This window comes from Marinobacter sediminum (assembly GCF_016820575.1).
GTDB lineage: Bacteria > Pseudomonadota > Gammaproteobacteria > Pseudomonadales > Oleiphilaceae > Marinobacter > Marinobacter sediminum.
Genome location: NZ_JAEMQH010000002.1, coordinates 55,816 through 111,289, shown reverse-complemented (window position 1 = coordinate 111,289; position 55,474 = coordinate 55,816). Strand labels below are relative to the sequence as shown.

Below are 55,474 nucleotides of genomic sequence, written 5' to 3'. Positions count from 1 at the left end.
TTGGCCCGCTGCTTTACGCTGCGGCCTCGGCCACTCTCGGTGGTAACGTGCCGGAGTACCACCTGACCATTGCCCACGGCTTCAACCTGCCGCTGCTGATGAGTTTCCTTGCCTTCTTCGGTGGCCTACTGATGTACAGCCAGCGACAGCGCTTTTTTGATTTCCATGCCCGCTTCAAAGAGGTGGATGAAAAAGCAGTATTTGAGGCTGCGGTGCTGCGAGTGGAGGGGTTTGCCAACCGCCTGACAGCGCGCATCGAAAATGGCTCGCTCCAGCGCTACGGACTGCTACTGGTACTCAGTGTAATAGCAGTGGCGGCAGCGCCACTGACCAACCTGGGTGTATTCATTGGCGAGAATGGTCTGAGCCCGGTGGATATTCCAACGGCCATCGGTGCGGGCGTGCTGATCCTCTGCGCGATCCTGACCGCGGTTTTTCATCGCGACCGCTTCACTGCCCTGGTGCTGCTGAGCGTCGTTGGCCTGGTGGTCGCACTGGCGTTCGCTCGCTTCTCCGCTCCGGACTTGGCCATGACCCAGCTCTCAGTGGAAGTAGTCACGATTGTCCTGCTGATGCTGGCCCTGTATTACATGCCCTCCTGGACACCGCTGGAAACAGCCACCCCACGGCGGGTTCGCGACGTTATCATCGCGCTGGTCGCCGGAACCGGGATGACACTGGTCACCCTGGCCATGCTCACCCAGCCATTCAGCTCCATTTCTGATTTCTTCCTGGACAACAGCAAGTCCGGGGGTGGTGGCACCAACGTGGTCAATGTCATCCTCGTGGATTTCCGAGGCTTCGATACCTTGGGTGAAATTACCGTCCTGGCCATTGCCGCTCTGGGCATCTACGCCATGCTCAAGAACACAGCGCTGACTCCGCCTCCCGGGGATGGCCAGGGTCACGGCTGGAGCCGCGATTCCCACCCGCTGATGCTGCGCCTGATTGCGAGCCCGATGCTGCCGCTGGCTCTGATGGTATCGGCCTATATCTTCCTGCGCGGCCACAATCTGCCCGGCGGCGGCTTCATCGCCGGCTTGATCACCTCCGTTGCGCTGATCCTCCAGTACGTCGCCAGTGGCATGATCTGGACCCAGGACCGGGTTCCGTTCAAATACCACAGTGTGATCGGCGTTGGCCTGCTGTTTGCGGTCATTGCCGGCGCGGGCAGCTTTGCTTTCAGCTATCCGTTCCTAACGTCCACCTTTGATTACATTACCTGGCCGGTGGTCGGCAAGTTTGAGGTGGCTTCGGCCCTGGTGTTCGATCTGGGTGTCTATCTGACCGTCATCGGCGCCACGATGCTCGCGCTGGTCAGCATTGGACGGCTATCACCGCACTCGGCCATCAAGAGTCCTAAGGAGGGCGCGTAATGGAGCTTGTCTTTGCACTGGTCATTGGCGCTTTGACCGCCTCCGGCGTATACCTGCTTTTGCGGGCACGCACGTTTCCGGTGGTGGTCGGACTGACCCTGATTTCCTATGGCGTCAATCTGTTCCTGTTTTCCAGCGGACGACTGGCCACCGGTGCCCAACCCGTCCTGGGTACCGCCGATGGCTACGCCGACCCCCTGCCCCAGGCCCTCGTTCTGACAGCGATTGTCATCGGTTTTGCGATGACGGCGTTTGTGGTGGTGTTGTCGTTGCGCAGTCTGGCTGACCACGACGACGATCATGTTGACGGTCATCAGGAGTCCGACGCCACCCATACCGCCCAGAAGCCGGAGGAGACCGGTAAATGAACCACTGGCTTACTGCACCAATCCTGATTCCCCTGCTGGGTGGCATCCTCCAGGTCTTCATGGGCTACGCCCCGATCAGCCTGCGCCGAACCCTGGCCATCGCCACCACCGTGCTCTTGCTGGCATCAACCATCATCCTGGTCGTGCTGGCCAGTGACGACAGCTACCGCCTGTACGCCTTTGGCAACTGGCAACCGCCCTTTGGCATTGTCCTGGTGCTGGATCGCCTGGCGGCACTGATGCTGGTGCTGACCGCTATCCTGGCTATTTTCTGTCACATCTTTGCCATTGGCGGCGCGGACGAGGGCAATCGCCAGTTCCATGGCCTTTTCCTGTTCCAGCTGATGGGCCTGAACATCGCCTTCCTCACCGGCGATCTGTTCAACCTGTTCGTGGCGTTCGAGGTTCTGCTGATTGCCTCCTACGGACTGCTGATGCACGGCGGTGGGCGCGCCCGCAGTATTCCCGGGTTGCATTACGTGGTTCTCAACCTGGCGGGCTCCGCGATCTTCCTGATCAGTGTCGGGATGATCTACAGCGTTACCGGCACCCTGAACATGGCCGACCTGGCGCTGAAAATTCCGGAATTGGCTGGCGAGAACATGAGCATCGTCAAAGCCGGCGGCATGATGCTTCTGGTGGTGTTTGCACTCAAGGCCGCACTGATCCCGCTGTGTTTCTGGCTGCCCAAGGCCTACGCCAGTGCCACCGCCCCGGTCGCTGCGCTGTTTGCGGTGATGACCAAAGTGGGCATCTACGCCATCTTGCGAGTGTACCTGCTGGTGTTCGGCGACGACGCCGGCGCCCTGGCCAACCTGGGCATGGACTGGCTGTTCCCGCTGGCGCTGGTCACCCTGACCATGGGGGTAATTGGTGCCTTGGGTGCAGACAACCTGAAAACCCTGGTCGCCTGGCAGGTCATCATTTCCGTGGGCACCCTGCTGGCGCCGATAGCCCTGGGCTCGGCTGCGGGCATTTCTGCGGCACTGTTCTACCTGCTCAGCAGCACCTGGACCGTTGGCGGCCTGTTCCTGGTGGCAGAAATGGTTGCCAATCAGCGCGGCAGCGCCAAGGACAAGATCGTCACCGCACCGCGTATGCGCAACCGCACCTTCCTGAGCGTATTGTTCCTGGTGGGCGCGGTAGCCGCCGCTGGCCTGCCGCCGCTGAGCGGTTTTTTTGCCAAGCTGCTGATCCTGCAGTCGGTGCTTTCGGGCTCAGAAATGGCCTGGCTATGGTCGGTAGTGCTGATCGGTAGTTTCTTCACGGTGATCGCTTACAGCCGCGCTGGCAGCATTGTCTTCTGGCGCACGGTAGACGGTCACATCGAAGAACCCCGACCATTGGGGGGCAATGTGTCCGTCGCTGCTGGTGCACTCGCTGGTCTCAGCGTTGTGCTCGTGGCTCTGGCCGGGCCAATCAGCGAGTTTACCGACGCCACGGCTGCCCAGCTGCTGAACCCCGGGGATTATCTCGAGATTCTGAAAACACCCATGGTTGAGGGGGACAACTGATGTTCGATCGCCTGAGTTTTCCCCAACCCTGGCTCAGCCTGATCCTGTTCGTGATCTGGCAATTCCTGAGCGATGGCGTCTCTGGTGGCAGTGTGGTTTTGGGCCTGATCCTGGCCTGGGGCATTCCCCAGATGACCCAGGCGTTCTGGCCGGAGCGCCCCACCTTTTTCAAGTCCTGGCGCATGCCGGCCTACCTGCTGCGAGTCCTCTTCGACATCGTTGTCGCCAGCTTTCAGGTCGCCAAGCTGATTCTCAGCCCGCGCAAGCCAAGACCAATGTTTGTCTCCTATCCTCTGGAGCTGGAGCAACCACTGGCGATCACCATTCTGGCAAGCACCATTTCACTGACCCCAGGCACCGTGAGTGTCGACGTCAGTGACGACAACAAGCTCCTGCTGGTGCACGCCCTGGATGCGGAGAATAGCGACGAGGTGATCGAGACTATCCGCACCCGTTACGAAAAACCGTTGCTGGAGATGTTCGAATGATCACCATCGCACTCTACCTGACCATTGGGATGGTAACGCTGGCCGCCCTGCTGAACGTGTATCGCCTGATTAAGGGCCCGGACGCCCCGGACCGGGTGCTGGCGCTGGATACGCTGTACATCAATGCCATTGCCCTGATCATCCTGTTAGGTATCACCCTCGGCACGCGCATGTACCTGGAGTCGGCGCTGCTGATCGCAGTGATGGGCTTTGTCGGCACCGTCGCCATGGCCAAGTACCTGAAGCGGGGCAGCGTCATTGAATAACCTCAGCCCGAACAACCTTGCGAATCGAGGACGTCTGTTATGAGCCAGTTCGCTGAATACGCCATCTGCCTGCTGTTGCTGACCGGTGGCGCCTTTACGCTGATTGGAGCCATCGGCCTGGTCCGGCTCCCGGATTTCTACACCCGACTGCATGGCCCCACCAAGGCCACAACATTGGGCGTTGGCGCCATCATTCTGAGTTCGGTGATTTATTTCAGCAGCCGCGATGGCGGCATTGGCATATCGGAAATCCTGGTTACCGTATTTCTGTTCATGACCGCCCCGGTGAGCGCCAACATTATGGCCAAGGCCGCCATGCACATTGGTGTTCGAACGGTGGAAAATACCGAAGGAAAGCCCTGGGATCAGTGAGCGGCGGGGCTAAACTTATTGATTCCAGCCCGCTGCCAAACCCGCGCTCAAAATAGTCATTGGACTTGAAGTAATTTGACGTATAGTAGGCGCCCCAACCATTTATGAGGAGCCAGCACATGCTCAAAGTTAACGAATACTTCGATGGCAAAGCCAAGTCCATTGCCTTCCAGACGTCCACCCTGCCGGCCACGGTTGGCGTCATCAGCCCGGGTGAATACGAGTTTGGCACCAGCAAAAAGGAAACCATGACCGTGATCAGTGGTGCCCTGACGGTTCTGCTGCCAGGCGTAGACGAGTGGATGACCTACGGCGCGGGCGAGAGCTTCGATGTGGCCGGCCAGGCCAGCTTCAAAGCAAAGACCGACATCGATACTGCCTATCTCTGCACCTACGAATAACCCGCTGCTCTGACGGCGACACCCGCCGTCAGAAACAAGAAACGAAGTGGCCGAACGAACCTGCATCCTGAAATAAAGGCCGGGTTCGTTATGCTTTTTTAATCTCCGCCGGTTTCCGTTTTCGTCAATCTGTGTCAAATTTAGTCCTGCTTCTCTCGACAACATCAATAAATGAGAAAGAGGACACGGACAAATGGTTCAGACCCGAATACTACCCCCGGCCGACAACGCCTACCAGTACCCCCTGCTGATCAAACAGCTGCTGCTGTCAGGCCCGCGCCTGCGACCAGAGCAAGAAATCTGGTACGGCAACCGCAGCAAGTACACCTACACCGACCTGGTTGAACGTATTCACCGTCTGGCCAACGCCCTGACCGATGCCGGCGTCAAACCCGGTGATACAGTCGCGGTCATGGACTGGGATACCCCTCGGTACCTGGAATGCTTCTTTGCGATTCCCATGATTGGCGCTGTCCTGCACACCATAAACGTGCGTCTGTCGCCGGATCAGATCGTGTACACCATGAACCACGCCGACGACGCCGTGGTGCTGGTGCACGACGACTTCTTGCCGGTCATTGAGTCGGTCAAAGACGACATCAAAACGGTTCGAAACTACATTCAGCTAACCGACAAGGCCTCCGCGAAATCAACGGAGCTGCCGACCGCGGGTGAATATGAAGCACTGCTGGCCAAGGCCGGGACATCTTTCGATTTCCCGGACTTCGATGAAAACAGCATCGCCACCACCTTCTACACCACCGGCACCACCGGCAACCCGAAAGGGGTGTTCTTCAGCCATCGCCAGCTGGTGCTCCACACCCTGGCCATGACCGGCGCCCTCTCCGGCTACGACGAAATGCCGCTGCTGCGATCCTCGTCGGTGTACATGCCGGTAACCCCGATGTTCCACGTACACGCCTGGGGCGTGCCCTATGCGGCCACCATGCTGGGCATCAAGCAGGTCTACCCGGGCCGCTATGAGCCGGAAATGCTGGTCGACCTGTTGAAGGAACACAAGGTCACCTTCTCGCACTGCGTGCCGACCATCATGCAGATGATGATGGGCACCGAATCCATCAAGACGGCCGATCTCAGCAACTGGCATGTGCTGATCGGCGGCAGTGCCCTGACCAAGAGTCTGTGCGATGCCAGCGCCAAGCTCGGCATCCACATGTACACCGCCTATGGCATGTCTGAAACCTGCCCGCTGCTGTGTGCCACGCACATGAAACCGGAAGATCTGGAACTGCCACTGGAGCAGCAGACCGCCAAGCGGATCAAGACCGGCATCGCCACCGCCCTGGTTGATATGGAAATCTTTGACCCGGAGGGCAACCCAGTTGCCCACGACGGCGAAGCGAAAGGTGAAGTGGTTGCCCGCGCACCTTGGCTGACCCAGAGCTACTTCAAGGAAAAAGAAAAAGGCGAGGAACTCTGGAAGGGGGGCTGGTTGCATACCGGCGACGTGGCCTCAATGGATCCGGACGGCACCCTGGTGATCAAGGATCGCATCAAGGATGTGATCAAGACCGGCGGTGAATGGCTGTCCTCCCTGGATCTGGAAAACCTGATCAGTCAGCATCCCTCGGTCGCAGCTACCGCCGTGGTTGGTGTGCCCGATGAGAAGTGGGGCGAACGCCCTCACGCCCTGGTCACGCTGAAACCGGGCGAAACGGCCACACTGGAGGACATTCAGAACCACCTCCGGCAGTTCGTCGACTCCGGCGAAATCAACAAATGGGCCATCCCGGCGCAGATTGATTTTGTTGAGGACATCCCGAAGACCAGTGTTGGCAAGATCAACAAGAAGCTGATCCGGGATCAGTTGCAGTAACACCGCCAGTTCAGGCGCAGCACTCGAAGCCGAGGCTGCGCCTGACACTCAACTACAGACCCTCCGGTACGGTCATCTCATAGATCATGCCAAGACCATTGGTGAAGCCACCCAGGCCATTCCGTCCACCACGATCCGAACTGAAATACATCCGCCGGCCATCGGGGGAGAAGGCAAGACCCGCAATTTCTGAGGCATCCTGCCCCGTTACCTGCAAGAAAGGCTTCAGGGTGCGGTCAGGCAGAATAACAACCACCTGCATATCACCCCCATCCTCAGCCACCAGCACATCCCCCTGCTCGGTCACAAACAAGTTGTCCACGCCCGACAATATGTCGTTGGGCGCTTCAGCTGTTGCCCGGTCGTAGATCACCTCTATAGTCTGAGCCTCAACATCAATCGCCCAAATTCGATCGTCGCCCTTAGTCGCGAAATAGACAATCCCCTGGAAGTACCATACGCCCTCGCCGCCATCGAATACCGACGACGCCGGCAGCCGGTTCTGATGCTGGGGCTCATGGGGGTTCTGAGCATCTACCCACCGGATGGGCTGGGGGCCAGTCAGCGCGCCGGCGACACCGTCCCCGCCAACACAAAGCACCTGAAGGCGGCCAGCTTGCAAAGCTGCTCGTTCAGCGCCCTCGGGCCAGTCCGACGGATCCGGCACCCAGCGGTAAAACCGGCCATCCGGCATATCTTCGGTCAGGTAGAGCTTGCGGTTGCCGGCATCAATGGCGATAGCTTCGTGTGAGAAGAAGCCGAGCGTCGGACAGGCCAGGCCCTCGCCAGGCTGGTAGGGATCGCATTCCCAAACCTGACCATTGGGGAACTCCTCGCATGAAAGCCAGGTCTGCCAGGGCGTGACGCAGCCAGCGCAATTGAAGGTGGTGCCACTCAAAATCGTATAGGAATCAACGATGGCCCCGTCGGGGTCGAACACCAGCGTGCCAACCTGGGCCAGGCCTGGCGTGAATTCCTCAATCGTGCCCGACACGTCAGCCAGCTCGGGGAAGGTAAAGCCAAGGGTACCGACACCCGGAACCTCGCTATTGCTAATGTAGATCCAGCCACCGTTAGCCCGGGGAACCACCCCGGCCCCGTCCGGAAAAATGTGCCAGGGCCGGTTTCCGATACCGCCGGGCTGGGGCGCAGCCACCGACATGCCGCCAGACTGCGGTAATTCGCCATTGATGGCGACAACCCGGGTCGAAAACCCCGCCGGCGTTCTCACTCCATTCACATCCGGAGCTTGGAGCGGACCGATGTTGGCAAAGCGGCCCACCAGTTGATCTGCGCTACCGGAGGTCGGCTGTGGCGCCGCACCCGATTCTGCGCCTGCGACGGCACCCGCCGATGAAGAGCTACCAACACACCCTGCAAGCCAGGTCGGCATAGTGGCTGCTCCTGCGGTAAACAGAATGCTTCGAAGCACATCCCGCCGGCGCCAGCTTGCTGCTGAAATCTTTGAATCGTTCATAGACACCTCACGCCATGTGCTCTCTAACCGGTGGATTGAACAGTGCTGTTCGCATCGTGCGAGGTCGTGACACCGGCTCATCCTCAACAATGCGGGCATTACCTGCCCTGACCCCGACAACCTTGGTTTTCGAGGTATCAAGCTGGCCTACTTCGCCCACACCGGTGATGTTGCGAACGTAGTAGAACTCGCTTTGCGTGCGTTCCGGGGTGACATCCACGAGCATGAAGCCAGGGGATTTCAGCTCGACATACTTCATGTGGGGATTGGCCGCACGCACCGCCACCGCGGCTGGCCCCGCCAAATCTTCCGGGAAGCCCGGAGAGGTCACCGATGGAGTTACGAACTCCACAGCCAGCGGTGCCTCCGCGAGATTACCCGGATCGTACTGAATCTCATTGGCCCAGGAGGTGTGGATGTCGCCGGTAAAAATAACGGTGTTGTCGATTTTCTTGTCGCGAAGCGTCGTCAGGATTTTTTCGCGATCACTCACGTAGCCATCCCACTGATCCATGTTGAGCGACAGCAGCTGTCCGTTGAAACCGTTCAGGTCCGCAACACCGGCAGTTTCAGCGGCATCGAGGGTGCGCGCCACATTCAGCTCCGCGAACATCACCTGCTGACCAACGAAGCGCCAGCTGGCCGAGGAGTTTTCCAGCCCAGACTGCAGCCACTGCATTTGCGCCTCGCTCACCAGTCTGCGCTCGTTATCGAATCGTGCCGGGTCGGTCACTGTTCCAACCGGCTGATCGCGACCTTCCAGACGGGTATCGAGCATGAACAGGTCTATCAACGCTCCAAAACTGAACTCGCGCCAAATCCGCCCCGGCTCTGATTCGACAGCGCGAATGGGCAGCCATTCGAAATAGGCCTGGATGGCGTCCGACTTGCGTTGCGACCAGGCTCCTTCGGTCGCTTCGTCGTGGTTTTCTGCGCCAGTGATGTGGCTATCATTGGCGGATTCGTGATCATCCCAGATACAGATCATTGGGAACTGCTGATGTGTTGCCTGCAAGTGAGGATCGGCCTTGTACTGGGCATGACGCAAACGATAATGCGCCAGCTTGGTGATTTCGTGGGGAGGATTGGGCTCATGCCCGGGATAGCTGCCGTACTCACCAGGCCCGTACTCGTAGATGTAATCTCCCAGGTGCAGCACAAAATCCAGGTCGGTCTGGGCGCTGACTGCGCGATACACCGAGAACAGCCCATAGGCATAATTCGAACAGGAGACCACCGCGAATCGTGCCCGCTCAATAGCCTGTTTATCGGTTGGAAAGGTGCGGGTCCGGCCCACCGGCGAGGTCTGGTCCCCGACGGAAAACTGGTAGTAATACCAGCGATTGGGCTGCAGCCCCTGTGCATCAACCTTAACGCAGAAATCGGAAGCCAGGCTGGCGGTAACCCCCTGACGCCCGACCACCTGGGTGAGTTCAGGGTCGGTTGCAATCACCAAGGATACTGGGATTTCGCCAGCATCCCGCTCCAGAACGTCCACTGGAGAAACCCGTGTCCATAGGATTACCCGATCTCCCAGGGGATCTCCAGAGGCAACACCGTGCCGGAACTCAATCCCTGGCAGGTTCACGCTGGCACTGCCAGTCACTGCCTGCTCGTCACCGGCCGAACCGTCTCCGGATCCCCCACAACCTGACAATGTAGTCAGTGAAACAGCAGCAAGCCCCTTCACGACTGCACGACGCTGTCTATTCATGTGCCACTCCTCCCGTATCGGGACGCCCATTAGACTAAAGTTGAATGAACAACCGATGGTGACGGGAAATTATGTACGGGAGATGACGGGCGCTTATCAATATGGGCCATCGTGGCAATGGCCCGGAAGGAGAACCAACTACAAGCCGGAAAAACTGAAATCCACTTCCGGCTTTCGACCTGCCACGATATCCGCCAGTGCCGCGGCCGAGCCGCAGGAATGGGTCCAACCCAGGGTACCGTGACCGGTGTTCAGGTACAGGTTGGCCAAATGGCTCTTGCCAATGTAGGGCACGTTCGAAGGCGTGGCGGGGCGCAACCCAGTCCAGAACTGGGCCTGATCCCAGTGCCCGGCCTCCGGCATGACCTCGGCGGTACGGCGCACGATGGCCCGGCAGCGGGTATAGTTCAGGTCCCGGGAGTAGCCGCTGATTTCGGCAGTACCGGCCACCCGCATCCGATTCCCCAACCGTGAATAGACCAGTTTGTACTCGTCATCGGTCAAGCTGACCTTAAACGCGGCGTCTTCATTCTTAACCGGCACCGTAATCGAATAGCCCTTGGTCGGATAGATATCCAGGGTCAGGCCGATCTTTCGGGCCAGTGGCGCACTGAAGCTCCCCAGGCTCAACACGTACGCATCGGCCCGGAATATGTCATGGCCGCCGTTCTTGAGAACCTGGACGCCAAGAATCCGGTCGCCAGCACGCTCGAAATCCAGAATTTCGGTGCCGTAGAGGAATTCGACACCGGCTTCTGCGCATTTTCTGGCGAGATTCTGGGTGAACTTGAGGGCGTCACCGGATTCGTCTTGTGAGGTGTAAGTGGCCCCGGCTATCTGGTCCCTGATCGGTTTCAGTGCCGGTTCAAGTTCAACGGCCCTGTCAGCATCAATAATCTGCCGGTCACAGCCCAGGTCTTGCATGATGCGGGTCGGCTTGAGGGCACCGTCAAACTCTTGCGGATTGGTGTAGAAGTGCAGGATGCCCTTGCTCAGGGCATCGTATTCGATGCCAGCTTCCTGGCGCAGGGCCTGCAACTGGGCGCGGCTATAAGTGCCCAGATTGACCATCTGGCGGATGTTGTAAGCAGCCCGGGCCGAGGTACATTCCCGCAGGAACGCCAAAGCCCAGCGCCATTGGGCAAGGTCGAGTCTTGGCCGGAACAGCAACGGCGCATCAGCCCGAAACAGCCACTTCAGTATCTTGAGGGGCGCCGACGGGTTGGCCCAGGGTTCAGCATGAGAGACCGACACCTGGCCACCGTTGGCAAAACTGGTTTCAAGCCCGGCATTGCTCTGGCGGTCGATCACCGTCACCTGATGCCCCTGCTTCTGCAGGTACCAGGCTGTGGTCGTTCCTACGACACCCGCGCCCAAAACCGCTATGTGCATGCTTCCCTCCGGTAGGATTGTGTTGCATCAGCCACCGGACCGCTTCACAGTCCAGCCCTCCGCCTGCAACAGCGGAACCAGAATGTCCCGCTGGTCGCCCTGAATTTCGACGACACCGTCTTTCACGGTACCGCCGGTGCCACACTTGGCCTTCAGCACCTTGGCAAACGCCTTTAGTGCTTTGTCATCCAGCGGGATGCCGGTCACCAGGGTTACGCCCTTGCCTTTCCTGCCCTTGGTTTCCCGGCTGACCCGGACAACGCCATCACCCTCAGGCCGTGCTGGCTGGCAGCAAGTGCATTCCGAGACCGGGTTGCGGCAATCGGGACACATTCGGCCCTGCTCGGTGGAAAAGACCAGTCCACCTTCAGCTCGTTTCTTCATGTCGGATTCTTACTCCCTTAGCCAACGCCCGGTGGGTACTTGGAAAACATTTCCGACACTACCTCATCAATCAGCTCACGACGAGTCTCCGGCGACTGGCTTTCATTGAGGTACCGACGGCTGGCAGCGCGCCAGACGACTTCCTTGGTTTCGGTATCAATCAGCTCGACCACCAGCTTGCCTTCCGTGACTTCACGCACCGGTGGCGGCGCTGAAAGGCCCCAGCCAAAATTGCCCCGGCCGAAGCCGAATCCAAGGCCTACGCCGGTCTGTTCCAGTCGCTCTTCCTCGACGATCTGCCAGTTGGCCAGCAGATCTGCTTCCGTTTTCGGCACTTTGCGCATGGCCTTGCGCTTCAGTTCCCGCTCAACCGCCATCTGGATGCGGCTGCCATCAAGGGACACAAAAGCGTCACTGCCCGCTTCCTGGGCAAAAGACCAGGTCGAGTAATTACCAAACACTGCCGACGGGTTGTAATCCGTCACAACATTACCGGCGCAGCCCGACAGGACCAACGCCATCGCTGAAATCATCAGTAACCGCATAGTACTGCTCTCCCTCTGTAGTGGTGATTTACACTCAGTATACGCTTAGGACACGGACCTCGATGCCCTTAAGGTTCCTCACGTGTCGAAACCGTAATCCAGTTTCTGGGCGTCGCAGAAAGCGGTGAACTCATCTGCGGCCTGCTCTGGCAAGGACACCCGGGCCGACACCACGGCACCGTATTCTACCGACTCCAGCGTCGCACCGTGCAGCTCACACCAGTGCCGAACCGGCTGTTCGTCAGCAAACCCCATGGTGACATCGGCCAGTATCATGGGCTTTTGCACCACCCGCTCTACCGCCGACAGGACACTTTCGGCGGCGCCCGCATAGGCCCGCACCAGACCACCGGCGCCCAGTTTAATGCCACCGAAGTAACGAATCACCATGACCAGCACATCGCCCATATCCTTGTGCTGAATGACATTGAGGATCGGCTTACCCGCCGTGCCGGAGGGTTCACCGTCGTCGTTCATGGCCGCCTCAGCGGCCGCGCCCGGACGACCGATCTGATAGGCCCAGCAGATATGGCGGGCGTCCGGATGGTCTTGCTGGGCTTGTTCCAGCCAGGCCTTGACCTCGTCCCGGGAGCCGACCGGTGCTACCCGGGCTATAAACCGGCTTTTCTTCACTTCCGTTTCGCGCTCGAGGTATCCTGCCGGGACCGGATAATCTTTACTCATTGAACGGTCAATCCTATGTCAAAAAAGTTCGAAGGCTCAGAAGACGTCGAACGCCCCAGCCCCGGTACGGCCGCGCCAGCCAAATTGCAAAAAGCCGGCTGCGGCATTCGATTCGGCGACGAAGAGCTGCGCGAGGGTATTGATTTCTCCGGCGCAGCCACGCTGTTGCCGGACGACGCCCCGGGCCCGCCGTCTGAATCAGGCCCGAGTGAAGACCGGTAATTCCACCGTCACCCGTAAGCCCCCGGCTTCACCCCCGGCAGCCGCAATCCGGCCATCGTGAGCGGTGACGATGTCCCGGGCGATTGCCAGACCAAGGCCCCAGCCCTGACCACTCCGAGACTTGTCGGCGCGGAAGAAGGGCTCGAACAAATGCGGCAGCAGGTCGGCTTCAACCCCCGCGCCCTCGTCCTCGATATCGATCCGCACCCAACCATCAACCGCGTTGGCATCCACCCGTACCCGGTGCCCCGGTGGAGTATGGTCCAGGGCATTCTGCAGGATGTTGTCGAACGCCCGCTGCAATAGCCCGGCATCACCCAGCACAGACATCCCGGCAACCTCGTCGCTGGCCGCCAGCCGGCAGTCCACACCCTGATGCTCGGCGTAGTCGGCGGCATCCCCCAGCACCTGATTGATCAATTTGACCGGCCGCACCGGCTCCCGTTCGATATCGGTGCCCTGCTCGGCGACCCGGTACAGCGTGAGAATCTGCGCCGTCATGGCTTCCAGCCGCTCATTCTGGCGCAAGATACTGTTCATTAGCTGCTCGTCGGCGCCGCTGTCGCTGGCCAGTTCAATGGCAATGCGTTGGCGGGTCAGCGGCGTACGCAGGTCGTGGGAGATATCCCGCAACAGGTGCTTTTGGCGTTCCAGCAGGGTGCACAATTGCTCGGTCATGGCGTTGAACGCGGTGGCAAGCTGGCCCACTTCGTCCCGGCGGCCAGCAATCTTTTCGCTAACCCGCAGTCCGGTGTTGCCCCCGGCGATGCGCTGGGCGGTGTTCTCCATGTGATCCAAAGGCCGGGACACGAAGCGCGCAATCAGCCAGCACGCCAGGGTAATCAGTACGAACGCCAACCCCAGTTCAATGAACCGGAAAAACTTGGGATCCAGCCAGCCTTCACCATGCATCCGCGGCCAGGCTACCAGCTGATAGCCCGCATCCAATTCAATGACCGCGGGTTTCTGCGGGTACCAGCCGGATTTCATCCGCTCCCTGACCTGCGGCGGCAGGCGCTTCTCGCCCGCGCCCCGCTCGATCAGCATCAGGTGCAGTTCCAGCTGTTTACCCTGACCCCGCAGAAATCGCCACGCCTCTCCCCGGCCCCGCTGCTCGCGGATCTGGATCGCTTCCTGAGCCAGATCCCTCAAGCCGACCTGACGCTCAATGGCCTGGCGTTCCCGATCCAGCAGCGTTCGGGTCGCCAGGTTGCTGACCACCACAGTAATCGCCATCGCCAGCCAGATGGCCAGGAAGATCCGCCAAAACAGCGGGAACATCATGGTTTTCTTCACACCGGCACCCGATAGCTGTAACCCAGCCCCCGAACGGTTTCAATGCGCGGCGGATCGTCGTTGCCCAGTTTCCGTCGCAGATTGCTGATGTGCATATCCAGGGTTCGATCAAACGCCTCCAGACGGCGGCCCAGCGCCCACTGCATCAGGTCGGTCTTGCGTACCACACTGCCGGCGTGGGCCAGCAGTACATTCAAAATCTCGTACTCGGTAGCGGTCAGATCCAGGGCCGCGTCCTGCTGGAAAATCCGACGCTGGTCCGGCTCTACCCGCAGGTCACCGTACTCCCGCGTCGCGCTCACGTCGGCCTTCTGATCCCAGGCAATCCGGCGCAACAGGGCCTGCAGGCGGGCTACCAGTTCCCGGGGATTACAGGGTTTGGGGATGTAGTCGTCGGCGCCAACTTCAAAGCCGACAATGCGATCGGTTTCATCGCCCCGGGCGGTCAGCAGCGCAACCGGAATGTGGGTACTGGCCCTCAACTCACGCAACACTTCCAGGCCACTAATGTCCGGAAGCATGATGTCGAGCACCACCACATCGCAATCCTGGCCCATGGCCAGGGCCAGACCGTCCCGGCCGTTGGCGGCCTCCCGCACGGTAAAACCCTGATTGGTCAGATAGCGGGCCAGCAGCTGCCGCAGTTCATCATCGTCTTCTACCAGCAATACCCGATTTTGCATTCGTCATCTCCATTCCGACTGCCGGAAGTCTAACACGCATGGCCCAAGCGGCTGATTCCCGGCATTTTCCTTTACAGAACCTTTACACCGTACTGACGCTCGTTGACGGGGCACAGGGCTACGATGGCCACTCATCACAGTCATTGCCGCACAAGCGGCGAAACAACGAGGAAAGCACCATGAAAAAACGTAACAACTCCATCATCACCGCCGGCCTGCTCGCTTCCCTGCTTCTGGCCGCAAGCCCTTTTGCCCTGGCCGACCATCACGGCGACCGCAAAGGCCATCATGGTAAGCAGGATATGGCCGAGATGTGCGAGGATTTCCGCGAGGGCAAGGGCCGCTTCGATCAGGACAAGCACCACGAAAAAATGGAGGAGCGCCGGGCCGACATGGCAGAACGCCTGCAACTGACCGATAAACAGCTCGAAATCTGGGCCGACATCCACGAGGAGCATCGGGAGAAGCACGAACAGCGTCGCGAAAAGATGAAGGAAAAAATGCAAGAGCGCTGCGACGCCCTTGAGAAGTAACGACACCAAGCAGTGATCAAACCCCGGGTTCTGGCGTATGGTATCGGGAGACTCATAAGGAGCCACCCGCTGGAGCTAAACCGCCCATGCCCGAACCCGGATTTCAGTCCCTCACTGTCGACACCTGCGCCTCTATTGATGAGATTTCCCAAGCGGACTGGGATCGCCTGGCCGGCCGCGCCAATCCGTTCCTGCGCTACGAGTTTTTCCAGGCGCTGGAACAGTCCGGCTGCACCACCACCGCAACCGGCTGGCAGCCCTGCCACCTGGTGTTTCGTGTCGATGGCCAGATCGCCGGGCTTGCCCCCGCCTATCTTAAAGCGCACTCAATGGGCGAGTACGTGTTTGATTGGGCCTGGGCCGATGCTTATCAGCGGCATGGACTGAACTACTACCCCAAGCTCCTGATCGCCATTCCATTCACCCCCTCCCAGGGCCCGCGCCTGCTGCTCGACCCCTTGCTTCGAAACCGACTTGGGGATGGCCGGCTACGGGATCTGCTGGACACGCTGATCACCCGCCTCGACGCCCATTCCTGGCACCTGTTGTTTCCTAATGCTGCAGACCAGGCACTGCTGGGTCATGCCGGTGAACTGCACCGCATTGGCTGTCAGTTTCATTGGCACAACCGGGGGTACGGCAACTTTGAGGATTTCTTGGGGCAGCTTACATCCCGCAAACGCAAATCCATTCGCAGGGAACGCCGGCAGGTCGCAGAACAGGGCATCAGCTTTCGTCGCTTTCATGGCCGCGACATTCCTGACCATGTGCTGGCCGCCTTTCACATGTTCTACCAGGCCACCTACCTCAAGCGCGGCCAGCGCCCGTACCTGAACCAGTCGTTTTTCGAGCGCGTGCGCGGGAACCTGCCCGAGCATCTGTACCTGATTATCGCGGTGCGCGACGGCGAGATGATCGCCGGCGCCTTGTTCCTGCGGGGCGAGGATGCTCTCTATGGCCGTTACTGGGGCTGCCTGGACGAATACAACCACCTGCATTTCGAGACCTGCTACTACCAGGGCATAGAGCTGGCCATCGAACTGGGCCTGCAACGCTTTGATGCTGGCGCCCAGGGGGAGCACAAACTGGTTCGTGGCTTCGAACCGGTGCTCACCCATTCCTGGCACGGTGTCCGCCACCCGGGCTTCCGGGACGCCATCGCGGCGTTCGTGCAGGACGAGACGGAGCAGGTTGAAGGCTACTTCCAGGAGTCCCTTACGCTGCTGCCTTTTCGCCGCGGGGACAGCGATTAGCTTCTATACTGAACATTCAAAGCACGTTTGTGTATAGGAAGACGCGCCATGGACTCTGAGTCACTGCTGAGTATCACCAATGGCGGCCAACTAGCTGTTCTGTTGGCCGCTGCGGCGCTTTTGCTGGGCTTACTGGCACTCTGGCTGGGCGCCGGCGCCAAACGCTCCGCCAGCCGGGACATCGACAATCTGCGCCAGAAGATCGGCAGCATGGGTCGGGAGGTGGACGAGATCCGGGTCAGCCAGTTCAATGCGCCCGAGCGGGAAGCCTCGGCAGTGCATGGTGTTGAGGCCAGCATCGCGAAATATCGCGCCGAAAAGAGCGCCTACGATCAGATCTGGCCGCAACTGTGGTTCCTGCACGACCGGCTCGGGATGTTCCTGCGCGCCGTCGAAAATGGAGAATCGGCAGGTGAACTGAGACTGGAGGCCAGGAATGCCGCCCTGGACGCCCGCACCATGCTAAACCGAAACCGGCCCTATTGCAGCGAAACGGTGGATGAATTGATTACTCAGCTCATCGATACCCAGATCAAGGTTCATCTAACCGCCTGCCAGCACCTGGACCTGCTGAAAGAGACCGCCGGTTCACCGTCGGATCATGAACGCCGGGTATTGCGGGACAAATGTCACACCCTCTACGAGGGCGAGGCCCGGGACCTGATGAATCGCCTGACAATGGCCATTCGGGTCCGGGTGATCAACGTCAGCTATCCTTGATGCGGAAGCCCACTTTCATCACCACCTGATAATGGCCAACCTTGCCATCCTCGATGTGCCCCCGGGTTTCCATCACTTCAAACCACTCCATGTTGCGAATGCTCTTGCTGCATTCCTCTAGGCCATTCTCGATCGCGTTTTCGATGCTTTTTCGCGAGGAACCGACGATTTCCACCTTCTTGTACACATGATGATCGGACATGGCACCACTCCCTAGCCTTTGCTTTTTGACGTGTACCTTCAGCCTAGAAGACAACCCCATCGCGGGCAAACAGCGCCGGTGTCGTGCAATCTGGCAGAGGCGTTGGCGCGTATCGGGTATCAGTGCCAACATAATTAATACCCCACACCGGACACCGACATGAAGCGAACGCTGAAATACACCGCCTGGTTCCTCGGTGCCCTGCTCATGTTGCTGACAGGCCCGTTGCTCCTGGCCACCAGCAGCAGCCTGCAGGGTGCCGAAAGCTGGCGAACCGCGACCCGCGCCAGCGCCGGGATCGCGCCGCGCCCGGAGCAGCATCCTGAAGCGGTGGTTCAGATCTACGGAGCCCGGGCCTGGAGCTGGCGTGGTTACTTTGCCGTGCACACCTGGATTGCCACCAAGGAGGCGGGCGCCGAGCAGTATCGGGTTCATGAAGTCACTGGCTGGCGTCGCTACGTGGTCAGCTCACGCCTGAGCGAACCCGATCGCCATTGGTACGGCGCCAGACCCGAACTGTACGCCGACATTCGCGGCGCGGAAGCACAGGCGCTGATACCGACCATCTATCAGGCCGTGGACGCCTATCCCTATGTCACTGAATACGAAGCCTGGCCCGGGCCCAACAGCAACACCTTTACCGCCTGGGTAATTCGGGAAGTACCGGGACTGGATGTGGCACTGCCGAGCAACGCCATTGGCAAAGACTACCTGGGTAGCCGCGTGGTGGCAGAGGTGCCGGGCGGCACGGGCTATCAACTGTCCATGGGTGGGTATCTAGGGATCCTCGCGGGGGTGCGAGAGGGTCTGGAGCTGAACATTCTGGGCCTGTCCCTGGGTGTGAATCCCATGGCGCTGGGTATCAAGCTGCCGGGCATCGGCGAGCTGGCATTGCGAAATCCCAACCCGATGTCAGAGGCTGCCTCAGCAGGCCAGTAGCCACCGCTTCTAGAACAGGTAGCGCACCAGGCCTGCGGCGGCAATGCCGGCGGCAATAGCTGGCAGGGGCTTCCTGAGCGCCAGCATGGTCACAGCGGTTACCGAGAGCGCGGCAACCGCACCGGCGTCGCCGGAGAACGCCATAGGTACGACAATGGCAATCAACACCGAACTGGCCATGGTGTTGATGAAGCTCTCGATGCGCGGACTGATCCGCACAAACGACATGGCGAACACGCCGCCAAACCGGGTAACCAGAGTAACCAGCGCCATGATGGCAATCAGCGCGAGAACACCCGCGGTGGTGGTTTCAATGGTCATGCCTGCTCTCCTTCCTGTGCCACAGCCTTAGCTTGCGGCTGATCCAGCCAGAAATAGCCAATCAGACCACCGGCCAATGCACCGGCCACCACATGGGTATGCGGCGGCAGCCATTTCCATGCGGCCAGAGATGCCAGGGCAGCAACGCCCCAGGCAACCAGCACTCTGGCGGATTTCTTGCCACCCAGCGCCATCGCCAGCAAAAAGCAGCCAAGCACCATATCCAGCCCGAGACTCTTGGGATTCTGCAGTACCCCACCGAAGTACACGCCCAGCCAAGTGCCCACCAGCCACGCCAGCCAGAGCACCAGCCCGCCCCCCAGAATCACCTCCAGATTACGCCGGCCGCTCTGGTACTCCTGGGCGGATACCGCCCAGTTGGCGTCGGTCAGGAACAACAGCAGGCCGTAGCGCTTCAACGGCGCCACGTCTTTGAGCATCGGGTACAGGGACGCACCCATCAACAGGTGCCGGGAATTGATCGCAAACACAACCGCAATGAGCGGCAGCACCGAGACCTCGGAGCCCCACATATCCGTGGCCGCAAACTGGGAGGCACCGGCAAACACCGTGGTGCTCATCAACATCGCTTCCAGTGGCAACAGACCCTGCTGGGTTGCGGCTAATCCGAAGGCAGCACCAAATGCCACCACGAACAGGGAGATGGGAAAGAGCCGGAAAAATTCCTGACGGACTTTGTGCGGCTGGATCTGGTATGGATAGGAAGCGACAGACATCAGAGGAAGCTAAGTTAGTTTCCTCTGACCGCGTATAGGTAAATACCGAAGCCTGCCGTTTAGGGCGGCTTAATCCGTGACCGGCTCAATGCATGATATGCACTCGCCCATCCGCTGCTGCAAAGGGATTATTGATACTGCTGCCTTCGCCGCCCAGCGCTGCTTCCGGATGCAATCGGTGCATCAACAACTCAACACGCTCAACATCGGCTTTGGGCACATCCACCATGACCAGGTACTTGCCGGCTTCAATGTCCTTATGGAAACGCCGGATCCGGTAGTTTTCCGAGCCAATGCCGCCGAAACCTCCAAGCCAGCCACCCGCCAGCACTGCAAACACACCCATGGCCACAAACGCCGATGTTGGCCAGGCCAGGTCGCCCCAAAGTGCCAGGGGCAGAATGAAGAACAGTGCAAACAGACCGCCTATGATCAGCCCCCGTTCCACAAACCTTGGAAGGTCGGTGCGATCCAGCACACTGGCGCTATGGACATGATGCGAGTACAGACCGGCCTCGTCCTTACTGACCACATGAAACCGCCAGTTGGAGACGCCGTCGCGATGCAGGTCGTCGGAGATGCTTTCCACATTGTCGATAGCATCGACGAGATAAAACAGGCGTTTCATGATTCCCTCCTTCGCTCACCAAGAGCGGGCAACCACAGCACTCATTATACCGCAGCCACATCCTTCACGGCCCCAGCCCTCAAAACGATTCGCGCTAATGGCCGTGCGGATATATCCCATTTCTATAAAAATTGTCCCGGGCCACAAGTGCTTGCGATGGCTTCAATGAGACCTGCAAAATTGATTAGCTTTTGCAAGTTGACGTTCACGTAAAAAGAAATTAGTTTGTTTTCTGTCCGTCCCCAAAAGGGCGCTTTCAAAGGGTACTTTCCCCCGCGAAACGGACAACTGAAATCGCAACGCCGGCCAAAAGCCGGACGACAACAACAAGACTGCCGCCATTGCCGCGATCCGGTGAGGTGGAGGGGATTTCAACATGCCATATTCAGTACGCCACATCGGCAGACTGCGTTCCGCGCACGTGTGCCCCTCTGCATTAAACAGACGTTATCACCTGACATCGATCGGCATTCCGGCATCCGGGCTTGCGCCATCCTGAGCACAGGCATCCGGAATCAGCATCACCAACGAATCGCGAGTGCCGCGATCTAACAACAAAACACCGGCTGTTCAGGCCCCACAAGGGTAGTTCCAGCCAAGAAAGATAGGTGAAACGCCATGAACGTATTCAGCCACCCCGAGTTCGACAACCACGAACATCTGTCCTTTTTCTGTGATCCCGAGACCGGCCTGAAGGCAATTGTTGCGATCCACAACACCTCTCGCGGACCCGCGCTTGGCGGCTGCCGAATGTACCCCTACGCCTCCGACGAAGAAGCGCTGCGTGATGTGCTGCGTCTGTCCAAGGGCATGACCTACAAATCGGCCCTGGCCAACCTGGACCTTGGCGGTGGCAAGTCGGTCATCATTGGGGACCCGCGCAAGCAGAAATCCGAAGCCCTGCTTGAGGCAATGGGTAAACATCTGGAGAGCCTGGGTGGCCAATACATCGCGGCGGAAGATTCCGGCACCAGCGTGTCCGACCTGAAGATCATGGGCCGCCACACCCAGAACGTCGCCGGCGTTGCCGAGCGGATGGGTTTTGATGGCAAACCCAGTAATGGCGACCCCTCACCGGCCACCGCCTGGGGCACCTTCGTCGGTCTTAAGGCGGCGGTTAAGCACCAACTGGGCCGGGATGACCTGACTGGCCTGAAGGTTGCGATCCAGGGTATCGGCAATGTCGGCTTCCGCCTGGCCAAGCACTTGAAAGAGGCGGGCGCGCAACTGTGGGTTTACGACATTTTTGCCGAGAACATGCAGCGCGCGGTGGATGAGCTGGGCGCAACACCAGCGTCCGCCGAAGACATCCTGTACCTGCCCGTGGATGTGGTCGCACCCTGCGCCATGGGCGCCGTGCTGAATGACACCAGCATTCCGAAACTGAAAGCCAAAATCGTGGCCGGCGCCGCCAACAATCTGCTTGAGCGCGCGGACCACGACCAGGCCCTGAAAGACCGCGGGATCCTGTACGCACCGGATTTCGCTATCAATGCCGGTGGCATTATCGACGTGTTTTATGAGCGTACCGGGGCCTCCCCCGACACCGTGCGCGAACACGTCAATGGCATCGGCGACACGCTCAAGGAAATCTTTATCCGTTCGGACCGGAGCGGCCTGCCAACGGGCACCATCGCCAATGAGCTGGCGGAAGAACGGTTTCGCAAACACGTTGCCAAAGTTGAATCCCTGACCGAGCGCCTGGCGCAGGTCGGATAGACCCTGGCATCGATCTCTTTGGGGCCGAAGTTCGCTTTGACCCCTGCTTTCCCAAACAACAACAAGTACCAAGCAGGAGACAGTTATGTCTGTATCAAATTCAGGTAGTGCCAGCTATTCGGAGGCACTGGAAGGCTCCAACGCCAAGCGGGGGCTCTGGTCCTCCCGACTGGCGTTCATCCTGGCGGCAACCGGCTCGGCCGTCGGCCTGGGCAACATCTGGAAGTTCCCCTACATCACCGGTGAGAATGGCGGCGGCGCCTTTGTCCTGGTGTATTTGCTGTGTATTGCGGCAGTGGGTCTGCCGATCATGATGGCGGAAGTGCTGATCGGCCGCCGCGGTGGCCACAGCCCCGTGAACAGTTTACGCCTGATTGCCGAGCGCGACCGGCTCAAGCCGGCGTGGCGCATGGTGGGTGCGGTCGGTGTTCTGGCCGGTTTCCTGATCCTGTCGTTCTACTCCGTGATTGGCGGTTGGGCTGTGTCTTATGTGGGCACCGCCGCAAGTGGCCAATTGGTCGGCCAGTCGGCCGAGGCCGTTGGCGCTATCTTCTCCAACCTGCTGGGCGATCCGCTAACCCTGCTGCTCTGGCACTCCGTGTTCATGGCGCTGGTGATGCTCGTTGTCGCCAAGGGCGTTCGCGCCGGCCTGGAGCGTGCCGTCAGCATCCTGATGCCTGGCCTGTTCGTGTTGCTGCTGATTGCAGTGGGCTACGCCATGACCAGCGGTGAGTTTGGTCGCGCTGTGAGCTTCCTGTTCCAGCCGGACTTCTCCAAGCTTTCAACCTCCGGCATCCTGGTCGCCCTCGGCCACGCGTTCTTCACCCTGAGCCTGGGTATGGCGGTGATGATGGCCTACGGCTCTTACCTGCCGAAAAACGTATCCATTGCCAAGACCTCTATTGCCGTCTCGGTGATCGATACCGGTGTTGCCCTGCTCGCCGGCCTGGCCATTTTCCCGATCGTCTTTGCCAACGGCCTTGAACCGGGCGCCGGCCCTGGCCTGATTTTCCAGACTCTGCCGCTGGCCTTTGGCCAGATGCCCATGGGCAGCCTGTTCGGCACCCTGTTCTTTGTACTGCTGATCTTCGCCGCCTGGACGTCTGGGATCTCCCTGCTGGAACCCATTGTCGAGTGGCTGGAAGAGCGTAAAGGCATGAACCGTACCGCGAGCACCCTGGGTGCCGGTGTAGTGTGCTGGGCCCTGGGTATTGCCTCCATCCTGTCCCTGAACCTGTGGTCCGATTTCGCACCACTGGGCAGTATTGCGATGTTCGAAGGCAAGACCATCTTTGACTTGCTGGATTTCTTTACCGCCAACATCCTGCTGCCGCTGGGCGGCCTGCTGGTTGCGGTGTTTGCCGGCTGGGTGATGTCCCGTGAGGCGGTGGAAAAAGAGCTGGCGTTGTCTGGCCCGATGTTCCGGTTGTGGTATCTCACCATTCGCTACTTCACCCCCGTGGCAGTAGCGGCCGTGTTCATCTACAACCTGATGTAAGCGCAACAGGTGGCAGTCGGTTCCTGGACCCGCCGGCCTGCGGCCTAACGCAAAGAGCCCACTATTCAGTGGGTTCTTTTTTACCAGGCTAAAAGACCGACCTAAAGGCTGTATACAGCCGATTCCAGCGTCTCGCCTATCCGCGCATTCAGCTTCAGATCCACCAGGTCCTCGGCCCGGGTGCGGCCAAGATTCAATGTCGCAATCGGTTTGTCCCACTCCTTGGCATAGCGGCAGAAACGAAACCCTGAATACACCATCAGCGACGAGCCAATCACCAGCAGGCCATCGCTGGCCTTGAGCACATCCAGCGCCGAATACACCCGGTCCTTTGGCACATAGTCCCCGAAAAACACCACATCCGGTTTCAGTATGCCCTCACACTTGGGGCAGCCCGCTGGGCGAAAATCGGAGAAGTCCACGTCCAGATCCGCGTCGCCATCCGGCGCCGTCTCCGCCTTGTAATGTTTAAAACCCGGATTGAGATCGGCACAACGATCGTGCACCTCATCGCGCGGGCAGCGATAATCGCAGCTCATGCAGATAACTTCGTCGGCCCGGCCATGCAGGTCAGTGACCGCCCGGGTGCCGGCTTTCTGGTGCAGGCGATCAACGTTCTGGGTGACCACCAGGCTGCTGTGATTGAGCAGTTCCAGGTCGGAGATATGGTGATGGGATGGGTTTGGCGCGGCATTGCGCATCACCGGCCAGCCAATCAAGCTCCGGCCCCAGTAACGCTGCCGGGTTTCATAGCTGGTCATGAAGGCCTGATGCTGAACCGGTTGCTTACGCTTCCAGGCGCCCTCGCCGTCCCGGTAATCGGGAATGCCGGAATCAGTGCTCACGCCGGCACCGGTCAGAATCAGCAGCCGGGGATGGCGGCGGATAAACTCCGCCAGCAGGCCGCCGGCATGCTCCGGCTCGTGCAGAACCGGCGCATTGTCAGTTTCCGGCAAGCGCTGGCTGGAACTGAATGGTCGGGTTCGGTGGGTCGTCACAGGCATACAGACTCCGGAAAGTTCAGCCCGGTTTGCGGGCTACGTATACGGTGTTAAACGATTCCCTGTTCTGAAATGGATTAAAAAAGCGCACGTAATGGCAGGCAACGTCAGTAAACACATCCCCTAGCACGGCCATGAATTCCTCGTCTTCCCCTTCGTTCGACCACATGGCAAAGATACCTCGGGGTTTCAGCTGCTGCGCCATCTTGCCGATGTTCTCTGTGGTGTAAAAGCTGGCATTGGAATCGTGCAGCAAAGCCCGGGGGGAATGGTCGATATCCAGCAGAATGGCGTCGAAGGTTCGGCCCGGTGATGCGGGATCAAATCCACCCTCATTGGGCTCAGCAACGGCCAGATCAAAGAAGCTGCCATGGACATAACGGCTGCGGGCGTCGGCGTTAATATCGCTACCCAGCGGCACCAATTCCTGCTGATGCCAGCCAATGACCGGTTCCAGGTATTCCACAATCAGCAGTTCGCCCACCCGGTCGTGCTTGAGCGCAGCTACGGCGGTGTAGCCAAGCCCCAGTCCGCCAACGACCACGCTGAGGTTATCGCCTTCGGTTTCGTTCAGGCCAAGGTCTGACAGCGCGATCTCGGCATCCACAAACATGCTGGACATCAGGAATTCTTCGCCGAGTTTTACCTCGAAGATATCGCGGTCGCCAATGGCCGGAATCTTTCGGCGCCTGAGGGTGATCTCGCCGATTTCGGACGGTTGGCTGTCGATTTGCTCGAAAAGAAGTCCCACTCGTTGCCTCTTGGTCTTTGCGGGTTAGCTGGTTTCGGCCTTTTTTCGTCTAGTCTGTGCTTTCGCAGGTGGGTATTCCCTCCCAAAACCCGCTCCTTCGGCACGTCCATGTGACGCTTGAGCTTCGCCATCCATGGCTGCGCACAGTTTTGGGAGGGAATACCCACCTGCTCTTCGTTTTACTCCCCGGGCTTCTTGGCGCTTTTGATGCAATTCAAAAGAGCTTCGCGCATTGTTTCGACGCCCAATTCTTCGGTCAGCTTTATGTTTCGACCGGGAATGCCGTCCACGTCCGGATGACTTTCGATCGCGGCTTCCAGACTCGCCTCACGCAACAAGTGAAGCATCGGGTATGGGGAACGATTGGTGTAGTTCTCCGCCGACTCCGGATCGGTACCCGCGAACTGGTAGTCCGGGTGAAAACTCGCAATCTGATATACGCCTTCCATATCCAGATAGGCCAGCAAGCCATCGGCCGCATCAAGAAACTCATTGTAGGCCTCGAAGTCCTGCAATACACCCGGGTGAATCAAAACCGTGGTTTCAACCCCGGGCTCTTCGTCGAGGCGCTGGAGTTCAGAATGAAGAGCTTGCAGCAAGGAGTCTTCGTCGGCAGCGTCGGATACCACGAACCGTACGCGATCCCGAACCAGCTCCTTCTTTGCGAATGGACAGAGGTTGTAGCCGACGACCACATTTTCCACCCACTTCCGCGTCGCATTTACGATCTCAGTCTCTGTCATGGTACTTACCTTCTTGAATCGGGTGTCCGCACCGAGTTCAGAGCGGGCGGGTGGGCATGTCTTGCCAAAACTGTGCGCAGCCATGGATGGCGGAGCTCAAGCGTCACATGGGTGAGGCCGAGCGTTAATGAAGCGAAGCTTCATGCGACAGCCGAACGACCGCAATCTGTGATTGCGGGCTGGACCCCATAGGGGTGCCGAAGGAACGGGTTTGGGATAGCTTTCCCCGGCTGCCCAGCCCCAATGTCAGGTCTTTAAACGTAACCCTGACTCTTAAGATAGTCATCATAAGAACCACTGAAGTCCGTAACCCCATCGGCACTCAATTCGATAATGCGCGTTGCCAGCGAAGAAACAAACTCCCGGTCGTGGCTGACAAAGATCAGCGTACCCGGATAGTTCTCCAGCGCCAGGTTCAACGCCTCGATGGACTCCATGTCCAGGTGGTTGGTGGGCTCGTCCATCAGCATTACGTTGGGCTTTTGCAGGATCAGCTTGCCGAACAGCATCCGCCCCTGCTCACCACCAGAGATCACTTTAACCGACTTGCCAATGTCATCACCGGAAAACAGCATCCGCCCTAGCGTGCCGCGAACCAGCTGTTCGCCACCGGTTGTCCACTGGGCCATCCAGTCGCTGAGCGTGTCGTCGGAAGCAAAGTCGGCCGTGTGGTCCTGGGCGTAGTAGCCAACCTCGGCACTGTCGGTCCACTTGACCTCGCCGGCGTCGGGCTCATAAGCGCCTGCCATGCACTGCAGCAGCGTGGTTTTGCCGATGCCGTTCGGGCCAATGATAGCCACGCGCTCGCCGGCTTCCACCTGCAGGTTCAGCTTGTTAAACAGGGTTTCGCCATCGAAGCCCTTGCTCAGGTTGTGCAGGGTCACAGCCTGACGGTGCAGTTTCTTGCCCTGTTCAAAGCGGATGAACGGGCTCACCCGGCTTGAAGGCTTCACCTCTTCGAGCTGAATCTTGTCGATCTGACGGGCGCGCGAGGTAGCCTGTTTGGCTTTGGAGGCGTTGGCTGAGAATCGGCTGACAAACTGCTGCAGTTCGGCAATCTGAGCCTTCTTCTTGGCGTTGTCCGCCTGCATGCGCTCGCGGGCCTGGGTAGCGGCGGTCATGTATTCGTCGTAATTGCCCGGGAACAGGCGCAGCTCGCCGTAGTCCAGATCCGCCATGTGAGTGCACACACTGTTCAGGAAGTGGCGGTCGTGGGAGATGATAATCATGGTGCTGTTTCGGGCCACCAGGATGTTCTCCAACCAGCGAATGGTGTTGATATCCAGGTGGTTAGTGGGCTCGTCCAGCAGCAGTACGTCCGGATCGGAGAACAGCGCCTGGGCCAGCAGCACTCGCAGCTTCCAGCCTGGCGCCAGGGCGCTCATGGGGCCTTCGTGCTCTTCCAGAGGAATTTCCAGGCCCAGCAGCAATTCACCCGCGCGGGCCTCGGCGGTGTAACCGTCCATCTCGGCGAACTGCACTTCCAGGTCCGCCACGGCCATGCCGTCCTCTTCGCTCATCTCGGCCAGAGAGTAAATCCGGTCGCGCTCTTTCTTTACGTTCCAGAGCTCCTCGTGCCCCATGATCACAGTGTCCATCACCGTGCACTCTTCATAGGCGAACTGGTCCTGGCGCAGCTTACCCAAGCGGACATTGGGCTCCAGCATGACCTGGCCGGCGCTGGGCTCTAGGTCACCGCCAAGAATCTTCATCAGGGTCGACTTACCGCAACCGTTGGCGCCGATCAGGCCGTAGCGATTACCGTTGTTGAATTTAGCCGAGACGTTTTCGAACAGGGGCTTGGCCCCGAATTGCATGGTGATATTGGCGGTGGAAATCAATCAGAAACCTATAGACGTGAGGCCGGTGCAGCCCGGAGTGGCTGGCGCCGGCAAAATAAAGCCGGCATTGTACAGGTTTGCAGGTTCAATCGTGAGACCGCAGAAACACGGATAAAAAGCCCTTGCCTCAAACCGTGGGTACGGGCAGCATTCCGGTTCTGATGTTTTCAATAACCCACGTAAGGAGTTCAACCATGGCACAGGCAACTGCACGCCACATTTTGGTAGACAGCGAAGCGAAGTGTGAAGAACTGAAGAAAGCCATCGAAGGTGGCCAGGATTTCGCCGAAGTCGCCAAGCAGCATTCATCCTGCCCGTCCGGCCGTAACGGCGGCGATCTGGGATCATTCGGCCCGGGTCAGATGGTACCTGAGTTCGACAAGGCGGTTTTCAACAGCGAACTGCACACCGTGCTTGGCCCGATCAAGACCCAGTTTGGCTACCACTTGCTGGAAGTTACCAGCCGCAGCTAATGGCTTCAGGCAGTATCCCAGCCAACACGCCCAAGGGTCAGCGACTACGTTTGCTGGCCCTTGTGGGTGTTGTATTGCTCACCCCTCTCCTGTTTATCGGCAGACCCGACTGGCTCCCCGGTGGCTTCAACTTCGCCGCCTGGAATCTGGGGCATGTCCTGTTGTTTGCCCTGATAACCCTCGCAGTTAACCCCCGGCGTTGGCTCAGAGGCTGGCGCCTGTGGCTGGCATCGACAGCCGCCGTGCTGGCGTTTGGTATTGCGGTTGAAACCGTGCAGGCAGGCATGGGCCGCGATTTTGACTTACGGGATCTGCTGCGCAACCTGATCGGCTTGTGGTTCGTCCTGGCCTGGCAGCCATTGCTCACCTTCCGGGTGCGCAATCGTGCCATCACCGCTGCCCTGGCTCTGTTCAGCACCCTGCTACTGCTGTACGAACTGAGCACAACCGGCGTACAGGCGGCACGTTACTTCAAGCTTGAACACCAACTGCCTCAGGTTTACGACTTTGGCCACAGTAATCCGTCGTTCTACTGGCGCGGGTCGGTTGAACCCTCTCCCAGGCATAATGGCAAACACGACCAGAGCCTGAAAATCGAACTGGGAACGGAGCGCTACTCCGGAGCCTCACTGTACCGGGTGCCATCCGACTGGCGGGAATTCGACACCCTGACTCTGCGCCTACACAACCCGGCGCCCGAGCCTCTTACCCTGATTCTGCGGATCAATGACATTCAGCATGAACGGGGAAGCAATGCCCTCAGTGACCGATACAACACCCGGCTAACCCTGACACCGGGGGTATCGAGCCACACCATCGCACTGGACGATATTGAGCAGGCACCGGCTACCCGAACCATGAATCTGCGCCAGGTGCGCCGCCTGACCCTGTTTGCCACCGAACTGTCGGAGCCGCGGACGGTTTACCTGCAGGAACTCAGGCTGGATTAAGCGACCACGGATTGGCGGTCAGGGTTTCGGCGCCGTGATCCGTCACCAGAACGGTTTCACTGCAGCCAATTCCCCACTGCCCCGGCACCCTGAGACAGATCGGCAAATGAAACACCATGCCCGGCCTGAATTCGGTATTGCCGCCGCGGGCAATGAACCCCGAACCCTCGACCCAGGAGGGCGGAAACTGGGCCCCAACGGTGTAGCCGAACACCCCTGAGAAAAACACCTTCCTGGCCAGCGGGGTCAGCGCCCTTTCAGCCTGTTGCGCTGCGAAATCAAAGGTCGCGCCAGGCTTGATCGCCTCCAGCAAGGCATCCACCACCCGCCGGCAACCGTCGAATACCCGACGCATATCCGCGGAAGGCTCACCGGCCACCACCGTCTGCATCATCGGCGCCGTGTAACGATGCCAGGCGGCACCGAACTCCAGGAACACCGGCTCGTCTGGTTCCACCACTACCCGATTGTGATTGGCGTGAATCACGCTACTGCGCCGCCCGGTAGTAACAATCGGCTGCATGCTCATGAATTCGCTGCCGCCCTCAATCAGTGCCCTGGAGCCCACCGCGGCAATGTGGTTGTCGGTCACCCCTGGGCGCACGCTTGCCACCGCGGCCTGAAGCCCGGCCGTGGTGATCTTGGCACTCTCGCGCAGGAACTCAATCTCGGTCTCGGATTTCACAATCCGAACCTTCTTCACCAACCCGCCCGCATCCACGAAGCGCACTCCAGACAGCCTTTCCTTCAAGCCCTCCACCACCCCCTGTCGCAGTGAGCCATGCCAGGCGTCGATGCCCACGGTGTCGGCGGAATCGTTCAGAGCGTCGATCAGGGGTAGCAGCACCTCACCAATACCTTCCCAGCGATAGCCGGACACGTTCGGCACCCGGGTAGTTACCATCGCCGGCCCCATTTCAATGGAAGGAACCTGCAGCAAGAGAGACGAGCCAGTGACCACGAGAGCAACATGGACAGACACCTCGAAGGTGCTGTAGCCGGTGAGGTAGAAAATGTCGGAACAGTCGGTCAGCAACAGGGCGTCGATATCGTCATCAGCCATGCGCTGACGGACGCAGGCGAGGCGCTGTTCGTATTCCGGGGGTGCAAACGGGCACTCAGTCCCCCTCGACTGAACCGACAACGCTTTCTGATAGGCATTGAAATCCATGGGAGTAACTCCCCGCTCGCATATACTAATGAGATTGGACCCAAATCGCCGGTTGTACAAATTTCGACCCAACTAGACGATCTTCGGCGGCAATGGGAGGCGGACCTTATGCAGCAGAATCACAATGGCAGGGGCGCATTCGAGATCAGCGTGGAACTGGGCGCACTCACCAGCCATGGCCACGATCCTCAGATAGTCGTGCGGGTGGGTCCCGCTGTGGCCTCCCTGGTTAACGGAATTGGCGGCGATCCATTGATGCAATTACGCCTGCTGCACGAATCCCGCAGCCTGCTGTTCGATATGGGTGACAGCGGACGCATGGCGCTCCGGTCGGCACATCAGGTCACCGACGTTTTCATTACCCACTGCCATGCTGACCATATTGGCGGATTTCTGTGGTTCCTGCGCAGCCGAATCGGCCACTTCCCTTCCTGCCGGCTGTTCGGCCCGCCCGGACTCCTGGGCCATATCGCCGGCATGGTTCGGGGGCTGCTGTGGGATCGGGTGGAAGACCGCGGCCCCAGGTTCATCGTGCACGAGTGGCACGGCGACCACCTGAAACGCTGGCAACTGAACGCCGGCGCGGGCCCGCTAGAGGCCCTGGAGGACCTGCCCACGCCCGGAGGCGTGATCCACCGGGAAACGGAATTCCGGATAAGAGCCGCAATGCTGGACCATGGCACCCCCGTAATGGCCTATGCCTGGGAGCCGTTTGGCAAACTCAATGTGCAGAAAAATGCATTGGAGGAGATGGGTGCCCGGGCGGGGCCCTGGTTGCACGATCTCAAGCTGGCGGTGCTGAGAAAGCGCCCGGACGAACTGATTTCACCCGGTAACGGTGCCACCTACCGAGCCGAGGATCTGGCGGCCCGAATACTGATCCAGACCGCTGGCGAACCGGTGGTTTACGCCACGGACTTTGCCGACACCCCGGAGAACATTGCCCGCATGACCGACCTGGCGCGCGGTGCCCACACGCTGTTTTGCGAGGCCTCATTCATGGTGTCAGACATTGAGCAGGCCAAACGAACTGGGCACCTGACCACCGAGGCCACCGCCCGCATCGCCAACGCCGCGGGCGTGCGGCAACTGGTGGCATTCCACTTCTCGCACCGCTACGCAAGACGCCGGGAGCAGGTCTATGCCGAGCTGGGCCAATTCACTGACCGCTTGATTGTTCCGGAGAAAGAAACCGTGTCATCTGGTTGCCAACCGACTCAATCGGATCGGTAATGGCTTGCTGGATGCTGTCGGTGACCACCCGGGAAAACGCCGAACCCGGACCACTTTCGAGGAACGCCACGTATTGTTTCATTTCCTCGTTGTTGATGGTTTCGTAGGTAAACAGATAGCTCTCATACACCTGTTGCTCCACGATACCTCGGATGGCGCCACGCTGGCTTTCAATGCGCTGCTTGAGCTGGTCGTAGTTGACCGAATCGCTGCTGAACGCGGCCATGGCAGTGGCCAGACCGAGCTGAACCGCAATGGACGTATCCACGGCGCTTTCGGTGGCGCGGGCGGCACGGTCGAAGCGGTCGAACAGGCGGACACGGTCACTGCCCTGGTATTTCTCGTTGAGCGCCGGCGCCCTGGCCTTGATTTCTTTCCACATGGCCGGATCCGACGCCACGATCTCCGCCGCGGCAATTTTTCGGGCCACCGGCGATTGGTACCAGTCCGCGACGGCTTCCAGTTGCCGATCGGTCAAACCGGCTTCCAGGTCCTTCACGATCTGTCGTTCAATGTCAGCGGCGCGAAAACTGCCACTGACCACGTAGCCAATGGTTTCGGCCACCATCGGCGGTATCTGGTCGGTGCGTTTCAGGCCCTCGCGGATACCCTGGCTCATCATGGCCGGGTACTGGGCGACGATGTCGTCCACCGGTGACGCGGCCAGGACCTGCTGCGCCGACGGCGCCGCTGTGGCGCTGCCGGAGACCAGCAGGGCGGCAACTAAAACAGGTTTAACTAGGGTGCCAAGCTTCATTTATCTACCATCTCGTTATGTGCAGGCCCTGTTTATGACATGGGTTCCGCTCAGGCATCAAGCAATCCATGAGCTTTGGAGATGACAGTTTGGTAGGGAAAATCCGACAACCCGGGCGCCGACGCAAGGGACGCCGAGCCCGTCGCGTTAATGACTGGCGTTCACGGGTGAAGTGGTACGGATTACCGGTGCTCGGCTTGCTGATGGGGGTATGGGCCACACTAAGATTCAGCCTGCTGGCGCCGGATCCGCCCGCCAATCCCGACGATCTGTGCGAAATCTTCCGGGAACATCCGGTGTGGTATGACTACGCCCGCGACTCCGAACACCGATGGGGCACTCCCATTGCCACCCAGATGGCGTTTGTGTACTACGAATCGTCGTTTCGCAGCCACGCCCGCCCGCCGAGAACACTACTCTGGGGGCTGATTCCATGGACCCGACCGACCTCAGCCTACGGCTATGCCCAGGCACTGGATCCAGCCTGGCGCGAATACCTGGCCGCCAACGGCGACGGCTGGTTTACCGTTCGCACCGATATGGAATATGCCCTGGACTTTGTGGGCTGGTACAACCACCTGACCCATCGGCAGCTGGGCATCAACTTCTACAACCCCCGCCAACTTTACCTGGCGTATCACGAGGGTCGGGGCGGCTACCAGCGCCGAACCTTTGACCAAAAACCGGACATCACCGCCCTGGCCAGCCGGGTGCAAACCCGGGCCTTCCGCTACGACAACCAGCTGCAGGCGTGCGAGCAGGAATTCCAATGCTGGCGCTGGTACCAGTTCTGGCCCTTCTGTGGCTGACTGGTTTTTAGAGCGAGCCGCTGATCTCGATGCTCGATTCCAGAGCCTGAAGCCGGTCCACCAGGAACTCCATCACGATCCGGACGCGGGCCATCTGCTGGGTGTCCTGGCTAACGTGTAGCCACAGATCAACGCTCTCACCTTCCAGCGGATCGCTCAGCCGGCGCAGTTCCTTCGCGCCCTCGCCCAGGTAACACGGCAATACCGCAAGCCCAGCACCGGCGCAGGCCAGTGCGTGCATGGACTGCAGGCTGTTACAGCGGATCAGCGACTGGGCGTTTTTCAGATGCTTGCGATACCAGCGCCCGGTAGCCAGATGACTGAAGGTTTCATCAGGCACAATCCAGACACAGGCCTCCGGATCATTCTCGATATCCATCTGCCGGTTGCGGCGACAATAGCGCGCTGCCCCGTAGACCGCCGATTCGACCGCGGCAATGCGCTCGCCGTCCAGGGTAGCCTGGGGCTTGTTGTCACAACGCAGGGTCAGATCGGCTTCCCGGTGACTGAGGTTGGCGACGTCGTTGTCGGTCAAAATTTCCAGTTCAATATCCGGAAACTCCCGAATCAGGTCCGCCAGAATCGGGCTGAGCAAGGCATTCAGGGTGGCGTCTTCGGCGGCCAGCCTGACTTTACCCACCGGCGCGGAATCCTGGCCCACCAGCTTGCGCTCCAGGTTTTCCATAGCGACCGCCAGCCGATCAGCCTCACGAAAGGCGGTTTCGCCGACCGGAGTCAGCTGCAAACCATCGCGGTTCCGTTCGAAAAACTGCACGCCCATCGACTCTTCCATCTGGTCCAGTCGACGGAGCACCGTGGTTTGATGCACACCCAGCAATTCGCCTGCTTTGGCGAGGGTTCCGCCTATTGCCAGGGCGCGTATATATCGAAGATAATCCCAATCCATAATGACTGCATATTTGCAACGTGGATACGGATTTTAACGTATTACTACTGCAAAAAAGAACCCTTATACTTTGGTCCAAGCTAAAGGTAGATCGCTAACTAATACACCTGACAAAGGGAGGAAGGCGCTATGACTCAGAACCATATCGCAACCGTACAACCGCTGCCGTCAAGTATCCTCCACAATAGTGAAGAGGTCAGGCGCCAGTACACCCGTGCTGCTTCCAAGCAGGCGGTTCAGTTCATCAGCCGGAAGATTCGGTCGTGGAAGCGCACGGCAGGAGCCGTTGCGCCAGATATGACCCAGATGCAGGGCGGTCACTGAACCCGATCTGAGAAGGCGTGGGTGCTACAGGACTGGTAACAGCGCAGAAGGATTTGTAAACGCCGGTGTTCCCGCAAGGGATCACCGGCGTTTTCGCTTTCAGGATTCAGAATTCCCAGACCACTTTCTTTTTCTGCCCGAACCAGTCGTCCATCCTTCGGGTGTAGAAGTCTTCAATCACGTTCCGCTTGATCTTCATGGTGGGAGTCAGCATGCCGTTTTCCATGGTCCACGGCTCCTTGACCACCACCACGAAAGCCAGCTTTTCGTGGGCTTCGCATTCGGCATTCACCGCATCCAGTTGCTGGGCCAGTTCACGCTCAAGTTCGGCACGGTCACCACCCGCTTCCAGCTGGCTCCGGGCCTCCTCGGACAGCAACACCATCAGGCACGGCTGAGGCTGGTTAGCACCGGCCACGCACACTACTTCCGCCATCGGATGATTGAAACGACTCTCAATGGGCACCGGCACCACGTACTTGCCTTTTGAGGTCTTGAACAGATCCTTGACCCGGCCGGTAATCCGCAGGCAGCCATCGCTGTCGATTTCGCCCATGTCACCGGTTTTCAAAAAGCCATCGTCAGTGACATCTTCCCGCGTTTTCTCTTCGTTCTTGAAGTAGCCGAGCATCTGCCCCGGACTCTTGACCTCCACCTCGCCACCTTCGGCAATGCGATGTTCAACACCGGGGTTGGCATTGCCCACCGTGCCTACCTTAGCCTGCCCGGGCCGGTTGGCGTGGGAATAGCCGAAGTTCTCGGACATGCCGTACACCTCCAGCAATTCCAGCCCAAGATTCCGATACCAGGCGATGATCTCCCCGGACAGCGGCGCGGCACCGGTGAGTGCGGCACGACAATGATCCAGGCCAAGCTGCTTCAGCACCTTCTTTTTCACCAGTGATTTGACCACCGGGATATTGAACAGCAGCTTCTGTTTCTTGGGCGGCAGCTTGGCATTCACCCCCAGGTAGAACTTCATCCACAACCGGGGTACTGAGAAAAACAGGGTTGGGCGTGCCCGTTGCAGGTCTTCCTGGAAAGTATCCAGAGAGTTGGCAAAGTACAGATGAAACCCGTAATACAGCGACTGGGTTTCTACCGCCGCCCGCTCGGCCACATGGGCCAGCGGCAAATAGGACAGCATGCGTTCATCGGACGACACCGGGAATATCTGCTGCAAGCCGTCGGCAACGGAAATCATGGTGCGGAAACTGTGCATGACCCCTTTCGGCCGGCCGGTGCTGCCTGAGGTATAGATCAGCGTCGCCAGGGAATCGGGGTCGGGCAGCCTGGGCTCTGCTGGCTCATTCTGGGCTATCAGATCAAGCCACTGGGGCGTGTCGTTCCGGGGCGACATCGGCAGCGAAACCACGGGCAGGTCGTCCGGGATACGCCCCTTGATGTCGTTCCAGCCATCCGCGGTCCCATCCATCTTGCCCAGGAACAACAGTTTTGCCTCGCTGTGCTCCAGCACGTAGGCCGCCGTTTCACCGTTCAGGGTCGGGTACAGAGGTACCGAGGCATGGCCAGCGGCCCAGATGGCCAGATCGGCCAGAATCCAGTGCGCGCTGTTCTTGCCCAGGAGCGCGATGTTGCTGTGCGCCGGCAAGTTCAGGCCATTGAGATAGGTGGCCATCCGGGAGACCTGATCGGCCGCCTCTTTCCACGTCAGTTCTTCCACCCGGCCGTCCGGGTAAGGCTGGGTCAGGTAAATCGCATCGGGGGAGGTTTCGGCCCAGAAGTAGAGACAATGCAGCGACGTCTGCTTGCGCGGATCAATGGCCATTTACGGCTCCTTGTTGTTGTTATCATTATTTTTAGTTCAGGTTGGACGTATTCGGACTTATTTATAGTAGCTGGAATTCGCCACCTCTCAATAGCCAGCATGGTCTTCGAGAATGACAAATGCGCTCACAATTGAGCACCTGGCCACAAAAGCCCCGTGACAGACCGGGGCAATGGTCTAGAGTGACAGGGCAGGCCTACTGGGCGCCTGACCAAAACAGAGCGCCCCGGCAGACCGATTCCTGCCCCTCTTTGCAAACTAGCGCCGGAAGCGTGTCTCCAACACCACCGCTGAGTTGGTGCGCTCCACCCCTTCCAGATTGCCAATATCGTCGAGCACGGCACTCAGCTCTTCCAGCGACTGGGCCTGCACGATGGCAATCAGGTCGTACTCACCACTGACTGAAAACAGCTGCGAGACCTGGGCGATGCCCTCGAGCGCGGCATTGGTTCGGGAAGTCAGTTTCTGCAGCACTTTGATCGACACGTGCGCCTCCACCTGGTTGGCTGAAAACTCCCCACCCAACAGCACCGAATAGCCCCGGATAACACCGCTGGCTTCAAGGCGGGCAATGCGATTCTGCACCGTCGACCGGGATACATGCAGGGTTCGGGCAAGCTCGGTGATACTGGCCCGGGCGTTGTGGCGCAGCAGCATTAGCAATTTCTGATCCTGCTTTCCTATCATTTTGTCGACCTATTTAGTCATTTTGACCCAATCATAGATCATTTCGCTCAAACTGCATCTGCAATTCGGCAGTTCCACTGTTCATACTGTGCCAAACCACTTCAGGATGCAGGCCATGTTCATTCGCCCGATTGCCGTCACGGATCTGGATACCCTGTATCAGATTGCCGTTGAATCCGGCCCCGGATTTACGTCCCTGATGCCCGATCGCGACGCCCTGGCCCGCAAGATCGAGCACTCTATTGCCAGTTTTGAGCGCGAGGTGACTCAGCCCGGCGACGAGCACTACCTGTTTGTGCTGGAGGATGAGACCACCGGTGAGATCATGGGCACCACCGGCATTGAAGCCGCCGCCGGTCGCACCCGCCCGCTTCACCATTTCCGCCGCAGTACCGTTACCCACCATTCCCGGGATCTGGGCCTGCGACGCAATGTGGAAACCCTGACCCGCTGTAACCACTACACCGGCTGCACCGAGATTTGCTCCCTTTACCTGCGCCCGGAATTCCGTCGCGCCAATGCGGGAAAGCTGCTGTCCCGGGTTCGGTTCCTGTTTATGGCACTCCACCCGGAGCGGTTCTCCGATACCGTCATCGCCGAGATGCGCGGAGTGTCTGACGACGCCGGCCAGTCTCCGTTCTGGTCCTGGCTGAAGACCCATTTTGTCGATATGGATTTTGCTTCGGCCACACGTTTAGTCGGCTCCGGCTACACCCATTTCATTGACGAGCTGATGCCGTCGCACCCGCTGTACACCTGCCTGATGAGCGCCGAAGCCAGGGCGGTGATCAGTCAGGTGCACGAGCGCACCCGGCCAGCGCTGCGTCTGCTCGAGGCCGAAGGTTTCCAGCACAAGGGGCTGGTGGACCTGTTCGATGCCGGCCCGACGGTAGAATGCCCGCTGGCGTCGATTCGCAGCGTGCGGGAGTCCCAGAGCTGGCAGGTTGAAGTGGATGCGGTGCCGGCCACCGAATTCCAGAAACGAAGCCGCAAGCGCATTGCCATGCCGTTGCTGATCACCAATACTGAAACCGCAGGATTCAGGGCCACGGTGCTGACCGGGGCAGACACCCGGCCGGGCTCTAACAGCCTGTGCCTGAGCCCGGCCCTGGCCGACCAGATGGGCCTCGAACCGGGCCAAAGCTGCCGCGCCCTGCCTCTGGCCAGTAGTCAGCGCGACGTGGCACCCAACACTCATCACCTTCGTCCGGAGATCGTTCATGCACACTGATCGCAATGCCCTATTCCAACAGCTCTGGCGCAACTACCAGGAGGTCACCCCCTCAGCCGAGGAGATTCACCGCATCCTGGGCGCCGAAGAGGGGCAGGCCATCATTAACGATCACATCGCCCTGCGCACCTTCAACCTGGCCCCGGTCGGGCTGGATGCCCTGGCCGAGCATTTCCTGAGCCTCGGCTACGTTCAGGGGGGCGAGTATCATTTTGAAGCCAAGAAACTCTACGCCCGGCATTACGAACATCCGAATCCGGATGCGCCCAAAGTGTTCATATCGGAGTTGTTGGTGGAGCAGTGTTCGCCAGAGCTTCAGGCCATCGTCAAGGATCTGGTGGCTCAGGTTGACCCGGACCGGGTCAAGGCAGACGACTTCCTGTATTCCGGTCGCCACTGGGACGTGGACTACCAGACCTACCGTACCCTGCTGGAAGAGAGCGAGTACGCGGCCTGGATGGCAGCCTGGGGCTATCGCGCCAACCACTTTACGGTGAGTATCAACCACCTCACTCAGTTCCAGACCGTGCCGGAAATCAACCAGCTACTGAAAGACAACGGCTATGCGGTGAATGCCTCGGGTGGCGAAGTGAAAGGCTCCCCGGCGGAGTTGCTGGAACAATCCTCCACCATGGCCGACCGGATACCGGTGCAGTTCTCGGATCGGGAAGAAACCATTCCCAGCTGTTTTTACGAGTTCGCACGGCGATACCCGAAAGCCGACGGTGAGCTGTACAGCGGTTTTGTTGCCGCCTCGGCTGACAAGATCTTCGAAAGCACTAACGCCAGCGGCTAAACCGATCTGCTTCAGCGGCGGGATGGCTCAGGACCATCCCTGCTCGCCGAGCAGCGGCACAAAGCGGACATCGCCCAGGCTCTCGTCGCGGAACTCCGTCTCCGATAGCCGGGTGATCCGGCGCAAGCGCTGCACCGTGTGCGTGGACCCGACCGGAATGACCAGATGGCCGCCCACCCGCAACTGTTGCTTCAATGCCTCGGGCACTACCGGCGCTCCCGCCGCCACACAGATACCATCGAAGGGCGCCTGTTCAGGCCAGCCCAAGGTACCATCGCCGCAACGCACCACCACGTGATCATACCCTTCGGCCGCCAGGGTCTGCGCCGCTGATTCGGCCAGTTCCGGCACCCGCTCGATACTGAACACCCGGGCGGCAATCGAGGCGACAACCGCGGCCGCATAACCCGAACCGGTGCCGATATCGAGCACCACCTCCCCACCGGTCAAATCCATCGCATCCACCATCAACGCCACGATGTAGGGTTGGGAAATGGTCTGCCCGAAACCGATGGGCAAGGGGCCATCATCGTAGGCTTCGTCCATCAGACAGGGGGAGACAAACTTCTCCCGGGGCACCCGCCTCATCGCCGTCACCACCGGAGCTGCGGTAATACCGCGGCCCAGAATCTGGTTCTCCACCATCCAGGCGCGACGTGACGCATAGTCCTGATGCTGGTTCATGCCAACCTCCTCAGCCCGTTCGCTTACGCTCTGTTACACAGCAGTAACGTATCTACAACGGCAGGTGCTACCGGAGCTGTCTACTTTTTAGTCACACCCAACCGACTCGATTCCGGTGGGTTGCCTTACAACAACAATAACGCGGGGACACGAAACTGGCCACGACTCGTTTCCGCTGCCACGGAGGACCTTATGTCTGCATCTGTGAACCACCTCGAGGAACGCACCAAAGATCCATCGGAACTGCTTGGACACATCCTGCCCTCGGCCATCGCGTTGGCGTTGATGCTTCGTCACAAGAAAATGGCGGCCTGGCTGAGGGCCGAGTTCGAAGGCTATCAGGACCGGGACCAGACCCCGCCGTACCGGCGCGATCTTCCGGGCCACATTGTCGCCCGCTCACCTCAGTATGGCTGGATTCCGGCACCGGTAAACGAGACTCAAAAGAAGGAATTTGGCCACCTCGACGTGATAGACGACGCCAAGTCGATGGAAAAAGTCTGCCTGACCAGCCGTAAAGGCGATGGCAACCGGGTGCTGCTGACCCAAGACGACATGGCCGTCCTGCAGCAACAGATCAACCTGAGTGCCGAGCTTGCGATCAACCTCAGCCGAGATGTCTACAGCCGACTCCTGCGAACCGTACGCGGTACTGTTTACCTGTGGACCCAGGAGCTGATGGCGAGGGGACTGAGTGGCGACCACAATCACTACAGTCAGGACGAACGGGCACTGGTGACTGATCTGGACGATCCCGAGCGCTTCTGGCGTCGGGCCATGGAAGAAGTCGACGACCTGCCCGTTGCCGACGTAAAGCCGGCCGGGTTCTTTGAGCGGGTGTTCGGGCGGGCCAGTTAACCCAGCACGCTGACCATGCCGATGCTGCTGACGATCAGCAGCACGGCGCCCAATACCTGAAAGAAAATCGGCGTTTCTGCCCGCAACATCCGATCGTGCACTTTCAGGCCAATGACGTGACCGACCGCGGCACAGGGCAGAAGCCAGAGATGGTGGATCAACTGCAGGTCTACCCCAACCCACACAAACGCGGCCATCTTGATCAGCACCAGGATGAACCAGAGCGCGAACAGGGTATCCCGCAGTTTCTCCTTGGGCAGGTGCTGGGCCACAACCGCGATGATCAGCGGTGCCCCGATCAGCGAGGTGCCACTGATGTAGCCGCCGACCATCAGGAACACCGCATCCACCGTTTTGCTGCCACTGCGGAACGGCTTGTTGATGATGTAGGACACAGAATACAGCGCCACAATCACAAAAATGATGGCACTGAGGACATTGCCGGGCATGGTGATCAGGCCAAACACACCAATCAGCTTGGGCACAATCATGATGCCCAGAATGCGCCACAGGTAACGCCAATCTACGGTGCTCTCTGCTGCCCCCCTTGCCTTGGCTTCCGTCACCGACTCAGAAGGATCAACAGGCTTCCGCTTGCGATTGTTCAGCCAGATGGTCAATGAAGAGAACACCAGCAGGTGCACCGCAATGATTGGCAAAAACACCAGTGGCTCATCCAGCACCAACAACAGGAAAGGCAGCGACAGTACCGCCCCGCCAAAGCCCAGTCCGGAACGAACGAAACCACTCCAGACAAAGATCATCGCAATCAAAACATACTGAACAAGGCTGAGGTCCGACATAGCGTCCTTAAGGCTGAGTGAATGCGCGGGCTCAGAGTATACCCAACCTGGACTGGATTCGCCGGTAGCCCAGCCAGGGCTACGCGGTTTGGCAAGCTTGCACCGGCCAGGATGCAAGCGTAGCATGACAATAACTGTATAAATGAACAGTATCTGGATATGCCATGAAAACCCGAGCCACCGGCCTCAACCCCCACAATCGCTTCCAGCCTATCGTCACCGACCGCGATCAGGATGACGGCTGGTACCAGGCGTCCGAGGACGATCTGAATCCGGATTCGGTGGCAACCGAAGTGGTCAACGAGTCGGTCAAATCCATCATCAGCCGCAACACCTCCCCGGATGTACCCTTTGATCAATCCATCAACCCCTACCGCGGCTGCGAGCACGCCTGTATCTACTGCTTTGCCCGCCCCACTCATGCTTACTGGGACATGTCACCAGGGCTGGATTTTGAGACCCGGCTGATCGCCAAACCCAATGCCGCGCGCCGGCTCCGGGAGGAATTCGACAAGCCGGGCTACACCCCCTCCCCCATTGCACTGGGGGTGAATACGGACGCCTACCAGCCGCTGGAGCGGGAACGACGCATCACCCGCGAGCTGTTGGAAGTGATGCTTGAGTACCGCCACCCGGTGTCCATTATTACCAAAGGCGCCCTGATCCTCCGGGACCTGGACCTGTTGACCGAACTGGCCAGGCAGGGCCTGTGTTCCGTGCGCATCAGCCTGGCCACTCTGAGCAATGACCTGAAACGCCGCATGGAGCCCCGTACAGCGGCACCGGCCACCCGGCTCAAGATGATCGAGCATCTCTCCAGCGCCGGTATTCCGACCGGAATCATCCTTGGCCCGGTCATTCCCTTTATCAACGATCAGGAAATCGAGGCCATTCTCGAGGCTGCTGCCTCGGCAGGCGCAACCCGCGCCAGCTGGATCATGCTGCGTCTGCCCCTGGAACTCGATGAGCTGTTCCAGGACTGGCTACATCGGCATTTTCCACAACGAGCCCAACACGTTATGAATCGAATCCGTGATTTACGGGGCGGTAAGAGCTACGATTCCCGCTTTGGGCGCCGAATGACCGGCACCGGCCCTTACGCCGACCTGATCCGCCAACGCTTTTCCATGAAAGCAAAACGGCTCGGGCTGAATCTTCACCAGGCTGAGCCCTTGCGAAACGACCTGTTCCGCCGGCCAGCGGGGGAACAAATGGGGCTTTGGTAACGTCCAACAAACAATTCATTTACAGCCGTCTTATGCAGTTCAGGGATGAACCGGAGAGCACAATGCCCAAACCGAAAACCGCCGCCAACGCCATCGTGCTGGCCTTTGTTGTTGCTGTTTCTTCGTGGTTTTCGCCACTCGCTGTCGCTAACGAGGCGATAGTCGCGCGCATTGAGGCGCTCAATGCCGGATTTAAGGTAGAAGTGCTCGGCGATCGCCTGATGGCCCGGGGCGCCCTGTCTGGCTTTTATACGGCCAATGGCTTCAAACCCGCCTGGCACTCCCCGGACCAGCGCAGCCAACTGCTTGCAGCCATTGAATCAGCCAGTCGGGATGGCCTGGATCCGAGGGATTACCATGCCGATATTCTGGCGGAGTTGTCGGGCCGCCCATTACAGGAGCTGTCGCCGGATCTGCAGGCTGACCTGGATTTGCTGTTTTCCGACGCCTTCCTGATGCTCGGCTCGCACTTGCTTGAGGGCAAGGTTAATCCGCACACCATTCACGCCGAATGGACGGCCAACCGACGGCAACGGGACATGGGCAAGGTGCTAGCGACCGCACTTGCGAGCGGCGACATCAGCGCGGCTGTGGACTCGCTGCGGCCCACCCACGCCGACTACCATAAGCTGGTGCAGGCCCGTCAGAACCTGATCACATTGCTGGGCCAGCCCTGGCTGCCCGTTGCCGCCGGGCCAGCCATACGGCCAGGTGACCGGGACGACCGTCTGATTGAGATACGACGCCGCTTGACCGCCCTCGGCGACCTGTCCGAGCCTGAGGGGGCAACGACTTTCACGGACCTGAGCCTCTACGGTGGGCCGCTTGAGGCCGCTGTGCCGGCGTTCCAGGCCCGTCATGGGCTTGAGCCGGACGGCATCATCGGCCGGGGGACCCTCGTTGCCATCAACATGCTGCCGATCGAACGGGTGCGTCAGATCGACGCCACCCTGGAGCGCTGGCGCTGGCTTCCCGAAACCCTGGGGGAGCGCTTTGTTCTGGTTAACATCGCCGGCTATGAATTGAAATTGATCGATAAGGGCACCGAATTGCTCCGCCAGCGGGTGATTGTTGGCCAGCCGTTTCGGCAGACCCCGGTGTTTAGCGATCGCATCCGCTACCTGGTCGTCAACCCGACCTGGACCGTGCCCCGCAAGCTCATGATCGAGGACCAGTTGCCGCAGATCATCCGCAACCCTGACTACCTGCAACGTCTGAACATGCAGGTTTTTCGGGGCTGGGGTGCCGATCGCCAGCGCATTGATCCAGCCACCGTAGACTGGACAGCCCTGTCCAAAGACAATTTCCCATACCAGCTGGTGCAGGATCCGGGGCCACAAAACGCACTTGGCCAGATCAAGTTCATGTTCCCGAACCAGTACGATGTGTATCTGCACGACACCCCGTCACAGGGCCTGTTCGGCCGGGTTGACCGATCCTTCAGTTCGGGTTGCATTCGGGTAGAGCAACCGTTTGTCCTGGCAGAAAAGCTATTGTCGGGCGACCCGAAATGGGATCGGGATCGCATCCGCGCAGCAGTAGATTCGGCGGAACCAAAAACCATCACGCTGCCGGCCCCCGTGCCGGTATACCTTCAGTATTGGACCGCCTGGGTCGACGACAAAGACCGGCTCCAGTTCCGGAATGACATCTATAATCGAGATAGCCGCCTGTTGGCGCGCCTGCGAGAGACTCCATCAGGAAACGCCCAACGGATGACACCAGTGTCGGTATCTCACCAGACAACCGGGGGACAGTGAATAAGGAGCAACCATGAATCGCACCATCGCTTCTCTGACGTCAATGTTGATCGTGTCCGGATGCCAATCGGTTTCCGATTCACCGGAGCACGCAGGGCGCAACACCGTTTTTCTGAGTGCCCAGCATTGTTTGAGCGAATACCTGGAGGATCTGGAAAAGAACCACTATGGCCCCTGCCTGAAGGTGGTCTCGGTGGCCGGCACGGCGCCAGCGGTCACCAGGGAGGGTTTCATCGAACTGCCAGTTGCGACCCCGCTGATGCTGGAGACCAGTTGTGTTTATCGCCATGCCGACGGCTCGCCGATCCCCCAGACCATGGAAACGGTTGAATTCACGATCACCCCACAGACCTTTTCCAAACCAGGGGAGCGCTGGTATCTTCATGCCCACAAGCAGGCCCGGGATGTGGTCGGCTGCGAGCCGACACTGTCGCGCTCCACCTACCCGACCTACAAAACCGACTGAAACGTCGGTACGCGCACCCCGGTGCCAACCAGCGCCCTAACATCAGGAGTTCCCATCCATGACCAACCGCGTCGACATACACTACTGCACCGGTTGCCGCTGGCTGCTACGCTCAGCCTGGATGGCGCAGGAACTGCTCACCACCTTTGAAGGCGAGCTGGATGAACTGACCCTGCACCCGGGCACTGGTGGCATCTTCGAAGTGTGGGTGAATGAAAAACGTATCTGGTCTCGCAAGGAGCAACAGGGCTTCCCCGAAATCACCAAGCTGAAGCAGCTGGTCCGGGACGAAATCGATCCCGAGCGCTCACTGGGGCATTCTGACCGTTGATCCGAAGGCGTTTTCCCCTTCTGGTTCAAATAATCTGACCGGCTCCTTCGGAACTCTCCGCTTTCAAGCTGAACTACAAACGTCGATCCTTCGTACTTCAACACTTGATCAGGAATGGGAGGAACTACATGACCGACGTGATGCAGAAGACCCGATTTACCAACCTGACCATGGCCAATCGCTTTGCGCTTGCGCCCATGACCCGGACCAGCGCCGAGGCCGACGGCACCCCCAACGAGTTGATGGCTGACCACTACGAAGCTTACGCCAAGGGCGGATTTGGCCTGTTGATTACCGAAGGCACCTACACCGATGACCGTGCCAGCCAGGGTTACGCCAATCAGCCCGGCCTGATTAACGACGCGCACATTGAAGGGTGGAAAACCATCGTCGATCGTATCCACGCAGCGGGCAGCAAGGTCATTGCCCAGCTTATGCACGCTGGTGCCCAGTTCCAGGCCAACCACTACACCGATCAGCCGCTGGCGCCCAGTGCTGTGCAGCCGAAAGGCGCACCCCTTGGCTTTTACGGCGACCAGTCTGAGTGGCAAACCCCGCAAGCGATGACCGAGGCCGACATCCAATTCGCGATCGGCGGTTTCGTTAAGACCGCGGTAAACGCTAAAACCGCCGGTTTCGACGGTGTCGAACTGCACGGAGCCAACGGCTACCTGCTGAACCAGTTCCTGAGCACCCACTTTAACCGTCGCGAGGACTCCTACGGTGGCAGCCTGGAGAATCGTCTGCGCATGGTGGTGGAAACCATCAAAGCAGTACGAGCAGCGGTCGGTGACGACTTTGCAGTAGGCATTCGCCTGTCGCAGGTCGCGGTAACCGATCCAGATTATCAGTTGCCTGAAGGCGAAGCCGGTTTCCGCCAGATTACCGAGGCAGTCCGGGACGCCGGTGCTGACTTTATCCATACCACCGACGGTGACGTCCACCGGGCGCCGTTTGTCGAGGGTGATAAGTCGCTGGCTGACGTGGTCGCTGGTGTCGATGGCATTGAGCTGATCATCAACGGCGGTATTGACGAAACCAACTATCAGGACCGTGCAGCCGCTTACCCGGGAACGTTGCTGGCGGTGGGCAAGAAAGCGCTGGCCAATCCGGACTTCGTGCAGCGCCTGATCGATGGCAAAGAGATCGAGGACATCGACTTTGCCATGCTGCAGCCCAAGGCCACCATCGAGAACGAGCTGGCGTGGCGGCGTAAGCAGGCTGCCTGACCCGCAGTCCTGTGATAAATCAACCTCCGGAGTGTAAGCTCCGGGGGTTTTCTTTGTTTAATAGGGAAAGTAAATGACCACCGACATCAGCATTGTCTGGTTGGGCGCATTAGCGAGCCTGCTGGCCGGTTTGGCCAGCGGCGTGGGCGCCCTGGCGGTATTTTTCCTGAAGACCCTGACCGAGCGGCTGCAGGACAGCATGCTGGCGGCCGCTGCGGGGGTGATGCTCGCCGCTTCGTTCTTTTCATTGCTGCTTCCGGGCCTGGAATACGGTGAGTCTCTGGTTGGCACGACCAGCGGCGCGGCCCTGATCGTCATTTTCGGGGTGCTGTCTGGTGCGGGCGCACTTTACCTTATTCACCAGAAGCTGCCCCACGAGCACTTTGGCCTGGGCCGCGAAGGCCCTAATACCGCACACATTCGGCGGATCTGGCTCTTCATCATTGCCATCACCCTGCACAACTTCCCCGAGGGCATGGCGGTCGGCGTTGGTTTTGCCGGCGGCGATGTCAGCAACGGTTATGTTCTGGCAACCGGGATCGGCATCCAGAATATTCCGGAGGGTCTGGCGGTGGCCTTTTCGCTGCTGGCGATCAACTACTCCCGGGTGAAAGCCTTTGGTATTGCCCTGCTCACCGGGCTGGCCGAGCCGATTGGCGGTCTTTTCGGAGCGGCACTGGTGTGGCTGGCCGAGCCGATCATGCCCTGGACTCTGGGTTTTGCCGCCGGTGCCATGCTGTTCATCATTAGCAACGAGATCATTCCGGAAACCCACCGGAACTCTTACAAAACCCTGGCTACTTTCTCGCTACTGGTCGGTTTTGTGATCATGATGTTTCTGGATGCCACGCTCGGCTAGACCCGCCGAGCCGAGGCCCTCGAGCAGCCAGACCCCGGCCAATGCCTCCAGGGCCTCGACGATGACCGGTTCATGCTCGCGGTCCCTGCGCCAGATAAAGCTGAGGGCGCAGGGTATGCGCACCCCTTCCGCAACCACCAGGCCCCGTTCCTGACGCTCGGCCATGGCCAGGGCATCGCGGGCCAGGCTGAGCCCTACCCCGGCCCGAACCAGGTCGAGCATGCAGGCCTCCTGATCCACCTGAGCCACGCCTTGGGGCGCCAGCCCCTGCGGCTCCATGACACTGGCCAGCAATCGGTTGTGTACCGAATCCTCCGGCGTCACGATCCAGGGCAGCGCCGCCATGCTGGACCAGCGCGTGTCAGAAATCCGTGCAGCCCAGCCAGCCGGGGCAATCACGTGGTAATCAAACCGGGTCAGTTCCCGGTGCATCAGCTCGGGCACAGCCGGACCTGCGCCCGGCGGGGCCAGGAAGTAGCCGACATCGAGATGGCCATTGCGCACCTGCTCCAGTACCCGGCCGCTCATCCCCTGGTGCAGCTCGGTTTCAAGCTGCGGTGCCCGGGCCACCAGCCGATGCAGAAAAGCTCCGAGCCGGATGAATTCCGGATCCACGATGGTGCCAATCTTGAGCCGCCCCCGCACCGTGCTGTGCAGGGCACGGGCACTCTGTTCAAACGCGGCCAGCCCGGCCAGGGCCTTTTCCGCCACCGGCAGCAAATTCTGGCCATCAGCGGTGAGCACCAGTCCCTGGGGTTTGCGCCGGAACAGTTTCAGGTCCAGATCATCCTGCAACTGCTTCAATTTCAAACTCACCGCCGGCTGAGTCAGGTGCAGGCGAACCGCCGCTCTGGACACACTGCCCTCGCGGGCTACCGCCACAAACGCTCGCAACCCTTGCAGGTGTTGCATACCCCCTCCTCAACAGATCGCAATATAAGACTTACTTATATCATGCTTTAGAAAGTTTCAATTGCCCCAACCCCCAAAGCCACCGTAAATTACCTGATCAGTTCTTGCACAAAACTTGTCAGAGCCGGCATTCAAGGCTTCTGAACCGGCATCCAGCAAAGCCATACGCACACATCAAAGGGGCTAGCATGAGCAATCCAACGATCCAGCATTATATCAATGGGCAAATTTCAGACGGCAGCTCCGGCCACCAACAGGATGTGTTCAACCCGGCAACCGGACAGGTTTCCGGCCAGGTTGTTCTCGCCAACCGTGACGACGTCGATCAGGCCGTAGCAGCCGCTTCTGCGGCGTTTCCAAGCTGGGCCGACACCCCGCCGATTCGCCGTGCCCGGGTCATGTTCAGATTTCTCGAATTGCTCAATCAGCACAAGGACGCACTGGCCGAAGCCATCACCCGCGAGCACGGAAAGGTCTTTACCGATGCCCAGGGCGAAGTGGCCCGCGGCATCGACATCGTCGAATTCGCCTGCGGCATTCCGCAGCTTCTTAAAGGCGATTACACCGACCAGGTCAGCACCGGTATCGACAACTGGACCATGCGCCAGCCTCTGGGCGTTGTAGCCGGCATCACACCCTTCAACTTCCCGGTGATGGTGCCGATGTGGATGTTCCCGGTGGCGATCGCCGCCGGCAACACCTTCGTACTCAAGCCCAGCCCCATCGATCCCAGCGCCTCACTGATGGTCGCCGACCTGCTCAAGCGGGCCGGCCTGCCCGACGGCGTGTTTAACGTGATCCAGGGCGACAAGGGCGCAGTGGAAGCATTGATTGAGCATCCGGATGTCATGGCCCTGAGCTTTGTCGGCTCCACGCCGATTGCCAACCTGATCTACGAAAACGGCGCCCGCCACGGCAAGCGCATTCAGGCATTGGGCGGTGCCAAAAACCACATGGTGGTCATGCCCGACGCGGATCTGGACAAGGCCGTGGACGCCCTCATTGGTGCCGGTTACGGCAGCGCGGGCGAACGCTGCATGGCCATCAGCGTAGCCGTGCTGGTCGGAGACGTGGCCGACAAGATCATCCCCCAGCTGGCCGAACGTGCCCGTAGTCTAAAGGTGAAAAACGGCATGGAACTGGATGCCGAGATGGGCCCGATCGTCAGCGCCGCAGCACACCAGCGCATTACCGGCTACATTGACAAGGGTGTGGCAGAAGGCGCCGAACTGGTCGTGGACGGCCGCGAGTTTGACGCCAGCACCACCGGCGAAGGCTGCAACGAAGGGTTCTGGATGGGCGGCAGCCTGTTCGACCACGTAACACCGGACATGACCATCTACAAAGAAGAAATCTTCGGCCCGGTACTGGCCTGCGTAAGGGTTCCCGACGTCGCCACCGCCATCCGGCTGATTAACGAGCACGAGTTTGGCAACGGCGTCAGCTGCTTCACCGAAAGCGGCACCGTGGCCCGAGAGTTTGGCCGCCGTATTCAGGTGGGTATGGTCGGCATTAATGTGCCTATCCCGGTGCCCATGGCGTGGCACGGCTTTGGCGGCTGGAAGCGCTCCATGTTCGGCGACACCCACGCCTATGGCGAAGAAGGCGTGAAATTCTACACCCGGCAGAAGTCGATCATGCAGCGCTGGTCTGACTCCATCGACGCCGGTGCCGAATTTGTCATGCCAACCGCCAAGTAACTCGCCCCAGGTCCGGGAGACAGCTATGTCCGAAAACAACAATGCCGATGGACAGCTCGAATTTGATTACATCATCGTGGGAGCCGGTTCAGCCGGCTGCCTGCTGGCCAACCGGCTGAGCGCGAATCCGGATAACCAGGTACTGCTCATCGAAGCCGGCGGCCGGGACAACTACCACTGGATTCATATTCCGGTGGGTTACCTGTACTGCATCGACAACCCCCGCACCGACTGGCGTTTTCGCACCGAGCCGGATCCGGGCCTGAACGGCCGGTCGCTGATCTATCCCCGGGGCAAGACCCTGGGCGGCTGTTCCAGCATTAATGGCATGCTCTACATTCGCGGCCAGGCCCGGGACTACAACCACTGGGCTGAAGTCACCGGAGAGGAGGCCTGGAACTGGGACAACTGCCTGCCCGACTTCATGCGCCACGAGGATCACTATCGCCTGGATGACGGCGGTGACGCCGACCCGGAGCACAAGAACTACCATGGCCACGGTGGCGAATGGCGAATTGAGCACCAGCGCCTGAAGTGGAAGGTTCTGGAGGACTTTGCCGATGCTTGTGTTCAGGCCGGCATTCCCCGCACCCAAGACTTCAATCGCGGCAACAACGAAGGCGTCGACTATTTTGAAGTAAACCAACGCTCCGGCTGGCGCTGGAATACCTCCAAGGCCTTTCTAAGGCCGGCCCAAAAGCGCCCCAACCTGACACTCTGGCACTCCACCCACGTGCTTGGCCTGGACATGGCCTCGGGCGAGCAGCCCCGGTGTAGCGGTGTTCGCGTGGAACGGCCCGGACAGGGCGAGATCAGGGCCCAGGCTCGCCGGGAAGTGATTCTGTCTGCTGGCGCGATTGGCTCGCCCCAGCTGCTGCAACTGTCGGGCATCGGGCCTGCTGACCTGCTGCGGGAGCACGACATTCCGGTGATCAAAGACCTGCCCGGAGTCGGCGAGAACCTGCAGGATCACCTCCAGATTCGTTCGGTGTACAAGGTTCAGGGCGCAACCACCCTGAACACCATGGCCAATTCGCTTCTGGGCAAGGCGCGCATTGGTCTGGAATACCTGGTGAAACGCTCCGGCCCCATGAGCATGGCGCCGTCGCAACTGTGCCTGTTTACACGCAGTTCAGAGGACTATGACTACGCCAACATTGAATACCACGTTCAGCCCCTGAGCCTGGATGCGTTCGGGCAGCCGCTACACGATTTCCCGGCCATTACCGCCAGCGTCTGCAACCTCAATCCGAGCAGCCGCGGATCGGTGCGGATTCGCAGCCGGGACTCGAAAACCCCGCCCGCAATCGCACCCAACTATTTAAGCACCGAGGAGGACCGTAAGGTGGCCGCTGATTCCCTGCGCGTGACTCGCCGGATTGCCGAACAGCAGGCCTTTGCCAAGTACCAGCCGGAGGAGTTCAAGCCGGGACTGCAGTATCAGACTGACGAAGAGCTGGCGAAGCTGGCCGGCGACATTGGCACCACCATTTTTCACCCGGTGGGTACCACGCGTATGGGGCGAGCCGATGACAGTATGGCGGTAGTGGACCCGCACCTGAAAGTGCGGGGTGTAACCGGACTTCGGGTAGTGGATGCCGGCGTGATGCCGACCATCACCAGTGGCAACACCAACTCTCCGACCCTGATGATTGCCGAAAAGGCTGCGGGCTGGATTCTGGCCGGCAAGTGAGGGTGGTTAGCCTGCCAACTTCTGGATCTCGGGATAATCCCGCAGGTGCTGGACAGGTTCCGCAGGGGTTGTCATTTCCAGCGCACAGACTTCATTGACCATGGCCTGGGCCACGGTGGATGCTCGCACGCCGCGGTATTTTTCCAGCGGGCCGAGCAAGACCCGGTTCACCAGGGGCATCAGCTTGATACCCAGGGCCTCGGCGGTGCGCTGTTCCTGCCGGTCACCGAGCAAAAGGCTGGGATGGTAGACCGAGAGGTAGGAGTAGCCGAGTTCGCGAACTGCGTTTTCAAGTTCGCCCTTGACCCGGTTATAGAAAATGGTGGAATCCGAGGAGGCACCAATGGCGGACATCAGAATGAACGCCCGTGCACCGGCCGCCCGTCCCAAGCGCGCAGCCTCCAGGCTGTAGCCGAAATCCACCTTACGGAACTGCTCACGCGAGCCCGCCTTCTTGATGGTGGTGCCCAGGCAACAAACGATTGCATCCACGGCGAACAGATCGGCACTGGCTTGCAGATCGTCAAAGTCCACTTGATGCTGGATCAGCTTGCGGTGTTCAGGGCCAACCCGGCGACGCACCGGCGCTATCACCGAAGTCACCTCTGGCCGCTCTAGCAGTTTCTCCACCACTGCCGCTCCGGTCAGTCCGGTGGCTCCCAGTACCATGACGTTCAACGCGTTGCCTCCTGAATGAACAACAAAAATAAAACCTTCTTATGAAGCCCACAGCCACTACAGCATAAGTGATTATCTGCCAGACATAAAAAAGCACCGGGCATCCCAAAGGGGAAACCCGGTGCAAAGCTGACAACAGATCGTCTAAGGCGTGATCTTCGCTACCCGCTCAGTCGCTGACCGGGCTTTCTTTCATGGCCGCATTCATGCGCCGGCGCAGCAGTGGCCCGACCACATACGGCAGTACCAGACCAAGACCAGCAACGACCCACAGCCCCACGGCCAGCGAGCTACCCCAGAGAATGCTCCAGGAACCGTCCGACAGGATCAGCGCATGGCCCAGGTTCTTCTCCATTTCCGGCCCCAGCAACAGGCCCAGAATGATCGGCACCAACGGGATTTCCAGCTTGCGCAGGAAGTAACCCGCGACACCAAAGGCCACCATGAAGTACAGGTCGAAGGTGCTGTGACTGATGGAGTAGATGCCTACGAAGGCCACCATGGTCACGATTGGCAACAGGTACATCGGGGGCACCGACAGCAACTTCACGAAGAAGCCCACAAGTGGGATGTTGAGCAGCAACAGCATGACGTTACCGATCAACAGTGCGGCGATGACACCCCAGACAATGTCGGCGTTCTGGGTAAACATCAGCGGGCCCGGCGTGATGTTCAGAGAGATCAGCATGGCCAGCAGAACCGCCGTGGTGCCACTACCCGGCACGCCCAGGGTCAGCATCGGCACCAGCGCACCGGAAGAGGCGCCGTTGTTGCCAGCCTCTGGCGCCACCACACCGCGAATATCGCCTTCGCCAAACTTGCCTTTCTTGCCCAGCACCTGCTTTTCCAGGGTGTAGCTGATAAAGCTGCCCAGGGACGCCCCGGCACCTGGCAATACTCCGGCGATAAAGCCGAGTACACCGCCGCGCAACTGGGTCGGGATGGTGCTGACCAGCTCCTTGAAACTCAGCGTCAACTTGCCCACGTTGATCTTCTCGCGGCCGCCGCCAACACGGGACTCGACAAAGAACAGCAGCTCCGAAATCGCGAACAGACCGACAATCGCCAGGATGAAGTCGATACCCTCGTACAGCTCCAGCACACCAAAGGTGTAACGCTGGGTGCCGGTGGAGATGTCGATACCCACGGTCGAGATCATGATGCCGATGGTGGCGGCAATCACCGTCTTCATCGGGTTCTTGCCGGTGATGCCGCCGAGGGTGGCAAAGGCCAGCAGGAACAACGCGAAGTACTCGGCCGGGCCAAAGGTCAGGGCAAACTTGGCCAGAATCGGCGCCAACATGATCAGACCGATGGTTCCGATCAGGCCACCAGCGAACGACGCCACGGCAGAGATCGCCAGGGCGTCAGCAGCACGGCCTTTCTGAGCCATGGGGTAGCCGTCGAGGCAGGTCATCATGGCCGGCTCGTCACCGGGAATGTTAAGCAGAATCGAAGAGATCCGGCCACCGTACATGGCTCCGGCGTAAACCGCGGTCAGCAGGATCATGGCGGTTTCCGGCGGCAGCCCCAGGGTAAATGCCAGCGGGATCAGGATGGCAACACCGTTGGCCGGGCCCAGGCCAGGCAGACAGCCGATCAGGGTACCCACGAAGGCCCCGAACAGCGCGAACATCAGGTTATAGGGGGTCAGCGCGACCGCAAACCCTTCCATCAAAAAGCCTAAGGTTTCCATCACTCTACCTCCAGCAGGCCGGCAGGCAGACTCAGGTCCAGGCCGTAGTTAAACAGGACAAACACCACCACCGCACTGATCAGGCCAGTAATAAACGCCATGCGTGGCCTCGCGCCCATGCGCCAGCTGAGCGTACCAACCGCCAGCGTGGTCGAAATAATGAAGCCCAAGGGTTCCATCAGCAGCGCATAGACAATCAGCACCACCACCGAGGTCACCAGTTCCAGAGCGGTTTTGCGCACTGGCCACTGGGCATCGGGGTCGGGCTTGACCATCAGGTACAGGCTGCCGATCACCAACACAAAGGCAAGGATGGTGGGAAACGTTTCCGGGCCCACGCCCTCGGCGCCGCCAAACGGCTCGGGCCACTGCTGCGCAGCCCAGCCGTAGGCAACGGCGAGGACCAGAAGGCCCAAGCCGAGGATTCGATCACCAAAACCTGTCATTTCAGCAGCCCGATTTCACGAGACAGGGTTTCGATGTCCTGCACCTGCTGACGCACGAAGCTTTCAAACTCGTTCGCCGGCGGATGGAACGGGATCAGCCCGTTGCTTTTCATCACCTTTTTCCACTCTTCGCTGGCGTACAGCTTGTCCACAGCGGCTACCCAGTATTCCTTGGATTCCTCAGAGGCGCCTTCGGGCATGTAGAAGCCGCGCCAGTTCGGGCCCAGGGCATCAATACCCTGCTCGCGGGCCGTCGGAATGTGGCTGAATTTGCCGGGCAGGCGCTCCTCAGACAGCACCGCCAGCACCCGCAGGTCGCCGGAATCCATGAAGCCGGTGGCTTCGGACACGTCACCGGTAAAGGCATCGACCTGGCCACCCACGACCTGAGTCATGGCCTCACCGCCATTGTTGTACGACAGGTAAGGAATGGAGGGGAGCTTCTCGACACCGGCCGCCTTGGCAGCGATCAGCACCTTCAGATGGTCCCAGCCGCCGCGAGCGCTGCCGCCGGAGAACTTGACCGACTTGGGGTTCGCTTTCACGGCTTCGAAAAGCTGATTCAGGTTCTGGTACTCGGAGTCTTTGGAGACAGCAATAATGCCGTAGTCAGCGCCCAGGGCACCGACCCACTTCACCATACCGGCGTCCATACCCGGAAACTGCTTCTGGGCCAGGCGGGTGGTGGTTGCGGTAGATGCGGCAACGATCAGCTTGTCATCGTCGGCGCGCTTGCTGACGGTGTGGGCGAAGGCAACGCCACCGCCGGCACCGGCCATATTGACGGTCTGGACACTGCCTTCCACCAGGCCGAGTTCCTGCATGACATTACCGACGCTACGGCAGGTAAAATCCCAGCCGCCGCCCGGATCAGCCGGTGCGATACATTCCACTTTGCCGGAGGGTTGCCAGGCCAGCGCGGAAACACTAAAGGCAGCCATGGCTACAAAAGACAGGGTTCGCTTGATCATCATTGGGTTCACCTCTGGTTTGTTGTTGTGATAGCTCCTCTGTTCCGCCGCTCGATAAACGTGCTGTGGGAGCCATTCGCCCATAGACTAGAAGCGAACACCGGACGCCTAAAGTTTGTGCGCGTAAATA

At 59.6% G+C, this 55,474-nt stretch carries 59 protein-coding genes (1 of these 59 cut by a window edge); 31 read left to right on the top strand and 28 right to left on the bottom strand.

The annotated features are described in order from the left end of the window. The 8 genes from FGO67_RS07370 to FGO67_RS07335 all read left to right on the top strand — a co-directional run. Window positions 1–1,376, top strand: partial view of a monovalent cation/H+ antiporter subunit A gene (locus tag FGO67_RS07370; protein WP_203300105.1) — the final stretch only. Its footprint begins 1,426 nt before the window's first position; only the last 1,376 of its 2,802 coding nucleotides appear in the window; its start codon lies off the left edge, out of view; its stop codon occupies window positions 1,374–1,376. Further along, window positions 1,376–1,744, top strand: a complete 369-nt coding sequence (locus FGO67_RS07365; RefSeq protein WP_203300104.1) for a Na+/H+ antiporter subunit C — start codon at window positions 1,376–1,378, stop codon at window positions 1,742–1,744. Before FGO67_RS07370 ends, FGO67_RS07365 begins: the two co-directional genes overlap by 1 nt. Continuing rightward, window positions 1,741–3,258 (top strand): monovalent cation/H+ antiporter subunit D, encoded by a 1,518-nt coding sequence (locus tag FGO67_RS07360; RefSeq protein WP_203300103.1) that lies wholly within the window; start codon window positions 1,741–1,743, stop codon window positions 3,256–3,258. Before FGO67_RS07365 ends, FGO67_RS07360 begins: the two co-directional genes overlap by 4 nt. Further along, the gene (locus tag FGO67_RS07355; protein ID WP_203300102.1) at window positions 3,258–3,746 is read left to right on the top strand and encodes a Na+/H+ antiporter subunit E; all 489 of its coding nucleotides are present in this window, start codon (window positions 3,258–3,260) and stop codon (window positions 3,744–3,746) included. Before FGO67_RS07360 ends, FGO67_RS07355 begins: the two co-directional genes overlap by 1 nt. After that, window positions 3,743–4,012, top strand: coding sequence for a K+/H+ antiporter subunit F (locus FGO67_RS07350; RefSeq protein WP_203300101.1), 270 nt, complete (start codon window positions 3,743–3,745; stop codon window positions 4,010–4,012). Before FGO67_RS07355 ends, FGO67_RS07350 begins: the two co-directional genes overlap by 4 nt. Window positions 4,013–4,051: 39 nt before the next feature. Continuing rightward, complete coding sequence (locus FGO67_RS07345; RefSeq protein ID WP_203300100.1) at window positions 4,052–4,384, top strand: Na+/H+ antiporter subunit G; 333 nt, start codon at window positions 4,052–4,054, stop codon at window positions 4,382–4,384. A 119-nt stretch (window positions 4,385–4,503) separates the two neighbouring features. Next, window positions 4,504–4,785, top strand: a complete 282-nt coding sequence (gene ppnP, locus FGO67_RS07340) for a pyrimidine/purine nucleoside phosphorylase (protein ID WP_203300099.1) — start codon at window positions 4,504–4,506, stop codon at window positions 4,783–4,785. A gap of 193 nt (window positions 4,786–4,978) precedes the next feature. Continuing rightward, window positions 4,979–6,622 (top strand): fatty acid--CoA ligase, encoded by a 1,644-nt coding sequence (locus FGO67_RS07335; RefSeq protein WP_203300098.1) that lies wholly within the window; start codon window positions 4,979–4,981, stop codon window positions 6,620–6,622. 52 nt (window positions 6,623–6,674) lie between these two features. On the opposite strand, the gene FGO67_RS07330 is transcribed toward FGO67_RS07335, so the two are convergent. The 6 genes from FGO67_RS07330 to FGO67_RS07305 all read right to left on the bottom strand — a co-directional run bounded on the left by FGO67_RS07330 (window position 6,675) and on the right by FGO67_RS07305 (window position 12,818). Beyond that, entirely contained in the window at window positions 6,675–8,099 is a 1,425-nt protein-coding gene (locus FGO67_RS07330; protein WP_203300097.1) for an alkaline phosphatase PhoX, read from the bottom strand. 7 nt (window positions 8,100–8,106) lie between these two features. Continuing rightward, a complete protein-coding gene (locus tag FGO67_RS07325; protein ID WP_203300096.1) occupies window positions 8,107–9,813 on the bottom strand; it encodes an alkaline phosphatase D family protein in 1,707 nt (568 codons plus the stop codon). Window positions 9,814–9,951: 138 nt separating this feature from the next. Next, the gene (locus FGO67_RS07320; protein ID WP_203300095.1) at window positions 9,952–11,205 is read right to left on the bottom strand and encodes a D-amino acid dehydrogenase; all 1,254 of its coding nucleotides are present in this window, start codon (window positions 11,203–11,205) and stop codon (window positions 9,952–9,954) included. A gap of 27 nt (window positions 11,206–11,232) precedes the next feature. Further along, window positions 11,233–11,589, bottom strand: coding sequence for a translation initiation factor Sui1 (locus FGO67_RS07315; protein ID WP_203300094.1), 357 nt, complete (start codon window positions 11,587–11,589; stop codon window positions 11,233–11,235). Window positions 11,590–11,606: 17 nt separating this feature from the next. Continuing rightward, window positions 11,607–12,134, bottom strand: coding sequence for a DUF4136 domain-containing protein (locus FGO67_RS07310; RefSeq protein ID WP_203300093.1), 528 nt, complete (start codon window positions 12,132–12,134; stop codon window positions 11,607–11,609). Window positions 12,135–12,212: 78 nt separating this feature from the next. Further along, the gene (locus FGO67_RS07305; protein WP_203300092.1) at window positions 12,213–12,818 is read right to left on the bottom strand and encodes a YigZ family protein; all 606 of its coding nucleotides are present in this window, start codon (window positions 12,816–12,818) and stop codon (window positions 12,213–12,215) included. Between the two features lie 15 nt (window positions 12,819–12,833). Between FGO67_RS07305 and FGO67_RS07300 the strand changes: the two genes are divergently transcribed. Beyond that, window positions 12,834–13,040, top strand: a complete 207-nt coding sequence (locus FGO67_RS07300) for a hypothetical protein (RefSeq protein WP_203300091.1) — start codon at window positions 12,834–12,836, stop codon at window positions 13,038–13,040. Here the strand turns inward: FGO67_RS07300 and FGO67_RS07295 are convergent. Both FGO67_RS07295 and FGO67_RS07290 read right to left on the bottom strand, forming a co-directional pair. Then, window positions 13,017–14,336 (bottom strand): ATP-binding protein, encoded by a 1,320-nt coding sequence (locus tag FGO67_RS07295; RefSeq protein ID WP_203300090.1) that lies wholly within the window; start codon window positions 14,334–14,336, stop codon window positions 13,017–13,019. The two genes, FGO67_RS07300 and FGO67_RS07295, sit on opposite strands and share 24 nt — an antisense overlap. Next, the gene (locus tag FGO67_RS07290; RefSeq protein ID WP_203300089.1) at window positions 14,333–15,019 is read right to left on the bottom strand and encodes a response regulator transcription factor; all 687 of its coding nucleotides are present in this window, start codon (window positions 15,017–15,019) and stop codon (window positions 14,333–14,335) included. The genes FGO67_RS07295 and FGO67_RS07290 overlap by 4 nt, the downstream gene beginning before the upstream one ends. Before the next feature lie 179 nt (window positions 15,020–15,198). Between FGO67_RS07290 and FGO67_RS07285 the strand changes: the two genes are divergently transcribed. From FGO67_RS07285 to FGO67_RS07275, 3 genes are all read left to right on the top strand, one after another. Continuing rightward, window positions 15,199–15,552 carry a hypothetical protein gene (locus FGO67_RS07285; protein ID WP_203300088.1) on the top strand — a complete coding sequence of 118 codons (354 nt, stop codon included), beginning with the start codon at window positions 15,199–15,201 and terminating at the stop codon, window positions 15,550–15,552. 86 nt (window positions 15,553–15,638) lie between these two features. Further along, window positions 15,639–16,805, top strand: coding sequence for a GNAT family N-acetyltransferase (locus tag FGO67_RS07280; protein WP_203300087.1), 1,167 nt, complete (start codon window positions 15,639–15,641; stop codon window positions 16,803–16,805). 48 nt (window positions 16,806–16,853) lie between these two features. Continuing rightward, window positions 16,854–17,525 (top strand): hypothetical protein, encoded by a 672-nt coding sequence (locus tag FGO67_RS07275; RefSeq protein ID WP_203300086.1) that lies wholly within the window; start codon window positions 16,854–16,856, stop codon window positions 17,523–17,525. On the opposite strand, the gene FGO67_RS07270 is transcribed toward FGO67_RS07275, so the two are convergent. Next, on the bottom strand, window positions 17,512–17,727 hold the full coding sequence (locus FGO67_RS07270; RefSeq protein ID WP_041339667.1) for a dodecin: 216 nt from the start codon (window positions 17,725–17,727) through the stop codon (window positions 17,512–17,514). The two genes, FGO67_RS07275 and FGO67_RS07270, sit on opposite strands and share 14 nt — an antisense overlap. A gap of 159 nt (window positions 17,728–17,886) precedes the next feature. Here FGO67_RS07270 and FGO67_RS07265 point away from each other — a divergent pair, with 159 nt between their 5' ends. Further along, window positions 17,887–18,666, top strand: a complete 780-nt coding sequence (locus tag FGO67_RS07265; protein WP_203300085.1) for a DUF3750 domain-containing protein — start codon at window positions 17,887–17,889, stop codon at window positions 18,664–18,666. 9 nt (window positions 18,667–18,675) lie between these two features. Here the strand turns inward: FGO67_RS07265 and FGO67_RS07260 are convergent, their stop codons facing one another. The 3 genes from FGO67_RS07260 to FGO67_RS07250 all read right to left on the bottom strand — a co-directional run bounded on the left by FGO67_RS07260 (window position 18,676) and on the right by FGO67_RS07250 (window position 20,352). Continuing rightward, window positions 18,676–18,987, bottom strand: a complete 312-nt coding sequence (locus tag FGO67_RS07260; protein ID WP_203300084.1) for an AzlD family protein — start codon at window positions 18,985–18,987, stop codon at window positions 18,676–18,678. Next, a complete protein-coding gene (locus tag FGO67_RS07255; protein ID WP_203300083.1) occupies window positions 18,984–19,724 on the bottom strand; it encodes an AzlC family ABC transporter permease in 741 nt (246 codons plus the stop codon). Before FGO67_RS07255 ends, FGO67_RS07260 begins: the two co-directional genes overlap by 4 nt. Window positions 19,725–19,809: 85 nt before the next feature. After that, window positions 19,810–20,352, bottom strand: a complete 543-nt coding sequence (locus FGO67_RS07250) for a hypothetical protein (protein ID WP_203300082.1) — start codon at window positions 20,350–20,352, stop codon at window positions 19,810–19,812. A 618-nt stretch (window positions 20,353–20,970) separates the two neighbouring features. Here FGO67_RS07250 and FGO67_RS07245 point away from each other — a divergent pair. Both FGO67_RS07245 and FGO67_RS07240 read left to right on the top strand, forming a co-directional pair. Next, a complete protein-coding gene (locus tag FGO67_RS07245; RefSeq protein WP_203300081.1) occupies window positions 20,971–22,071 on the top strand; it encodes a Glu/Leu/Phe/Val family dehydrogenase in 1,101 nt (366 codons plus the stop codon). Window positions 22,072–22,156: 85 nt separating this feature from the next. Further along, complete coding sequence (locus FGO67_RS07240; protein ID WP_203300080.1) at window positions 22,157–23,569, top strand: sodium-dependent transporter; 1,413 nt, start codon at window positions 22,157–22,159, stop codon at window positions 23,567–23,569. A 101-nt stretch (window positions 23,570–23,670) separates the two neighbouring features. Here FGO67_RS07240 and FGO67_RS07235 read toward each other — a convergent pair whose 3' ends face one another. The 4 genes from FGO67_RS07235 to FGO67_RS07220 all read right to left on the bottom strand — a co-directional run bounded on the left by FGO67_RS07235 (window position 23,671) and on the right by FGO67_RS07220 (window position 27,905). Next, window positions 23,671–24,573 carry an NAD-dependent protein deacetylase gene (locus FGO67_RS07235; protein ID WP_203300079.1) on the bottom strand — a complete coding sequence of 301 codons (903 nt, stop codon included), beginning with the start codon at window positions 24,571–24,573 and terminating at the stop codon, window positions 23,671–23,673. A gap of 16 nt (window positions 24,574–24,589) precedes the next feature. Continuing rightward, complete coding sequence (locus FGO67_RS07230) at window positions 24,590–25,321, bottom strand: polyamine aminopropyltransferase (RefSeq protein ID WP_203300078.1); 732 nt, start codon at window positions 25,319–25,321, stop codon at window positions 24,590–24,592. 179 nt (window positions 25,322–25,500) lie between these two features. Beyond that, the gene (locus FGO67_RS07225; protein ID WP_203300077.1) at window positions 25,501–26,064 is read right to left on the bottom strand and encodes a DUF1415 domain-containing protein; all 564 of its coding nucleotides are present in this window, start codon (window positions 26,062–26,064) and stop codon (window positions 25,501–25,503) included. 254 nt (window positions 26,065–26,318) lie between these two features. Next, entirely contained in the window at window positions 26,319–27,905 is a 1,587-nt protein-coding gene (locus FGO67_RS07220) for an ABC-F family ATPase (protein WP_203300076.1), read from the bottom strand. A 161-nt stretch (window positions 27,906–28,066) separates the two neighbouring features. On the opposite strand from FGO67_RS07220, the gene FGO67_RS07215 reads away from it, so the two are divergent. After that, on the top strand, window positions 28,067–28,378 hold the full coding sequence (locus tag FGO67_RS07215) for a peptidylprolyl isomerase (protein WP_476738613.1): 312 nt from the start codon (window positions 28,067–28,069) through the stop codon (window positions 28,376–28,378). 74 nt (window positions 28,379–28,452) lie between these two features. Next, the gene (locus tag FGO67_RS07210; RefSeq protein ID WP_238942298.1) at window positions 28,453–29,328 is read left to right on the top strand and encodes a VanZ family protein; all 876 of its coding nucleotides are present in this window, start codon (window positions 28,453–28,455) and stop codon (window positions 29,326–29,328) included. On the opposite strand, the gene FGO67_RS07205 is transcribed toward FGO67_RS07210, so the two are convergent. Next, on the bottom strand, window positions 29,315–30,499 hold the full coding sequence (locus FGO67_RS07205; RefSeq protein ID WP_203300074.1) for a M24 family metallopeptidase: 1,185 nt from the start codon (window positions 30,497–30,499) through the stop codon (window positions 29,315–29,317). The genes FGO67_RS07210 and FGO67_RS07205 overlap by 14 nt on opposite strands. 108 nt (window positions 30,500–30,607) lie before the next feature. Between FGO67_RS07205 and FGO67_RS07200 the strand changes: the two genes are divergently transcribed. Next, window positions 30,608–31,732, top strand: coding sequence for an MBL fold metallo-hydrolase (locus FGO67_RS07200; protein ID WP_203300073.1), 1,125 nt, complete (start codon window positions 30,608–30,610; stop codon window positions 31,730–31,732). Here FGO67_RS07200 and FGO67_RS07195 read toward each other — a convergent pair. Continuing rightward, window positions 31,659–32,489 carry a DUF2059 domain-containing protein gene (locus FGO67_RS07195; protein ID WP_203300072.1) on the bottom strand — a complete coding sequence of 277 codons (831 nt, stop codon included), beginning with the start codon at window positions 32,487–32,489 and terminating at the stop codon, window positions 31,659–31,661. The two genes, FGO67_RS07200 and FGO67_RS07195, sit on opposite strands and share 74 nt — an antisense overlap. Window positions 32,490–32,578: 89 nt before the next feature. On the opposite strand from FGO67_RS07195, the gene FGO67_RS07190 reads away from it, so the two are divergent. After that, the gene (locus FGO67_RS07190) at window positions 32,579–33,298 is read left to right on the top strand and encodes a transglycosylase SLT domain-containing protein (RefSeq protein WP_476738611.1); all 720 of its coding nucleotides are present in this window, start codon (window positions 32,579–32,581) and stop codon (window positions 33,296–33,298) included. Between the two features lie 7 nt (window positions 33,299–33,305). Here the strand turns inward: FGO67_RS07190 and FGO67_RS07185 are convergent, their stop codons facing one another. Next, a complete protein-coding gene (locus FGO67_RS07185; RefSeq protein ID WP_203300071.1) occupies window positions 33,306–34,205 on the bottom strand; it encodes a LysR family transcriptional regulator in 900 nt (299 codons plus the stop codon). A gap of 129 nt (window positions 34,206–34,334) precedes the next feature. On the opposite strand from FGO67_RS07185, the gene FGO67_RS07180 reads away from it, so the two are divergent. Then, a complete protein-coding gene (locus tag FGO67_RS07180; RefSeq protein ID WP_203300070.1) occupies window positions 34,335–34,529 on the top strand; it encodes a hypothetical protein in 195 nt (64 codons plus the stop codon). Window positions 34,530–34,635: 106 nt separating this feature from the next. Here the strand turns inward: FGO67_RS07180 and FGO67_RS07175 are convergent, their stop codons facing one another. Together FGO67_RS07175 and FGO67_RS07170 are read right to left on the bottom strand one after the other, a co-directional pair. Then, complete coding sequence (locus FGO67_RS07175; RefSeq protein ID WP_203300069.1) at window positions 34,636–36,318, bottom strand: AMP-binding protein; 1,683 nt, start codon at window positions 36,316–36,318, stop codon at window positions 34,636–34,638. Window positions 36,319–36,576: 258 nt separating this feature from the next. Beyond that, window positions 36,577–37,005 carry an Lrp/AsnC family transcriptional regulator gene (locus FGO67_RS07170; protein WP_203300068.1) on the bottom strand — a complete coding sequence of 143 codons (429 nt, stop codon included), beginning with the start codon at window positions 37,003–37,005 and terminating at the stop codon, window positions 36,577–36,579. Between the two features lie 115 nt (window positions 37,006–37,120). On the opposite strand from FGO67_RS07170, the gene FGO67_RS07165 reads away from it, so the two are divergent. Further along, window positions 37,121–38,236, top strand: coding sequence for an arginine N-succinyltransferase (locus FGO67_RS07165; protein ID WP_203300067.1), 1,116 nt, complete (start codon window positions 37,121–37,123; stop codon window positions 38,234–38,236). Next, window positions 38,226–39,032: a DUF1338 domain-containing protein gene (locus FGO67_RS07160; protein WP_203300066.1), complete on the top strand. Its 807-nt coding sequence runs from the start codon at window positions 38,226–38,228 to the stop codon at window positions 39,030–39,032. The genes FGO67_RS07165 and FGO67_RS07160 overlap by 11 nt, the downstream gene beginning before the upstream one ends. A 27-nt stretch (window positions 39,033–39,059) precedes the next feature. Here FGO67_RS07160 and FGO67_RS07155 read toward each other — a convergent pair whose 3' ends face one another. Beyond that, the gene (locus tag FGO67_RS07155; protein ID WP_203300065.1) at window positions 39,060–39,716 is read right to left on the bottom strand and encodes a protein-L-isoaspartate(D-aspartate) O-methyltransferase; all 657 of its coding nucleotides are present in this window, start codon (window positions 39,714–39,716) and stop codon (window positions 39,060–39,062) included. A 192-nt stretch (window positions 39,717–39,908) separates the two neighbouring features. Between FGO67_RS07155 and FGO67_RS07150 the strand changes: the two genes are divergently transcribed. After that, window positions 39,909–40,574, top strand: a complete 666-nt coding sequence (locus FGO67_RS07150; RefSeq protein ID WP_203300064.1) for an AbiTii domain-containing protein — start codon at window positions 39,909–39,911, stop codon at window positions 40,572–40,574. On the opposite strand, the gene FGO67_RS07145 is transcribed toward FGO67_RS07150, so the two are convergent. Then, window positions 40,571–41,377 (bottom strand): TSUP family transporter, encoded by an 807-nt coding sequence (locus tag FGO67_RS07145; protein ID WP_203300063.1) that lies wholly within the window; start codon window positions 41,375–41,377, stop codon window positions 40,571–40,573. The genes FGO67_RS07150 and FGO67_RS07145 overlap by 4 nt on opposite strands. 164 nt (window positions 41,378–41,541) lie before the next feature. On the opposite strand from FGO67_RS07145, the gene FGO67_RS07140 reads away from it, so the two are divergent. The 6 genes from FGO67_RS07140 to FGO67_RS07115 all read left to right on the top strand — a co-directional run bounded on the left by FGO67_RS07140 (window position 41,542) and on the right by FGO67_RS07115 (window position 47,248). Next, on the top strand, window positions 41,542–42,603 hold the full coding sequence (locus FGO67_RS07140; protein WP_203300062.1) for a PA0069 family radical SAM protein: 1,062 nt from the start codon (window positions 41,542–41,544) through the stop codon (window positions 42,601–42,603). A 62-nt stretch (window positions 42,604–42,665) separates the two neighbouring features. Next, complete coding sequence (locus FGO67_RS07135; protein WP_203300061.1) at window positions 42,666–44,363, top strand: L,D-transpeptidase family protein; 1,698 nt, start codon at window positions 42,666–42,668, stop codon at window positions 44,361–44,363. A gap of 13 nt (window positions 44,364–44,376) precedes the next feature. After that, complete coding sequence (locus tag FGO67_RS07130; protein WP_203300060.1) at window positions 44,377–44,829, top strand: hypothetical protein; 453 nt, start codon at window positions 44,377–44,379, stop codon at window positions 44,827–44,829. A gap of 58 nt (window positions 44,830–44,887) precedes the next feature. Next, a complete protein-coding gene (locus tag FGO67_RS07125; protein ID WP_203300059.1) occupies window positions 44,888–45,160 on the top strand; it encodes an Rdx family protein in 273 nt (90 codons plus the stop codon). Window positions 45,161–45,288: 128 nt separating this feature from the next. After that, the gene (locus FGO67_RS07120) at window positions 45,289–46,389 is read left to right on the top strand and encodes an oxidoreductase (protein WP_203300058.1); all 1,101 of its coding nucleotides are present in this window, start codon (window positions 45,289–45,291) and stop codon (window positions 46,387–46,389) included. Between the two features lie 73 nt (window positions 46,390–46,462). Beyond that, entirely contained in the window at window positions 46,463–47,248 is a 786-nt protein-coding gene (locus FGO67_RS07115) for a ZIP family metal transporter (RefSeq protein ID WP_203300057.1), read from the top strand. Here FGO67_RS07115 and FGO67_RS07110 read toward each other — a convergent pair. Continuing rightward, window positions 47,198–48,160 (bottom strand): LysR family transcriptional regulator, encoded by a 963-nt coding sequence (locus tag FGO67_RS07110; protein ID WP_203300056.1) that lies wholly within the window; start codon window positions 48,158–48,160, stop codon window positions 47,198–47,200. The genes FGO67_RS07115 and FGO67_RS07110 overlap by 51 nt on opposite strands. Before the next feature lie 188 nt (window positions 48,161–48,348). Between FGO67_RS07110 and FGO67_RS07105 the strand changes: the two genes are divergently transcribed. After that, a complete protein-coding gene (locus tag FGO67_RS07105; protein ID WP_203300055.1) occupies window positions 48,349–49,860 on the top strand; it encodes a CoA-acylating methylmalonate-semialdehyde dehydrogenase in 1,512 nt (503 codons plus the stop codon). Window positions 49,861–49,885: 25 nt separating this feature from the next. Continuing rightward, window positions 49,886–51,553: a GMC family oxidoreductase gene (locus tag FGO67_RS07100; protein ID WP_203300054.1), complete on the top strand. Its 1,668-nt coding sequence runs from the start codon at window positions 49,886–49,888 to the stop codon at window positions 51,551–51,553. A 6-nt stretch (window positions 51,554–51,559) separates the two neighbouring features. Here FGO67_RS07100 and FGO67_RS07095 read toward each other — a convergent pair whose 3' ends face one another. The 4 genes from FGO67_RS07095 to FGO67_RS07080 form a co-directional block, all read right to left on the bottom strand. Then, complete coding sequence (locus tag FGO67_RS07095) at window positions 51,560–52,222, bottom strand: NAD-dependent epimerase/dehydratase family protein (RefSeq protein WP_238942366.1); 663 nt, start codon at window positions 52,220–52,222, stop codon at window positions 51,560–51,562. A gap of 178 nt (window positions 52,223–52,400) precedes the next feature. Further along, entirely contained in the window at window positions 52,401–53,927 is a 1,527-nt protein-coding gene (locus tag FGO67_RS07090; protein WP_203300052.1) for a tripartite tricarboxylate transporter permease, read from the bottom strand. Then, a complete protein-coding gene (locus tag FGO67_RS07085; RefSeq protein WP_041339621.1) occupies window positions 53,927–54,373 on the bottom strand; it encodes a tripartite tricarboxylate transporter TctB family protein in 447 nt (148 codons plus the stop codon). The genes FGO67_RS07090 and FGO67_RS07085 overlap by 1 nt, the downstream gene beginning before the upstream one ends. Next, on the bottom strand, window positions 54,370–55,347 hold the full coding sequence (locus FGO67_RS07080) for a Bug family tripartite tricarboxylate transporter substrate binding protein (protein WP_203300051.1): 978 nt from the start codon (window positions 55,345–55,347) through the stop codon (window positions 54,370–54,372). The genes FGO67_RS07085 and FGO67_RS07080 overlap by 4 nt, the downstream gene beginning before the upstream one ends. Window positions 55,348–55,474: the final 127 nt, after the last annotated feature.

Coding starts and splice junctions, on each gene's coding strand:
- FGO67_RS07365 (WP_203300104.1), top strand. CDS start 1,376: ATGGAGCTTGTCTTTGCACTGGTCATTGGCGCTTTGACCGCCTCCGGC.
- FGO67_RS07360 (WP_203300103.1), top strand. CDS start 1,741: ATGAACCACTGGCTTACTGCACCAATCCTGATTCCCCTGCTGGGTGGC.
- FGO67_RS07355 (WP_203300102.1), top strand. CDS start 3,258: ATGTTCGATCGCCTGAGTTTTCCCCAACCCTGGCTCAGCCTGATCCTG.
- FGO67_RS07350 (WP_203300101.1), top strand. CDS start 3,743: ATGATCACCATCGCACTCTACCTGACCATTGGGATGGTAACGCTGGCC.
- FGO67_RS07345 (WP_203300100.1), top strand. CDS start 4,052: ATGAGCCAGTTCGCTGAATACGCCATCTGCCTGCTGTTGCTGACCGGT.
- ppnP (WP_203300099.1), top strand. CDS start 4,504: ATGCTCAAAGTTAACGAATACTTCGATGGCAAAGCCAAGTCCATTGCC.
- FGO67_RS07335 (WP_203300098.1), top strand. CDS start 4,979: ATGGTTCAGACCCGAATACTACCCCCGGCCGACAACGCCTACCAGTAC.
- FGO67_RS07330 (WP_203300097.1), bottom strand. CDS start 8,099: ATGAACGATTCAAAGATTTCAGCAGCAAGCTGGCGCCGGCGGGATGTG.
- FGO67_RS07325 (WP_203300096.1), bottom strand. CDS start 9,813: ATGAATAGACAGCGTCGTGCAGTCGTGAAGGGGCTTGCTGCTGTTTCA.
- FGO67_RS07320 (WP_203300095.1), bottom strand. CDS start 11,205: ATGCACATAGCGGTTTTGGGCGCGGGTGTCGTAGGAACGACCACAGCC.
- FGO67_RS07315 (WP_203300094.1), bottom strand. CDS start 11,589: ATGAAGAAACGAGCTGAAGGTGGACTGGTCTTTTCCACCGAGCAGGGC.
- FGO67_RS07310 (WP_203300093.1), bottom strand. CDS start 12,134: ATGCGGTTACTGATGATTTCAGCGATGGCGTTGGTCCTGTCGGGCTGC.
- FGO67_RS07305 (WP_203300092.1), bottom strand. CDS start 12,818: ATGAGTAAAGATTATCCGGTCCCGGCAGGATACCTCGAGCGCGAAACG.
- FGO67_RS07300 (WP_203300091.1), top strand. CDS start 12,834: ATGTCAAAAAAGTTCGAAGGCTCAGAAGACGTCGAACGCCCCAGCCCC.
- FGO67_RS07290 (WP_203300089.1), bottom strand. CDS start 15,019: ATGCAAAATCGGGTATTGCTGGTAGAAGACGATGATGAACTGCGGCAG.
- FGO67_RS07285 (WP_203300088.1), top strand. CDS start 15,199: ATGAAAAAACGTAACAACTCCATCATCACCGCCGGCCTGCTCGCTTCC.
- FGO67_RS07280 (WP_203300087.1), top strand. CDS start 15,639: ATGCCCGAACCCGGATTTCAGTCCCTCACTGTCGACACCTGCGCCTCT.
- FGO67_RS07275 (WP_203300086.1), top strand. CDS start 16,854: ATGGACTCTGAGTCACTGCTGAGTATCACCAATGGCGGCCAACTAGCT.
- FGO67_RS07270 (WP_041339667.1), bottom strand. CDS start 17,727: ATGTCCGATCATCATGTGTACAAGAAGGTGGAAATCGTCGGTTCCTCG.
- FGO67_RS07265 (WP_203300085.1), top strand. CDS start 17,887: ATGAAGCGAACGCTGAAATACACCGCCTGGTTCCTCGGTGCCCTGCTC.
- FGO67_RS07260 (WP_203300084.1), bottom strand. CDS start 18,987: ATGACCATTGAAACCACCACCGCGGGTGTTCTCGCGCTGATTGCCATC.
- FGO67_RS07255 (WP_203300083.1), bottom strand. CDS start 19,724: ATGTCTGTCGCTTCCTATCCATACCAGATCCAGCCGCACAAAGTCCGT.
- FGO67_RS07250 (WP_203300082.1), bottom strand. CDS start 20,352: ATGAAACGCCTGTTTTATCTCGTCGATGCTATCGACAATGTGGAAAGC.
- FGO67_RS07245 (WP_203300081.1), top strand. CDS start 20,971: ATGAACGTATTCAGCCACCCCGAGTTCGACAACCACGAACATCTGTCC.
- FGO67_RS07240 (WP_203300080.1), top strand. CDS start 22,157: ATGTCTGTATCAAATTCAGGTAGTGCCAGCTATTCGGAGGCACTGGAA.
- FGO67_RS07235 (WP_203300079.1), bottom strand. CDS start 24,573: ATGCCTGTGACGACCCACCGAACCCGACCATTCAGTTCCAGCCAGCGC.
- FGO67_RS07225 (WP_203300077.1), bottom strand. CDS start 26,064: ATGACAGAGACTGAGATCGTAAATGCGACGCGGAAGTGGGTGGAAAAT.
- FGO67_RS07215 (WP_476738613.1), top strand. CDS start 28,067: ATGTTTTCAATAACCCACGTAAGGAGTTCAACCATGGCACAGGCAACT.
- FGO67_RS07205 (WP_203300074.1), bottom strand. CDS start 30,499: ATGGATTTCAATGCCTATCAGAAAGCGTTGTCGGTTCAGTCGAGGGGG.
- FGO67_RS07200 (WP_203300073.1), top strand. CDS start 30,608: ATGCAGCAGAATCACAATGGCAGGGGCGCATTCGAGATCAGCGTGGAA.
- FGO67_RS07195 (WP_203300072.1), bottom strand. CDS start 32,489: ATGAAGCTTGGCACCCTAGTTAAACCTGTTTTAGTTGCCGCCCTGCTG.
- FGO67_RS07185 (WP_203300071.1), bottom strand. CDS start 34,205: ATGGATTGGGATTATCTTCGATATATACGCGCCCTGGCAATAGGCGGA.
- FGO67_RS07180 (WP_203300070.1), top strand. CDS start 34,335: ATGACTCAGAACCATATCGCAACCGTACAACCGCTGCCGTCAAGTATC.
- FGO67_RS07175 (WP_203300069.1), bottom strand. CDS start 36,318: ATGGCCATTGATCCGCGCAAGCAGACGTCGCTGCATTGTCTCTACTTC.
- FGO67_RS07170 (WP_203300068.1), bottom strand. CDS start 37,005: ATGATAGGAAAGCAGGATCAGAAATTGCTAATGCTGCTGCGCCACAAC.
- FGO67_RS07165 (WP_203300067.1), top strand. CDS start 37,121: ATGTTCATTCGCCCGATTGCCGTCACGGATCTGGATACCCTGTATCAG.
- FGO67_RS07160 (WP_203300066.1), top strand. CDS start 38,226: ATGCACACTGATCGCAATGCCCTATTCCAACAGCTCTGGCGCAACTAC.
- FGO67_RS07155 (WP_203300065.1), bottom strand. CDS start 39,716: ATGAACCAGCATCAGGACTATGCGTCACGTCGCGCCTGGATGGTGGAG.
- FGO67_RS07150 (WP_203300064.1), top strand. CDS start 39,909: ATGTCTGCATCTGTGAACCACCTCGAGGAACGCACCAAAGATCCATCG.
- FGO67_RS07145 (WP_203300063.1), bottom strand. CDS start 41,377: ATGTCGGACCTCAGCCTTGTTCAGTATGTTTTGATTGCGATGATCTTT.
- FGO67_RS07140 (WP_203300062.1), top strand. CDS start 41,542: ATGAAAACCCGAGCCACCGGCCTCAACCCCCACAATCGCTTCCAGCCT.
- FGO67_RS07135 (WP_203300061.1), top strand. CDS start 42,666: ATGCCCAAACCGAAAACCGCCGCCAACGCCATCGTGCTGGCCTTTGTT.
- FGO67_RS07130 (WP_203300060.1), top strand. CDS start 44,377: ATGAATCGCACCATCGCTTCTCTGACGTCAATGTTGATCGTGTCCGGA.
- FGO67_RS07125 (WP_203300059.1), top strand. CDS start 44,888: ATGACCAACCGCGTCGACATACACTACTGCACCGGTTGCCGCTGGCTG.
- FGO67_RS07120 (WP_203300058.1), top strand. CDS start 45,289: ATGACCGACGTGATGCAGAAGACCCGATTTACCAACCTGACCATGGCC.
- FGO67_RS07115 (WP_203300057.1), top strand. CDS start 46,463: ATGACCACCGACATCAGCATTGTCTGGTTGGGCGCATTAGCGAGCCTG.
- FGO67_RS07110 (WP_203300056.1), bottom strand. CDS start 48,160: ATGCAACACCTGCAAGGGTTGCGAGCGTTTGTGGCGGTAGCCCGCGAG.
- FGO67_RS07105 (WP_203300055.1), top strand. CDS start 48,349: ATGAGCAATCCAACGATCCAGCATTATATCAATGGGCAAATTTCAGAC.
- FGO67_RS07100 (WP_203300054.1), top strand. CDS start 49,886: ATGTCCGAAAACAACAATGCCGATGGACAGCTCGAATTTGATTACATC.
- FGO67_RS07095 (WP_238942366.1), bottom strand. CDS start 52,222: ATGGTACTGGGAGCCACCGGACTGACCGGAGCGGCAGTGGTGGAGAAA.
- FGO67_RS07090 (WP_203300052.1), bottom strand. CDS start 53,927: ATGGAAACCTTAGGCTTTTTGATGGAAGGGTTTGCGGTCGCGCTGACC.
- FGO67_RS07085 (WP_041339621.1), bottom strand. CDS start 54,373: ATGACAGGTTTTGGTGATCGAATCCTCGGCTTGGGCCTTCTGGTCCTC.
- FGO67_RS07080 (WP_203300051.1), bottom strand. CDS start 55,347: ATGATGATCAAGCGAACCCTGTCTTTTGTAGCCATGGCTGCCTTTAGT.